Genomic DNA, 50,292 nt, shown 5'->3' with positions numbered 1-50,292 from the left:
TGGGTTACTTTTTGCGCTCTTCAAAAAGTGACCCGCCGTAAGGGCGGAACCCTAAGCCGCCGTTACCGCAGCAACGGATATGTACTCGGTCCCCCGCACGGCAGCAAGCCCCACATTTGAATCGTATCTTAGGGATTACGCGCCAGATTCCCCGGCAACACCCGCTTGGCACTCAGATAAGCATTCTGCCAATACGCCTTATCCAAGCTATCCAGCTTCACCGTCCCACCCGTTTGCGGCGCATGCACAAAGCGCCCCTCACCCACATAGATGCCGGCGTGGCTGACCTGCGAACCACCCCCGGTGGCGAAGAACAGCAGATCGCCGGTCTGCAGGTTCTGCTCGCTGACGTCTTGCGCGCGCATCACGATCAGTTCGCGGGTGGTGCGTGGCAAAGAGATGCCGGCGGCGTCGCGGAAAACAAAACCGATCAGGCCACTGCAATCAAACCCCGAGTCCGGCGTGTTGCCGCCCCATCGGTAAGGTGTGCCAACCAGGCCGAGCGCGCGAAAGAGCACGTCGTCAGCCGCCGGCGAGAAATTCTGGGTGGAATAGTTGAACACCGGCTTAGGCTTGACCGCGACAGGCGCGGGCGGCGGTGGGCGGCTGGCGCAGGCGCTGAGCAGCACGGCGCAAACGAGGAGAATCAAGCGGGCCGAGGTCGACATGTGCAGAACAATCCTGGTCTGGATGCGGCTTTCGCTGCCGAACGCTGAAAACCAGAACGCGCAAGCAAGGCTCGCGCGAACGGATTACAGCAATGTCCAGGGATTCTAGCGCTTACACGTCAAACTTCAAGTATCACTTTAAGTTTACTTGCTGGCGGTAACCGTGGTCGGGGCCATGGCGAGTGCGCGCTTGGCTTCGATGAAGGTTTTGCTCCAGTAGCTGTCGCCCAGGCTGTCGACGCGAACACCACCACTGCGACGGCTGCTGGAGTGGATAAACTGGTTATCGCCCAGGTAGATACCGGCATGACTCACGCGACCACGGCCCGCCGTACTGAAGAAAAGCAGATCACCGGGCTTGAGGTTGTTGCGTGCGACCAACGGTGCTTTTACGTTGATCATTTCGCGGGTGGAACGCGGCAGGTTCATGCCGGCTTCTTCACGAAACAGGTAGCCGATGAAACCGCTGCAGTCGAACCCGGCTTCGGAGGTACCGCCGAAACGGTAACGGGTACCGATCAGGGACATGCCGCGTTCAAGGATGCTGTCGGCAAGGACCGGGAGCTGATAAGGCTTGCTGCCGGAAAAATCGGCCAGTTCCTTTTCAGTTGCCACCTCCTCTTCATAAACGGAAGAAGACTGTGCGGCGACGAATTTTGCCTGGGACTGTTGCTGAGGCTTCTGCTGCTCGACCACGTGTTGAGGGTGGGAGGCGCAGCCAAACAACAGGGTAACGAGTGCGAGAGGCACGAGGGGTGCGAAGCGATTTAGCATGGGCACGACCGTGGCTGGTATGTAAAGAAGCCGAGACTATGCCTTCTATCACATCGATTTGCAAATTCAATCGTGGCCTATGTGACTTCGCAATTGGACCATGACATCTAAGCCGTAATTCCATTTATCGGTTCAAATGCGTGGCCAAACAGGTCATAACGCAGGGTTTCTGGCGCCTGTAAAATGCCGAGTCTCGATGAATCAACGACTTACCAACCCAACGTCTCTTTGAGAAAAGGGATCGTCAATTTTCGTTGTGCCTGCAAGGAGGCCTGGTCGAGCTGCTCGAGCAAATCGAACAACGCACTCATGCTGCGGGTGCCACGGGTGAGAATAAAATGCCCGACCTCGTCGGTGAGGTGCAGGCCGCGCCGCGATGCGCGCAGCTGAAGGGCGCGCAATTTGTCTTCATCGGACAGCGGGCGCATCTGGAAGATCAACGCCAGGGTCATGCGCGACTTGAGGTCGGCCAGCTTGATCGGCAATTCGCGTGGCGAGGTAGAGGCTGCGATCAGCAGGCGCCGCCCGCTGTCACGCAAACGATTGAACAGGTGAAACAGCGCCTCTTCCCAATCAGCCTTGCCGGCGATCGCTTGCAAGTCGTCCAGGCACACCAGTTCGTATTGCTCAAGATGGTCGAAGATGCCGATACCGCGGTCCATCAATTCAGCCAGGGGCAGGTAGACCGCCGGCTCGCCCATTTGCTCGAAACGCAGGCAGGCGGCCTGCAACAGGTGGGTACGCCCTACGCCGTGTTTGCCCCACAGGTAGATAAGGCTTTCGGTCCACCCGGCGTCGGCTTCGCAAAGCCGCTCGACATAGCCGAGTGCAGCGGCATTGGCGCCTGGGTAGTAATTGATAAAGGTGGCGTCATCACGCAGACGCACACCCAAGGGCAGCTGAATCGGTTTCATGCTGACTGAACGGCTGCAAAAGAACCGTTAGTGGCCTCTGTGTAAAGTTTGCAAAGTTTATACCCGTGACGCCGGGCGCACAATGCAGCAGACCCCAAGCAAAATCAAAGGCTTGCGTTAACCCGTTGGATTCACGAAGATTGTTTGACGTCACGGCGCCATAAATAACAAACCCGGCCGGAGCCGGGTTGGTGATGCACGAATTTACAAGTCGGGGTCTTCAACCCCCGTATACACTTCCGAATCCTTGTACAAATCGTGCACATGGCGCACCAGCACCATGATCACCGCCGCCACCGGCAGCGCCAACAGGATGCCGGTAAACCCGAACAGCTCACCGCCCGCCAGGATCGCAAAGATCACCGCCACCGGGTGCAGGCCAATCCGATCGCCTACCAGCAACGGCGTCAGCACCATGCCTTCCAGGGCCTGGCCGACCATGAACACGGCGACGATCCCCAGCATCGGGTACAGGTCGCCGCCAAACTGGAACAGCCCCGCCACCAAGGCCGCGCCGATACCGATCACAAAGCCCATATACGGCACGATCGCGGCCAGACCGGCGATCAGGCCGATCAACAGGCCCAGTTCCAGGCCAATCGCCATCAAGCCCGCAGCATAAATGATCCCCAGGGCCAGCATGACCAGCAACTGGCCACGCACAAAGGCACCGAGCACCTCATGGCATTCCTCGGCCAGGGAGACGATGCGCTCCTCACGGTTGCGCGGCAGCAGGCTGCGGATCTTGGCCATCATGATGTCCCAGTCGCGCAGCAGGTAGAACGCAACCACCGGGATCAGCACCAGGTTGGTCAACCAGCCGATCAGCGCCAGGCTGGACGCGGTCGCCTGGCTGAGGATGACACCGACGATATCGGTGGTCTGGCCCATGTGTTCGCTGATGGCCGCCTTGACCTTGTCAAACTTCCAGAACCCATCCGACAACCCCAGCTTGGCCTGGGCCCACGGCATCGCTGTGTGCTGCAGCCAATCGAGCATCTGCGGCGCCAGCTCATACAGGCGGAACAGTTGCTTGGCCAGCATCGGCACCAGCACCAGCACCAACGCCGTGATGATCAAGGTAAACAGGGCGAACACCGCCACCACGCCCCAGGTACGTGACAACCCGGCCTTCTCCAGGCGATCCACCACGGGATCGAACAGGTAGGCCAACAGCAACGCCACCAGGAACGGCGTCAGGATCGAATGCAGCAAGAATACAAAAACGCACAGCAGGACAATCCCGCCAAGCCACACCCAACGACGCGTATCCGCCATAAACCACTCCAGCTATATAAAGAAGAAAACTGTTACCAACGAAAACGCAGTTGCGCCTGAGGCTCAGGCGCGGCAGGTGGTTGAGCGCCATCCGCCTGCGGCTGTTGAACCGGCGCCTCACCGGCAGGAATCTCCTGCAACTTGGCCAGGCTCAACTGGGTACGCAACTGATCGGCACTGCCGTTGACGCGATACACAATGCGATCGCCCTCCACCCGCTGCGGCTGAGCGCCAAAGGGTTCAAGCAGATGGCCCAGCGCGGCATAGCGCTCAAGGGTCATGCCCTGCACTTCCAACAACTGTTCAGCGCTCACGCCAGGCTTGACCGCAAAGCGCGGCGCCAGTTTCTGGCTCACCGCCAGCATCACCGCGTCCGCCACGGCGCCCGTGTCGGCACCTTGCGCGGTGCCCTGCTCGCTCTTGTCGCCCAACCACAGGCGCCATTTGGCCTGCCATTGGTTGCCCTCCTGGCGCGCATGCACCGCCAGCAAGGCGTCAGCACCGTAGCGCTCGGAGGCGGCACGCAGTGGCGTGGCGTCGGCGCTCTCAAGGTTCGGCGCAGTGGCGACCACCTGCTCATCCAGGTCGCCCAGCGGCAGGCGCAGCGGCAAGCCACGGTGTTGCGCGGCACGACGCAGCGCCTGGGCGACGGTCTGGCCATCACCGACCAGGCTGCTGCCCTCGGTGGAATCGTTCAGCCACCAGCCGAGGATTGATGGCCGGTTGCTGCCCCAGATCGACAAGCCTGCTTCACGCAGGACGCGATCAGTGCTCACCGGGTCGAAATCCACCTGCAGGCTCTCCGGCGGGCCGGCGTCATAGCCATATTGCGTGATGATTTGCTGCGGGTCTTTGCGAACGGCCGCCAGGCCCGGGCCCTCGGCGGCCTTGGCATCGCCGGTCAGACGTATCACCAGGGTCTGCACGGCGCGCTGGGTAGCCTGGTCGCGCTCTTGCGCAGACTGGCTGCCGACCGGTTCGAGTACTTGATACAGGCCATTGAGTGTTTCGGCATGACTCGCCAGGCTGACCAATGACAAGCAGCCTACAAAGAAGAATTTACACAGACGCATGGAAGATTCCCGAACGACAAATTTAGCGGCTGGATCAGACCGCGTGGACTCGGTTTGGCAGGGCTGTGACCACAGCGACCGGCAAAACACTCACGGGGTCCCGGTAGTTTTCGTACTGTCATAACGATAGCGAGTTAAAGGCTATACCTTAATACGTGCCAAAGCAGAGCCGATCAGCATTTTTTTAACCGGCTTTTTTACCGATATGCCCCTGCCCGTCGGCCCGAGGATGGCCGCTGCCCCTCAAGCCTGATAAAATCGCGCGCCTTCGCAGACCGTCAACGGCTGGGCCTTTTACCAAAAGCGCCTGCCGGCTCGGTCGTTACCCAGAAATCCCCCCTAAAGGCCTGGATCATGAGCAAGCAACCCTCCCTGAGCTACAAGGACGCCGGTGTAGACATCGACGCCGGTGAAGCATTGGTCGAACGCATCAAGAGCGTCGCCAAGCGCACTGCGCGCCCCGAAGTCATGGGCGGCCTGGGCGGTTTTGGCGCCCTCTGCGAAATCCCGGCCGGCTACAAGCAGCCTGTGCTGGTGTCCGGCACCGACGGCGTGGGCACCAAGCTGCGCCTGGCGCTGAACCTGAACAAGCACGACACCATCGGCATCGACCTGGTCGCCATGTGCGTCAACGACCTGGTGGTATGCGGCGCCGAGCCGTTGTTCTTCCTCGACTACTATGCCACCGGCAAGCTGAACGTAGACACCGCGGCGCAAGTGGTCACCGGCATCGGCGCCGGCTGCGAGCTGTCGGGTTGCTCCTTGGTGGGCGGCGAAACCGCTGAAATGCCAGGCATGTACGAAGGCGAAGACTACGACCTGGCCGGCTTCTGCGTCGGCGTCGTGGAAAAAGCCGAGATCATCGACGGCTCCAAGGTAGCCGCCGGTGACGCGCTGCTGGCCCTGCCATCCTCCGGCCCGCACTCCAACGGTTACTCGCTGATCCGCAAGATCATCGAAGTGTCCGGCGCCGACATCGAGAACACCCAGCTCGACGGCAAGCCACTGGCCGACCTGCTCATGGCCCCGACCCGTATCTACGTCAAGCCGTTGCTCAAGCTGATCAAGGACACCGGCGCGGTCAAGGCCATGGCCCACATCACCGGTGGTGGCCTGCTGGACAACATCCCGCGCGTGCTGCCAAAAGGCGCCCAGGCGATCGTTGACGTGGCCAGCTGGCAGCGTCCTGCGGTATTCGACTGGCTGCAAGAGAACGGCAACGTCGACGAAACCGAAATGCACCGCGTGCTCAACTGCGGCGTCGGCATGGTCATCTGCGTGGCTCAAGAGCACGTTGAAACTGCGCTGAACGTGCTGCGTGAAGCCGGCGAGCAGCCTTGGGTCATCGGCCAGATCGCCAGCGCCGCCGAAGGCGCGGCCCAGGTTGAACTGAAGAACCTCAAGGCTCACTGATGTCTGCAACCTGTGATGTCGTGGTGCTGCTTTCCGGCACCGGCAGTAACTTGCAGGCCCTGATCGACAGCACGCGCACCGGCGATAGCCCGGTGCGCATCGCGGCGGTGATTTCCAACCGCAGCGACGCCTACGGCCTGCAACGCGCCAGGGACGCGGGCATTGCCACCCGCTCGCTGGATCACAAGACGTTCGAGGGCCGCGAGGCCTTCGACAGCGCCTTGATCGAACTGATCGACGCCTTCAACCCCAAACTGGTGGTACTGGCCGGTTTCATGCGCATCCTCAGTGCTGATTTCGTGCGACATTACGAAGGGCGCCTGCTCAATATCCACCCTTCCCTGCTGCCCAAGTACAAAGGCATGCACACGCACCAGCGTGCGCTTGACGCCGGCGACCGCGAGCACGGCTGCAGCGTGCATTTTGTCACCGAGGAACTCGATGGCGGGCCTCTGGTCGTACAGGCAGTGGTTCCGGTAGAGTCCAACGACTCGGCGCAGAGCCTTGCGCAACGGGTTCACACCCAGGAACACAGGATTTACCCACTGGCTGTTCGCTGGTTTGCCGAGGGGCGGTTGATTCTTGGCGACCAGGGTGCATTATTGGACGGTCAGTTACTTGCGGCCAGCGGCCACTTGATTCGAACCTAGGAGATTTTATGCGTCGCGCCTTGCTCTTCGCTTTTGCGCTGTTCGCCTTGCCTGCCGTGCAAGCAGCAGATTTACATCCTTTCTCCGCCAGCTATACCGCCGACTGGAAACAGTTGCCCATGAGTGGTTCGGCAGAACGCAGCCTGACCAAAAACGGTGACGGCAGCTGGACCTTGAATTTCAAGGCTTCCATGATGATCGCCAGCCTGACCGAAACCAGCGTGATCCTGTTCGACAAGGACACCCTGCAACCGAAGAGCTACACCTTCGAACGCGGTGGCCTGGGCAAGGCGAAAAAAATCAACCTGGACTTCGACCAGTCCGCCAAGAAAGTCACCGGCTTCGAGAACAAGGACCCGGTCAACGTCACGCTTGAAAGCGGCATGCTCGACAAGTCGACGTACCAGCTTGCCCTGCAGCGCGACGTGGCTGGCGGCAAGAAGAGCATGAGCTACCGCGTGGTCGAAGGCACTGATGTCGACACCTACGACTTCCGCGTGATTGGCCAGGAAAAGGTCCAGACCAAGGTCGGCACCATCGATGCGATCAAGGTCGAGCGCGTGCGTGATCCGTCGCAGAGCAAGCGCATCACCCAGATGTGGTTCGCCAAGGACCAGGGCGGCATCCTGGTTGCCCTGCGCCAGGTGGAAACCGACGGCAAGGAATACAACATCATGCTGCAGGACGGTACCGTTGACGGTAAGGCTGTCAAAGGTAGCTGATCGGTAGATGAGCAAAGAGCCTCGCGAATGCGGGGCTTTTTTTCGTCTGCAGGTTTTGTGTTGAAGCTTCTGTCGCCATCGCAGGCAAGCCAGCTCCCACAGTTGGCATGCATTCCAAGGTGGGGGCTGGCTTGCCTGCGATGGCGATGGAGGCTTCACCACAGAGCTTTCAGACAGCCCCCCAACATGAAACTTCTGTCATAAACCGCTAAAGCGGTTTACTTAGCAAGCTATCAAAATATATAACAAAGGCCTGCGACGACTTGCCGCAGGTCCACCAGAGATTGGAGCAAGCAGATGACTGTAAAAGTAACTGAACGCGACGACGAACATATGTCCCACGAAGCCCTGGGCCATGGGATTCATATCTGGGATGTACACCAACAAGACCTGTTGGTCGGCATGTTTCACAACGAGAGCGACGCTCATAATTATAAAAACGAGCTTGAAGCCCTTGAGATGAGACGCCAGGCGCAAAGCTCCTGAAAATATCTTCTACACACGCAAACCCCGCCTATTAAGCGGGGTTTGTGCTTTTTGGGGCTGCTGCGCAGCCCAACGCGGGACGAGCCCGCTCGCCACAATGTTGTTTTTACAGCCTTACCACATCAGGTCATCAGGGATCTGGTAGGCGGCGTATGGGTCATCCTCATCCGGCACCTGGCTTTCGGTAAGCAGGTTGAGCTGCACGATACGCTCCGGAGCGCGCTCCTGGATCTTGAGCGCCGCTTCGCGCGGGATCACCTCATAGCCGCCGCCGTGATGCACGATCGCCAGGGAGCCGTTGCTCAGCTTGTTACGCATCAGTGTGTTGACCGACAGGCGCTTGACCTTCTTGTCATCCACGAAGTTGTAGTAGTCCTCGGTGGTCAGCTTGGGCAGGCGCGAGGTCTCGATCAGTTGCTTGACCTGCGCGGTGCGCGCCTTGGCCTCGGCTTTCTCCTGCTGCTGGCGGTTCAGCTCCTGGTCGCGCTTGACCTTCTCAGCGTGTGCCTCGGCAGCCAGGCGGGCCTGGGTGTCATCCGCCTCGATCTGGCCTTTGTGGACCAGGCGCTGCTGCTTCTGTTTGTCTTTGCCGACCTGCTTGGCCTGCTTTTGGTTGACCAGACCTGCTTTGAGCAACTGGTCGCGAAGGGAAAGGCTCATGGTGCTTACTCACTTAGGCAACTGCTCAACCGCAGCTGGACACGTTCTTTTCCTGACGTTTGGCTTCGCCCCAGAGGGCGTCCAAGTCTTCGAGGGTGCAATCTTCCATGGGACGGTGGGTCTGGCGCAATGCCTGTTCGATAAATCGGAAACGTCGCTCGAATTTGGCGTTGGCACCACGCAGCGCGGTTTCCGGGTCGACCTTGAGATGGCGAGCCAGATTGACCGCCGCGAACAGCAGGTCACCGACCTCGTCGGCGATGGCCGCCGTGTCGTTATCGGCCATGGCTTCGAGCACTTCGTCCAGCTCTTCGCGCACGTTATCCACCACCGGCAACGCCGACGGCCAGTCGAAACCGACCTGGCTGGCGCGCTTCTGCAATTTGGCGGCGCGGGACAGAGACGGCAGCGCGGTGGGCACATCGTCAAGCAGGGATAATTGCTCGGGAGCGTCGGACTTTTGCGCGCGCTCCTCGGCCTTGATCTGCTCCCAGCGCTCCTTGACCTGCTCTTCGTTCAGCTGCGGAATATCCAGCGGTGCGTACAGATCGCCGGTGGGGAACACGTGGGGATGGCGACGGATCAACTTGCGGGTGATGCTGTCGACGACCCCGGCGAATTCGAAGCGCCCTTCTTCCCGCGCCAACTGGCTGTAGTACACCACTTGGAACAACAGGTCGCCCAACTCGCCTTGCAGGTGATCGAAGTCACCACGTTCGATGGCGTCGGCCACTTCGTAGGCTTCTTCAAGCGTGTGCGGCACGATGCTGGCGTAGGTTTGCTTGATGTCCCACGGGCAACCGTATTGCGGGTCGCGCAGGCGGTTCATCAGGTGCAGCAGGTCTTTGAGTGAATACATCATTCTGTGTCCGATCAAATAAGAACGCCGCCGATCAAATGTGGGAGCGGGCTTGCTCGCGAAGGCGTTGGATCAGCCAATACATCTGACACTGATACACCGCCTTCGCGAGCAAGCCCGCTCCCACAGTTTAGTCCGCGTTTATCCAGCTATTCATGGCGTACGGTTACGCCGCGTCTCAATGATGTTCGGCAACTGGGAAATCCGCCCCAGCAACCGCCCCAATGCGTCCAGCCCCGGAATCTCGATGGTCAGGGACATCAACGCGGTGTTGTCCTCTTTATTCGAGCGGGTGTTGACTGCCAGCACGTTGATCCGCTCATTGAGCAGCACTTGCGACACGTCCCGCAGCAAACCGGAACGGTCGTAGGCGCGGATCACGATGTCGACCGGATAAGTCAGCACCGGCACCGGGCCCCAGCTGACCTGGATGATCCGCTCCGGCTCGCGCCCGCCCAATTGCAGCACCGAGGCGCAGTCCTGCCGGTGGATGCTCACGCCGCGTCCCTGGGTGATGTAGCCGACGATAGCGTCGCCCGGCAACGGCTGGCAGCAACCGGCGATTTGCGTCATCAGGTTGCCGACGCCCTGGATCTGGATGTCGCCGCGCTTGCCGGGCTTGTAGCCAGTGGCCTTGCGCGGGATCAGTTCCAGCTGTTCGTTGCCGCGTTCCGGCTCGACCAGTTGCTGGGCCAGGTTGACCAGTTGCGCCAGGCGCAAATCGCCGGCGCCGAGGGCGGCGAACATGTCTTCGGCGATCTTCATGTTGGCCTTTTCGGCCAGCTTGTCGAAGTCCACCTGAGGCAGGCCCAGGCGACCCAATTCGCGTTCGAGCAAGGTCTTGCCGGCGGCGACGTTCTGGTCGCGCGCCTGCAATTTGAACCAGTGCACGATCTTCGCCCGCGCCCGCGACGTGGTGATGTAACCCAGGTTCGGGTTCAGCCAGTCGCGGCTCGGCGTGCCGTGCTTGCTGGTGATGATCTCGACCTGCTCGCCGGTCTGCAGGCTGTAGTTGAGCGGCACGATGCGCCCGTTGATCTTGGCGCCCCGGCAGTTGTGGCCGATTTCGGTGTGCACGCGGTAGGCAAAATCCAGCGGCGTGGCGCCCTTGGGCAAGTCGATGGCGTGGCCGTCGGGGGTGAAGATGTAGACCCGGTCCGGTTCGATATCCACCCGCAGCTGTTCGGCCAGGCCGCCGATATCGCCGAGTTCTTCGTGCCATTCCAGCACTTGGCGCAGCCAGGAGATTTTCTCTTCGTACTGGTTGGAACCGGCCTTGACGTCGGTGCCCTTGTAGCGCCAGTGCGCGCATACGCCCAGCTCGGCCTCTTCGTGCATGGCATGGGTGCGGATCTGCACTTCCAGCACTTTGCCTTCAGGGCCGATCACAGCGGTGTGCAGCGAGCGGTAGCCGTTTTCCTTGGGGTTGGCGATGTAGTCGTCAAACTCCTTGGGAATGTGTCGCCACAAGGTATGGACGATACCCAGCGCGGTGTAGCAGTCGCGCATTTCCGGCACCAGCACACGCACGGCGCGTACGTCGTAGATCTGGCTGAAAGCCAGGCCCTTGCGCTGCATTTTGCGCCAGATGGAATAGATGTGCTTGGCGCGGCCGCTGATGTCTGCTTCGACGCCGGTGGCCTGCAACTCGGAACGCAATTGGCCCATCACGTCGCTGATGAAGCGTTCACGGTCAAGCCGGCGCTCGTGCAGCAGCGTGGCAATCTGTTTGTATTGATCGGGTTCCAGGTAACGGAAGGACAAGTCCTCCAGCTCCCACTTGATATGGCCGATACCCAGGCGGTGCGCCAGCGGCGCGTAGATATCGAAGACTTCGCGGGCGACGCGGTTGCGCTTCTCGTCGTCGGCGGTCTTGACCGCACGGATCGCGCAGGTGCGCTCGGCCAGCTTGATCAGGGCGACACGCACGTCGTCAACCATCGCCACCAGCATCTTGCGCAGGTTTTCCACCTGGCCCTGGGTACCCAGCACCATGGACTGGCGCGGGCTGAGGCTGGCGCTGATGGCGGCCATGCGCAGCACGCCGTCGATCAGCTTGGCCACGACCGAGCCGAAACGCTGGCCAACGGTGGCCAACGGGATGTGCCCCTCACGCACGCCGCGATACAGCACGGCGGCGATCAGCGAATCCTGGTCCAGCTTGAGATCGGCGAGGATCTCGGCGATTTCCAGGCCGGTGCGAAAGCTTGAAGTACCTTCGGCCCACAGGTTCTTGGCCGCATTGTCTTGCTGCTCAGACTCGCGAGCGAACTCGCAGGCTGCTTTCAAGGCTTCACGGTCCAGCGCCGGGTCGACGCTGATGGCATGATCCAGCCATGCCTCGAGATTGATACTGCCGTCGGTGTTGATCGGCTGGTGTGCTCTCACCTGTACCATCTTGCTTACCTTCCCTACGACGCACCTTGGATGCGCCAGAATTCATCGCCGACCTTGTACTGCAGGCTCCCTGGCAGATCACAGCCCAGGAAACGACAGGCCGGTCGGATTAAACGGGCATCCTAGCCCGCTTCAAATAACGCCATGGCCTCGACATGCGCGGTTTGCGGAAACATGTCGAGGATCCCGGCACGTTTTAGCCGGTAGCCTTGCTTGACCAACTCAACCGTGTCCCGCGCCAGCGTGGCCGGGTTGCAGGACACATACACCAGGCGCTTGGCCCCAAGGGTCGCGAGCGTACGCACAACCTCCAGGGCACCGTCACGGGGTGGGTCCAAGAGTACCGCAGAAAAGCCCTGTTTGGCCCATTGCGCGTCAGTCAAAGGCTGGGACAAATCGGCTTGAAAAAACTGCGCATTATGCAAATTATTCTCGGCGGCGTTGAGGGCCGCGCGGTCCACCATGGCCTGCACGCCTTCTACCGCCACCACTTCACGCACGTGGCGCGCCAATGGCAGGGCAAAGTTGCCCAGGCCGCAAAACAGGTCCAGCACCCGTTCGTCGGGTTGTGGCGCCAGCCATTCCAGGGCCTGGGCCACCATCGCCGCGTTAACCCCGGCGTTGACCTGCACGAAGTCCCCCGGCCGATAGGCCAGCGCCAGGTCCCACTGTTCCAAGCGATAACCGAGGGTCTGATCCGCCTCGACCGGCTCCGGTTGCCCCTCGCCATGCAGCCACAACTGGGCCTCATGGAAGCTGCAGAATTCTTTCAGGACCAGCAGGTCCGCTTCCGATAACGGCGACATGTGCCGCAGCAACACGGCCACGGACGTACCACTGAACAGCTCCACATGCCCCAGTGCCTGAGGTTTGCTCAAGCGGCGCAGCAGGTTGGGCAGGCGTTGCATGATAGGTTGCAAGGCCTGTACCAGCACCGGACATTCATCGATGGCAACGATGTCCTGACTGGCCACCGCGCGAAAACCCACCTCCAGGTGTTTGGCCTTGGCGTCCCAACGCACGGCCACGCGGGCGCGGCGGCGGTAGCCGAATTCCGGGCCGCTCAACGGCGCGGCCCATGCGTGCGGTTCGACACCGGCCACGCGGGACAATTGCTCGGCGAGCATGCGCTGTTTGAGGGCGAGTTGTTCGGCATGGGGCAAATGCTGCACGCTGCAGCCGCCGCAGCGGCCAAAGTGCGCACAGGGCGCCGGGCGCCGCAATTCGCTGGCCTTGAACACCCGCTCGGTACGCGCCTCGACGATTTTTCCGTGGGCGCCCAGCACCCGTGCTTCCACCTCTTCGCCGGCCAGCGCACCATTCACAAACCAGGTGCGCCCCTCAAAGAACACGATGCCGCGACCGTCATTGGCCAGGCGCTCGATGGTCAGGCGTTGCTTCTTGCCCACCGGAATCTGCGGGGCCCGGCTGCCGCCCGTAGGTTGGAAGCGCAGGCCTCTCTCGTGCTTGGCCATCAGTTGGGTTCGTCGAAAATGCCGGTCGACAGGTAGCGGTCGCCTCGGTCACAGATGATCGCGACGATCACCGCGTTTTCCACCTCTTGGGACAGGCGCAACATACCGGCCACGGCGCCACCGGACGACACGCCGCAGAAAATGCCTTCTTCACGGGCCAGTCGGCGGGTGGTGTCTTCGGCTTCACGCTGGGCCATGTCGATGATGCGGTCCACGCGGGTCGCGTTGTAGATCCTGGGCAAATACTCTTCTGGCCAGCGGCGGATACCTGGGATGGCCGCGCCTTCCATCGGTTGCAGACCGACGATCTGCACGTCCGGGTTCTGCTCCTTGAGGTAGCGCGAATTGCCCATGATGGTGCCGGTGGTGCCCATGGAACTGACGAAATGGGTAATGGTGCCCTGGGTCTGGCGCCAGATCTCCGGGCCGGTGCTGGTGTAGTGAGCTTCGGGGTTGTCGCCGTTGGCGAACTGGTCCAACACCTGGCCACGGCCTTCGGCGGCCATGCGCTCGGCAAGGTCGCGCGCGCCTTCCATGCCCTGCTCCTGGGTGACGAGGATCAGCTCGGCGCCGTAGGCCGTCATCGCGGCCTTGCGCTCGGCGCTGGAGTTGTCGGGCATGATCAGGATCATCTTGTAGCCCTTGATCGCCGCGGCCATGGCCAGGGCAATCCCGGTGTTACCCGAGGTGGCTTCGATCAGGGTGTCGCCGGGCTTGATCTGCCCGCGCAATTCGGCACGGGTGATCATCGACAATGCCGGGCGGTCTTTTACCGACCCGGCCGGGTTGTTGCCTTCGAGCTTGAGCAACAGGGTATTGCTGGTTTCACCCGCCATGCGTTGCAAGCGGACCAGGGGCGTGTTGCCGACGCAATCGGCGATTGTGGGGTACTGCAAGGTCATGGCGTATTCGCAATCCAGACTGCGGGGCGCACATCATACCGGGAAAGGCCGGCAGGCCATATCACGCAAAGTGCGGTGCTTATGGCTTAAAGGAATAAGCGAGGGAGGTGGTGGCTGAGCTTGCCCCCGATGGCCGCGCCTCGATAACCCGCCTAACCCAAATGCCCGTCGCCATGATTTCTTTGAAAAATCTCCTGACCCATCGCCGCAATCTGGCCTTCGATCAGCGCTTCGAAGGGTTTGAGCAATGGCTCGAACGAGGCTGGCGCTTCCAGCACCTGCAACGCCTGTGTGATGGCTTCTACCGTCGACAGCGCCCCTGCGCCCGGTGCCTTGCGTAGCCGGTAACGCGAAATGCCGCCGTCGTTCAACGTCACCCGTGGCAACGCCGCCAGCAGGGGATTGAGATGCAGCAGTTTGCGCGCCTTGCGCCAGGTGCCGTCGGGAACCACCAACAACAGCGGTTGATCCTCGGGCGCATAGGCTTGCAGCGGCTGGGCGTCATCCGCCGGAAACAGCAGCCGGGCCTGATAACCGGGCGGGTTCAATAAAGTCGCCAAATCCTCGAACACCTCCCCCACCACCAACTGCGCATTGTTCAAGCCCAGCGCTGCCAGACGCGCGGTGTTCAGCGCATGGCCGACCTCGCTCGGATGCTGCAGCAGCAACACACGGGTGCGGCTGTCGAGGCTGGGAATCAGCGCGCACAGGCAATGGTTGGTGGGGCGTTGGCAACGGGCACATTGCGGTCTGGACATGGTGTTTTCAGGCCTGGTTGAGCTGGGCTTTGAGCAGATCGCGAAAGGTCTGGATCAGCGGTTCGCGGCTGCGGCCACGGCGCATGATCATTGAGAACGGCGCCTGGTAGCCGAAGGTAGCGGGCAGCAACACGCGCAAGTCGCCCTTGTCGGCCCACGCCTGGGCGTAGTGCTCCGGCAGGTAGCCGATATAGGCGCCGGAGAGCACCAGGATCAACTGCGCCTCCATGCTTTCCACCGTGGCGGCGCTGTGTTTGAAACCATGACGAGCCAGCTCCGCCTGGCTCCAGTAGCCGCGTCCCACCATACGCTGCTGAGTGATGACCTGCTCCGGAATGCGCCGCTCATTGAACAATGGGTGCCGAGAACTGCAATACAACCAATGCTGCTCACGATACAGCGGCATGTAGATCAGGCCGCTCATACGGTTGGAGAAGGCGCCGATGGCCAGGTCCAGGCGATTGTCCTGCACGCCCAGTTGCAGCTCGTAGGGGCTCATCACCGACAAATGCAGGTGCACCGCCGGGTGTTCCAGGCTGTAGGCGCCGATCACCTCGGCGAACGGCAGGGCCTTGTCGCTGACGGTGGAATCGAGCACGCCGAGCTTGAGGGTGCCGCGCAACTCGCCCTTGAGTGCAGCGGCATATTGCTCGAAACCTTCCAACTCCCCCAAAAGACGCAGGGTTTCCTGATGGAACAGCTCGCCCTTGCTGGTCAGGCTGAAACCGCCCCGGCCACGATGGCACAGCACCAGGCCCAGCGCCGACTCCAACTGGCTCATGTAGGTGCTGATGGCCGACGTCGACAGGTTGAGTTCGTGCTGGGCGTTGGCAAACCCCTGGTGCCGCACGACGCTGACGAAGATGCGCAGGAGTTTCAGGTCGGGCAAGGCGTTGGCCATCGGTTCTCCGGATTCAACTGATGCAACGCAATCCCTTGTGGGAGCTGGCTTGCCTGCGATTGCGGTGTGTCTGTCAGGTATCTACACAATTTTCAAAGGCTGACAAATTTCCCTGTAGTGAGCGGGCTTGTCCCGCGTTGGGTGGCGAAGCCGCCCCAATAAAGACACCGCGCAATTTCAGATAACCCACATCGCCTGGTTTGGGGCCGCTTCGCGGCCCAGCGCGGGGCGAGCCCGCTCACTACAAAGACGTCACAGGCAAGCCAGCTCCCACCCTGGACCGAGTTCGACAGGCCAGCATTGAAGCCGGGCAGTTTACCCCAGACTTTAGTTTAGAAAAATCTGAACTAAGTATTTGCCCCTGCCGATTCTTTCGTTTCCACGTATTTCGCAGAATCGGCCCCAGATAACCACAACAACGATGAGGCACTCCCGTGGACAAGATTTTTCACCAACCACTGGGCGGCAACGAAATGCCGCGCTTCGCCGGCATCGCCACCATGATGCGTCTTCCTCACCTGCAAACGGCCAAAGGCCTGGACGCCGCCTTTGTCGGCGTGCCCCTCGACATCGGCACCTCGCTGCGCGCCGGTACCCGCTTCGGTCCGCGTGAAATCCGCGCCGAATCGGTGATGATCCGCCCCTACAACATGGCCACCGGCGCCGCGCCGTTCGACTCGCTGTCGGTGGCGGACATCGGCGACGTGGCGATCAACACCTTCAACCTGCTCGACGCCGTGCGCATCATCGAGGAAGCCTACGACGAGATCCTCGAGCACAACGTCATCCCGATGACCCTGGGCGGCGACCACACCATCACCCTGCCGATCCTGCGGGCGATCCACAAGAAACATGGCAAGGTCGGGCTGGTGCACATCGATGCGCACGCCGACGTCAACGACCATATGTTCGGCGAGAAAATCGCCCATGGCACCACCTTCCGCCGCGCCGTGGAAGAAGGCCTGCTCGATTGCGACCGTGTGGTGCAGATCGGCCTGCGCGCCCAGGGCTACACCGCCGAAGACTTCAACTGGAGCCGCAAACAGGGTTTCCGGGTGGTCCAGGCCGAAGAATGCTGGCACCACTCCCTCGCGCCGTTGATGGCCGAGGTGCGCGAAAAAGTCGGTGGCGGCCCGGTGTACCTGAGCTTCGACATCGACGGCATCGACCCGGCCTGGGCGCCCGGCACCGGCACGCCGGAAATCGGCGGGCTGACCACCATCCAGGCGATCGAGATCATCCGTGGCTGCCAGGGCCTCGACCTGATTGGTTGCGACCTGGTAGAAGTTTCGCCGCCCTATGACACCACCGGCAACACTTCGTTGCTGGGCGCCAACCTGCTGTACGAAATGCTCTGCGTACTGCCCGGCGTGGCCCATCGCTGATGAGCGCGCACGAAGTGCTGCAAGCTGCCGCCGACCTGGTGGCGGCCTTCGCGCGCAATGACCGCGCCGCCTACTTCGACGCGTTCACGGCCGATGCCAGCTTTGTGTTCCATACCCTCCCCCAGCCGCTGCTAAGTCGCGATGCCTACCAGGCAGTGTGGGACAGCTGGCGCCGGGACGAGGGGTTCGAGGTGCTGTCTTGCGCCTCGAGCAACGCCTTTGTCAGCCTGCAGGGTGACGTGGCGATTTTCATGCATGACGTGGCCACCGAGCTGCGCATGAACGGGGAGCAATTCTTCAGCCAGGAACGCGAGACCATTGTCTTCAAACGGCAAGGCGCTCGCACACAACAAGAAAAAGGCCTGTGGCTGGCCTGTCACGAACATTTGTCCGCTATGCCGGAAGGGCTGCCGCCCCCTTAGCCAATGTGATCGGAGCTGATCATGAATAATAAAAACAACGATAAACGTATTCGCAAGATAGAAACCAACGGGGTCGAACAGATCCCCGACCACGAACGCACCGCCGGCCCCATGGACTTGTTCCGCCTGATCTTCGGCGGTGCCAATACTTTTGCTACCGCGGTGCTGGGCTCCTTCCCGGTGCTGTTCGGCCTGTCATTCCAGGCCGGCGTCTGGGCGATTGTGCTGGGCGTGCTGGTGGGTGCGCTGATCCTCGCCCCAATGGGCCTGTTCGGGCCGCTCAATGGCACCAACAACGCCGTGTCTTCCGGTGCGCACTTCGGCGTACACGGACGGATTGTCGGCTCATTTTTGTCGCTGCTGACAGCGATTGCCTTCTTCTCATTGTCAGTGTGGAGTTCAGGCGATGCGTTGGTGGGCGGTGCGAAACGCCTGGTCGGCTTGCCGGAAACCGAACTGACCCTGGGCCTGGCCTACGGCGTGTTCGCCCTGCTCGTCCTGACGGTGTGCATCTACGGCTTTCGCTTCATGCTGTGGGTCAACCGCATCGCGGTGTGGGCGGCGAGCCTATTGTTTCTGCTGGGTGTGTTCGCGTTTGCACCGGCGTTCGACAGCCAGTTCGCCGGCTCCGTCGCCATGGGCCAGCCCGGGTTCTGGGCAGCGTTCATTGGCGCGGCACTGGTGGCCATGAGCAACCCGATTTCCTTTGGCGCCTTCCTGGGTGACTGGTCGCGCTATATCCCGCGCCAAACACCGAAAATACGCATCATGCTGGCCGTCGTCGCGGCACAGATCGCCACCCTGATCCCCTTCCTGTTCGGCCTGGCCACTGCGACCATCGTGGCGATCAAGGCACCGGACTACATCGCCGCCAACAACTATGTCGGCGGTTTGCTGGCGGTGGCGCCCACCTGGTTTTTCCTGCCGGTATGCCTGATCGCGGTGATCGGCGGCATGTCCACCGGCACCACATCGCTGTACGGCACCGGGTTGGACATGTCCAGCGTGTTCCCGCGCCTGTTGTCGCGGGTCAGGGCCACGCTGCTGATTGGGGTGATGTCGATTGCCTTCATCTTTATCGGACGTTTCGCCGCCAACCTGGTGCAGAGCGTATCGACCTTCGCCGTACTGATCATTACCTGCACAACGCCGTGGATGGTGATCATGATCATCGGCCTGATCGTGCGTCGCGGCTTCTACTGCCCGGACGACTTGCAGGTGTTCACCCGCGGTGAAACCGGCGGCCGCTACTGGTTCAGCCATGGCTGGAACTGGCGCGGGCTGGGGGCGTGGATTCCAAGTGCGCTGGTGGGCCTGTGCTTCGTCAACCTGCCGGGGCAGTTTGTCGGGCCACTGGGAAGTCTGGCAGGTGGCATCGATATCAGCCTGCCGGTGACGCTGGGGTTGGCCTCGGTGGTGTACCTGACCTTGCTTCGTGTATTTGCCGAACCTGTGGCCGTGTACGGGCCGACCGACCCCCGCAGTAAGCGCACGGATGCGCGCGTTAAACCGGCGCTGCAACCCGCCGCCTGATCGCCCATAAAAAAGACAATTGGAGAATCGCCGCAATGGCTTTGGATTTATTCGTCGTACTCATCTACGCCGCCGGCATGCTGGTGCTCGGCTACTACGGCATGCGCCGCGCCAAAACCCATGAAGACTACCTGGTGGCCGGGCGCAACCTGGGCCCGTCGCTGTACATGGGCACCATGGCCGCTACGGTGCTGGGCGGTGCATCGACCGTCGGCACCGTACGCCTGGGCTATGTGCATGGCATCTCGGGCTTCTGGCTGTGTGCCGCGCTGGGCGCGGGGATCATCGCGCTGAACCTGTTCCTGGCCAAGCCGCTGCTCAAGCTGAAGATCTTCACCGTGACCCAGGTCCTGGAAAAACGCTACAACCCCATGGCTCGCCAGGCCAGCGCGGTGATCATGCTGGCCTACGCGCTGATGATCGCCGTCACCTCGATCCTCGCCATCGGCACCGTGTTGCAAGTGCTGTTCGGCCTGCCGTTCTGGATCTCGGTGTTGCTGGGCGGTGGCGTGGTGGTGGTGTACTCGACCATCGGCGGCATGTGGTCGCTGACCTTGACCGACATCGTGCAATTCGTGATCAAGACTGTCGGCCTGATGTTCATCCTGTTGCCGATCTGCCTGTACCGCGTCGGCGGCTGGGACGAACTGGTGGCCAAGCTGCCTGCGTCGAGCTTCAGCTTCACCGCGATCGGCTGGGACACAATCATCACCTACTTCATGATCTACTTTTTCGGCATCCTGATCGGCCAGGACATCTGGCAACGGGTGTTCACCGCACGTGACGAAAAGGTCGCCAAGTACGCAGGCACCTTCGCCGGTTTCTATTGCATCCTCTACGGCCTGGCCTGTGCGCTGATCGGCATGGCGGCGCATGTGTTGATCCCGGACTTGGACAACGTCAACAACGCCTTTGCCGCGATCGTCAAAGTGTCGCTGCCCGACGGCATTCGCGGCCTGGTGATTGCTGCTGCCCTGGCGGCGATGATGTCCACCGCCAGCGCCGGCCTGCTGGCTGCCTCCACCGTACTGACCGAAGACCTGCTGCCGCGTCTGCGCGGTGGCATGCAATCGAGCCTGGCGCTCAACCGCCTGTTCACCCTGCTGACCGGCATCGCCGTGCTGGGTATCGCGTTGCTGGTAAGCGATGTGATCAGCGCCTTGACCCTGGCCTACAACCTGCTGGTGGGCGGCATGTTGATTCCGCTGATGGGCGCGATTTTCTGGAAGCGCGCAACCACGTCGGGGGCCATCACGTCCATGGTCCTGGGCTTTGTGACGGCGCTGGTGTTCATGTTCAAGGATGGGCTGGATGCGAACACGCCGATTTACTACAGCCTGGCGGTTGGGCTGGTGAGTTTTATCGTGGTGAGTGTGTTATCGCGCAAGCCGGACACGGCGGTGGCTCGGGCGGTTTGATGCATAGCGGGGTCTAGAGCGGTTTCTTCAGCGGGCGCGACGTCGGATGTCGTGCCCGTTTTTTTCATTCAACTTAGCGTTTGCCTGGATAATTTCCTGGACCAGAGAGGCCCAGACTAGCCCCTGCGTCATGCTCCCAGTATAAGTTGCCCCGTCTGCGATTCGGTTGTACGCAGATCTATAAACTATTGAAAGTCCTTCCTTGAAATCCGCGGCACTGACGACGAAGTGTTCTTTGCTCAACTCAGCAATTTGGCTCAAATCCAAACGCTGGGGACGAAACTGAACGCCAGAGCGCTGCAAGAGTGCCTTAAGCGCATCCTCAAGATGGATCTCTCCATCGTAATCCGACACCTGCGCGAAGTGTCCCAGCGAAGGATTGTCAGCCCGTAACTTTTCCAACAACTGAGTACCTGCGCGGTTGCACTCACCGGTCAAACACTGATTTCTTGAAAGCAGATAGTCGTTGTGTGTCGGCTTTGCGGTCGTCTCCATTGACAGATGACGCATGTTCACCCTTTTATGACCGGCTCCATCGCTCTGCTGATTACCTTCGTACACCACGACATGATAATTCGCCAGACGGAGCATCAAGGCCTGGAGCAGACCGTTAATACCTCTACCGATGATCGACACGCGAGGTGCACTGGTACACACCTGTAGAGAAGGGATCGTCAATGAATGTGCAAGTTTGCGCCTGACGAGACCGCGCAAGGCCGTCAAGCTCAGTTGAACGCAAACCGCATAGTCCAAGTCGCAATTGCAGGCTTCGGTGGTTGCCGCCTGTGTAGTCAGCGTCGCCGGGTTGCGCCATGTGGAGACATCGCAGCCAAGGGTTTGCGTGCGTATGCCAAACGCATCCAATGTCGTAGGCCCATAGTCCACAATAAGCTGGATGCCTTCATCGACTGCCAGCGCGTGCAACGCATCGTCGCTGAACACATCCGGCTTGGCGACACAGACCAGGCGCGCGTGTTCCTGCATACCCTGGATCAGGACCGGATCGATGCGATGAGTGGTGTCATCATTCAGGGCTAAGCAGATCGCGACAGCAGTGGCTCCCTCCAGCGCCTCTGACCAGCCCACCACAAATGACATGCGGCTATCGTAAAAGGCCCCGCCGTGAGCGTCCGGTGCTCGACCGTGTCGAACCAACACCTTGATCCGGACATCAGGATCTCGATCAAGCAGTAATTTGACAAGCTCTTTTCCTACGTTGCCGTATCCGAGTACGCGGACATCGGCGGGCATGGAACCATCGGCCAGTGCGCGATATAAGCCGCAACGTGCGGTGCGTTGATTCCAGGCGTATTGACCACTCGGATGCCGTTGGCTTTGCACAGGTCCAGTTGCACTTTATCCAGGCTTGTTCCTCTGCGGATCAGGTTGAGGTCGGGCAATAACCTCTGCATCGATGACCTGGTCTCCAATGACGATGGTTGTTGGGCGCAGGAGTGCGATCTGCAGGAGCAGCGTTTGCCTGGTTAAGGTCGGGGGAAGAAACACGACGTTACCGGGTGCGTCAGCCTTCCAAGCTTTCGACACAGGTGCGATATGTAAAACACTGTCGGTTGTGGCGATGAGTGATGCGGCGACCGGCGGAACCGAAGAGAGCGGCATGGCGTGTCTCCAACCATCTTGACGTATTGGAGCACCTCGAAAAGGCGCATGGGCTAGGTCCGAAACAAGTTGTCTCGTTCTCTGAGGGAACCCAACCTACGCGCGTTTTTTAAAACAAATAAGCCAGCCGATTCTGACAATCCGGTAGTCCAGCTCCGACAACTGAACGCCAAAAGCCTGATAGACAGGCATAAATCCGGTTTTTTCGTTATACACAAACAATTGTGGGAGCGGGCTTGCTCGCGAATGCGGTGTATCAGTCAACTTTTCATCGACTGATACACCGCATTCGCGAGCAAGCCCGCTCCCACATGGGAATTGTGCAGCAGTTTGAAAAACGGAGCTTATCGCCGGCGCGGACGCCGCTGCTCGTCGTCTGTGCGAATCGGCACCGGCTGCAGCGGAGGCTCGATCAAGCCCAGTGCAACACCCAGATCATGGAGCCAGTTTTGAATTTTCTCTTTCATGGTTGCCCCCCTTGAGGGTAATGCTGGTAGGTGCAAGTTCTGTCACCTTTTCCTACATTGATAGTAGCCCTAAGTCCTACGTAATGCTTGAACGAAACCACAACGAACTATTACTGAATTGATACAAATCCTGACGGATCGTTCAAGCAATTGCGCGTGCGTCTTGCCGGACTTCGGTCTTGCCCTCTTGCTGCAGGTCGATCCATGCGTTGAGGTTAGCGCCGAGCATACCCTTTCGCCACATCAGCCAGGTGGTCGCAGTGGCAAAAGGCCCAACCAACGGATGAACGGACACGCTGTCCTTGCCTGGCAGGCTGTCGAGCATGGATTCGGACATCAACGCCACGCCCGACCCTGCGATCACACAGGCAAGCATGCCTTGGTAGGATTCGATCTCGATTGCCCGGCCCATCGCCACGCGCTCGTGGGAAAACCAGGTTTCCAGGCGCGTGCGGTAGGCGCAACTGCGACGGAAGGTAAACACCGCGCGCCCCGCCACGTCCTGCGGCCCGCGCACAGGCGGGTGATCGGCTTCGCAAATCAGCACCAGGCGTTCTTCGCACAGGGGCACACCGTCCAGCGAGGCAATCGTGATGGGGCCGTCCACAAAGGCAGCGTCCAGCCGACCGGTCATCAAACCTTCGAGCAACTCACCGCTGGGCGCCGATTGCACCTGAAGGTTCACCTGCGGATAAGCCTTGTGATAGCGCGCGAGCAGCTTGGGCAGATGAACCGCTGCCGTGCTGTACATGCTGCCCAGCACAAAGTCACCCGCCGGTTGCCCTCCTTGCACCGCGCCGTGGGCTTCATCGTGCAGGGCCAGCAGACGGGTGCTGTAGTCCAGCAACACTTTGCCCGCAGGGGAAAGCTGCAAGCGTTGACGCTCGCGAATGAACAGCTCGACGCCCAGTTGTTCTTCCATCTGCTTGAGCCGCGTCGACAGGTTTGACGGTACGCGATGCAGACGCTCGGCAGCGCGGGTGATGGAGCCCTCCTGCGCCACGGCCTGGAAAATGCGCAGCTGACTGAACTCCATACCTTTCTCCAAAACTGAACAAGTCACTCACTATTATTCAATTTTACAGAAAGTCAATGCGCTTTAGCCTGAGGTGATTCGCTTACCCGCAGGAACCTGACCATGTCGCCCTTGATTCGCTTACTTGCCAGCTTTGTCGCCCTGATGATGGCGATGGGTATCGGCCGCTTCGCCCTCACCCCACAAATGCCGCACTTGCTCAGCGAGGGGCAGATCGACCTGACCGGCGCCGGGCTGATTGCCGCCGCCAATTATCTGGGCTACCTGGTCGGTGCGGTGGATTCGATCTTTGCGCGCAGCCATCAACATGTCCGGGGGCGTTTGTATGCTGGGTTGTGGCTATGCGTGCTGTTGACCCTGGCGTCGTCCTGGGCGCATGGCTTCTGGCCGCATCTGTTGCTGCGCTTTGGTACCGGTGTCGCGAGTGCCTGGGCACTGGTGATGATCACCAGCCTGAGCCAGCCGCTGGCGCTCGCCGCCGGGCGCCCGCGCCTGGGTGCATTGGTATTTGCCGGACCAGGCATGGGGATTGTGTTGACCGGGTTGCTGGCGCTGGGCTCGAACCTGTTGGGACAAAGCTCGGCCACGTTGTGGCTGGTGTATGGCGTGGTGGCATTGCTGATGTTATTGCTGATTTTGCCTTGCCTGCCCAAGCCTTGCGTCAGCGCAACCTTTGCCGGGCCTGCCGACACGGGCAGCAATGGCAGCATTGCGCATTTATGCTGGCTCTATGTGTTGTTTGGCCTGGGCTACATTATCCCGGCAACGTTCCTGTCACAGATGGCCAGCGCGCAGTTCAAGGGCGCCTGGCAGGCTGATCTGTTCTGGCCGTGCTTTGGCCTGGCCGCGGCGATTGGCGTGGGGGTGGCCAGTCTGCGCCGCAAAGACCCGCACACCACCCGCCGCTGGCTGACGGCCACCCTATGGCTGCAGGCGGCCGGAGTGTTTGCCTGCCTGCTTGGCAACGGCTGGGGCTTGGCACTGGGGGTATTGCTGTGTGGCGGACCGTTCCTGGCCTGTATGCAACTGGTAATGGCTCGTCTGCGGGACGTTGCCCCTCACGGCTATCAACGTAGCACCGGGTTGCTGACCGCCAGCTTCGCCATCGGCCAATTGAGCGGGCCATTGCTGGCCGCGGTGAGCAGTCATCTCAGCGGGGGCTTGCAACCGGCCTTGGTTATTGCCGGTTGCGGCCTGGTGCTGGCGGGCGCGGTATTGGTCAGCCGGCAACCAATGGCAGGGGCGTGCGAACCCGCTCTCGCCGCGCAAGCACCAGGAAAAACAGCCCTCCCAGGAAGCAGCCGGTAAACCAGGCAAAGTTGGCCATGCCCTGCAAGGCCGGAGTAAAGGTGATCGCGACGCCGACCAGCGTCGCCGGCACCAGCGCCTTGACCGCTGTCCAGTTCACGCCGCCATCGAAGTAGTAACGCCCGCTCGGGCTGTCGTCAAACAGTGCATCCACATCGATCTGCTGTTTTTTGATCAGGTAGAAATCCACCAGCAGAATCCCGAACAGCGGGCCGATAAACGCCGCGAGAATATCCAGGGTGTAATGGATCATCAGAGGGTTATTGAACAGGTTCCACGGCGTGATGAAAATCGATGCCACGGCAGCGATCATTCCACCGGCGCGCCAACTGATCTTGCTCGGTGCGACGTTGGCGAAGTCAAACGCCGGGGACACGAAGTTGGCCACGATATTGATGCCGATGGTCGCCGTCACGAAGGCAAAGGCGCCCAGCAACACCGCCATGCTGTTATCGATGCGCGACACCGTGGCGATCGGGTCGTGCAGCATTTCACCAAACACGGGCAACGTGCCCGAGACGATCACCACGGTAACCAGGGAAAACGCCAGGAAATTCACCGGCAGCCCCCAGAAATTGCCCCGTCGTACATCCTGCATGCTGCGGCAGTAGCGGCTGAAGTCACCAAAATTCAGGGTCGGCCCGGAGAAGTAAGACACCACCAGCGCCGTCGCCACAATCACCTGGCCAAACGCCTGCCAGCCAGAGAGGGATTTCTCCCCCAGGGTAAAGCTGATGTTCGACCAGCCCGCCTTCCACACGATCCAGCCGGCGAGCGCAAACATCACCGCATACACCACCGGCCCCGCCCAATCGATAAAACGGCGGATAGACTCCATGCCGGCCCAGAACACCGCCGCCTGAAGTAACCACAGGCTGAGAAACCCGAACCAGCCAAGGTAGGAGAGGCCTGCAAAATGCGGCTCTGCATACACCGCCATCTGTGGGAAAAAACGCAGCACCACGATGATCAAGGCACTTGAGGCCAGATACGTCTGGATCCCGTACCAGGCCACGGCGATCAATCCGCGAATCACAGCAGGAATGTTCGCGCCGAACACGCCAAACGCCAGCCGGCAAATCACCGGGTAGGGCACGGCGGCCTGCTGGCTGGGCTTTGCCACCAGGTTGGCGATCAACTGCACGATGCAAATGCCGGCAAGCAAGGCGATCAAGACTTGCCAACTGGCCAGCCCAAGGGCGAACAGGCTGGCGGCGAACACATAACCACCAACGCTATGCACGTCGCTCATCCAGAAGGCGAAGATGTTGTACCAGGTCCACTTTTGCGGCAGTGGGCCTAGGTCCTTGTTGTACAGGCGCGGGCTGTAGCCTTTGGGCAATTGTTCGGTCATCGCTGGGCTCCTCGAAGTACCAGCCTGCGCTTGCGTCACGGGTGTGCATACGGAAGGCGGCCGGGTTGTATACGAGGAAGTGAGCAGAATGCGTGCCAATTGAACGCAATCCTTACGGAGCAGCGTTCCAAACGGTGCGATATCGATCCGAAGACAGGCCCGCGCTCAGCAACGGTGCACGTGAATCCTGTACACAATCATCGGTGCACTCGATGTGCACACAAATAATCTACCGAACGGCCGGTTGCCCCTGGCCATGTTCATGCCTGCAGGAACGAGCGTGCTCGCGAAAATACTCCAGGCGCATCACGGTTCGGATTGCACCTTTTTTCGCGAGCTAGCTTGCTTCTACATGAAGAACCAAAGCGCGTTTAGCTTAGTTCAATGCGATCCGCGTGAATCACGATCTGACCCTGTTTATACAGCGCACCAATCGCCTTCTTGAAGTTACCCTTGCTCACGCCGAACAAGTTGCTGATCACGGCGGGGTCGCTTTTGTCGCTCACCGGCAAGGTGCCGTTGTTCTCACGCAACTTGGCCAGGATCTTCGAGTTCAGGCTGGAGGCCGCTTCCTGACCAACCGGTTGCAGGCTCAGGCTGATATTGCCGTCGGCGCGGATTTCCTTGATAAAGCCCTTTTCTTCCTTGCCCGGACGCAGGAACTTGAACACTTCGTTCTTGTGGATCAAGCCCCAGTGCTTGTTGTTGATGATCGCCTTGAAGCCCATGTCAGTGGCTTCGGCCACCAGCAGGTCGACTTCCTGGCCTACCTGGTAATTGGCCGGCGTCTTATCCAGGTAGCGGTCCAGGCGCGCAGTCGCGGTAATACGCTTGGTGTGTTTGTCGAGGTAGACGTGCACCACGCAGTATTCGCCCGCGGTCAACTGACGCTTCTCTTCGGAATACGGCAGCAACAGATCCTTGGGCAAGCCCCAGTCGAGGAACACGCCAATACTGTTGACCTCTACCACTTTCAAACTGGCGAATTCACCCACCTGAACTTTGGGCTTTTCAGTGGTGGCGATAAGTTTGTCATCGCTGTCCAGGTAAATAAAAACGTTAAGCCAGTCTTCATCTTCACTGGGAATATCTTTGGGGATATACCGATTGGGCAAGAGGATTTCACCGTCTTGCGCCCCGTCCAGGTACAAACCAAAGTTAGTGTGCTTAACCACTTGCAAGCTGTTGTAGCGCCCGACCAAAGCCATTTTCAATACCCTCATTGCGTGGGCGGCATTCTACCCGAGTTGCGAGCGCCACGCGCGCGCGCCCGCAAAAACGCGGGCTCGCGTGGCGATCCAGTGGCACGGGCCGGTCGTCGCCCCCGCTCGTCCGAAGATTGCGCGCAATTTCCAGAAGCAGCCACACAGCAGTCACGCCATGGTTTCGAGGCAAAACAGTAAGTTAGAAGCTTATTTCCTTCCTGGATTTTGATTTGTTCCTAAGCGCCACGCTTATTCCAAGGGGATATTTACCAAGCAATTGTCAAGTATTTCCTGTACGATGCCTGGCCAAGTTAATTTTCTACAGGTTAGTGGCCGCCATGCGTGTAAAAGCATCCAACAGCAAAGCAAAGCCAGCTCCAGCCGTTGAAACCAGCGAGTCGATCAACAGCCAGATCGCTGCGTTCCTCAAGTCCGGTGGCGAAATCCAGCAAATTGCCAAGGGCGTGAGCGGCCAGACTTTCGGCCCATCCAAGCAGATCAGCCTGGGTAAAAAGTAATATCGCGCAACACACCTGGTCCCTAAGCGTCTTGCCTTCAAGGCGCTAGGACTAGAGCCCGAAATACCCTCGCTGCACATTTGATCATCGCGCTAATCGACGAACGGATCTCACCCCTCGACAATCGTCGGTATGCTTGCACACGTCTAGCACGGGCATCTGCCCGATTTTTCCGTCACTGCTCCTCGCTTTTCATGGAGTGAAGCATGCTCAAATCCTGCGTTTTCCTGGTCAGCGTCCTTGCCGTCTGCCCCCTCGCCCATGCGCAGATCTTCCAGCGTGAATTGGGCGACTTCGACCTGAAATTGGGCACCACCCCCAGCCGCAGCATGGCCCAGGGGCTGGTCAAGCCGACCGCCCCCGGCAGCGACGCGTTCCATGGCGGGCTGGACCTGAGCCACGATAGCGGCCTGTACTTCGGCCAGTTTTCACCGAACATGGGCCTGTCGCCGGCCAGCACACTCGAGGTCGACTCCTATATGGGCTTCAAACAGCCCTTCGACCAGACCCTGGGCTACGAAGTGGGTTTGATCCACTACAGCTATCCCAAGCTCAGCCCCCTCGACAGCCAGGCGTTCTACGGTGGCCTGAACCTGCTGGGCAATCGCTTCGGCGTCTCCTTCAGCCATGATCCGGACCGACAGGACAGCACGCTGTTCGCCGACCTTGGCGGCACGCAGCCCTTCGGGATTGGCGTGAGCATGAAGTACACCACCCACCAGCTCGGCACCCCCACCTCGGTGGACGGCGGCGCCATCAGCAGCTTCAGCGACTGGTCGGTGCAGTTCTCCCACGCCTGGAAAGGTGTCGACCTGGACCTTATCTACAGCGACTCCAGCCTCAGTGGCGGCGATTGCTCGGCCTACTCCGGACACAATTCGCAATGCGACGGCCTATTGACCTTGAAGGCCGTACGATCGTTTTATTGACAGGCTGAACTGTCGCCCCCGTCGCGGGTTCACATGCGTTAACTCTCTTACTGCGCAAGGACCCGCCCATGCTACGTCGGCTCAAACTTCTGGTGCTGCTGCTGAGCCTTAGCCTGGTGTTCGCCGGCTGCAGTCGCGTGGGCCTGGCCTACCGCAACCTGGACGTGATCATCCCCTGGACCCTCAACGACTACCTGGACATGAATGCCGGGCAGAAGAGCTGGTTCAACGACAAACTCAAGGAACACCTGGCCTGGCATTGCACCACGCAACTGCCGGGTTACCTGGATTGGCTGGACCGCCTGCAGCAGATGGTCGACAGCAACCAGGTCACCGACGCAGCGTTGCAAGCCCGAACCGTCGAAGCCAAGCAAGCCATCGCCGAAGTCGCCCGTGAAATCACTCCGTCGGCCATCGAGCTGCTGCAAGGCCTGGATGACCAGCAGGTAAAAGAAATGAACGACGCTCTGGCCAAGGATTTGCGCAAGCGCCAGGACGAATTCCTCAAGCCGCCCCTTGCGCAGCAGATCAAGGAGCGCGCCGAGCGTATGAGCAAGCGCCTGGATGCCTGGATCGGCCCGTTGAGCGACAGCCAGCAGAATCGCGTGACGGCGTGGTCCATGGCGCTGGGGGATCAGAATAAGGAATGGATCGGCAACCGCGCGAACTGGCAGGCGCAATTTATCCAAGCCGTGCAGCAACGCCGCAACGCCGATTTCCCGCAGAAGATGCAGCAATTGCTGGTGAACCGGGAAAGCCTGTGGACGCCGGAATATCGCGCGGCTTATGGGCGCACGGAAGCGGCGGCGCGCAGCCTGATTGTCGACTTGATGGCTGAAAGCACTGCACAGCAGCGCCTCAAGCTCACGCAAAAAATCGATGGAGTACGCAGCGATTTCAAGGCGCTTAAATGCCTCAAGGCCGCTACAAATTAAAACCTGTGGGAGCGGGCTTGCTCGCGAAAGCGGTGTATCAGTCGACATATCCGGTGACTGACACATGCATTCGCGAGCAAGTCGAAGCGTCGAACCGCCGCTCCCACATTTGCTCGGTGTAATGCCATTCAGGCAATTTGGGCCTTGGAGGCCACTTCAGCAAACGTCGCCGGCTCCAGCGCATCCGCCTGCTCATCCAAAACCTGGCGCGGGTGGTCATTGCCGGGAATGGAGCTGTCGATCAACGCCAGCAGCTGTGCGCCCAATGCCGTCAAAATAAAATTCTCGCCATTGCCGCCCTCTTCCTCAGGGCGCGATTCAATGAAGCCGCGCTTGAACAGCAGCGCCTCGTAATCTGCCGCAGTCTTTTTCAGCGCGTCCAGATTGCCGGTGGACTCGCCCGCTGTTGCCTTCTCGGCCGCTTCCTGCTCGGCGTATTTACGCGGAGCGAAGCTACCCTCGCCGTTCTGCACTTCATGCAGCAGACGTTCGATCAGATCCCAGTTGTAAGTCGTCATCCTGATTCCTCCTGCAGGCCCACGAAAAAGTAGCCCGTCAGGACTGTGACACGCCCCTTCAGTGGCCGTTCAGCCTGATCGACGGGCGTTGGTTCGCTGAACTTTCCAGACGTTCGCACCCTCAACCGAATACAACCCCAAGGAGGTACCCGATGAAAACCCTGAGAAACCTGGCCGTCGCCGCCGCACTCATGAGTGCAATGCCCGCCTGGGCCTGCACGCCAGACGAAGCGACCGCCAAGCGCGAGCAACTGGCCCGGGAAGTTACCCAACTGACTGAGCAGAACCCGACCAAGGCCAAGGAGATGAACGAGGAGCTACAGAAGATGGACCTGGATACGGAAAGCGCCGAGTTTCCTGACAAATGCCAGTTGATCGATGCGCGGCTCAAGGAGCTCAAGGAAGCGGCGGCCAAAGCCAAAAACTGAGTGCAGAAGTGGACGCGGAGCGTCCTGGGAGGCATTCCCACGCGGGAGCGTGGGAACGATCAAACCGGACAATCGTCCGGGTTTTTTGTATCAGCCCAACTTTATTCGGCAGCCGGCGCTTCCGGCTTGCGGCGCTTGAGCGGCGCCATGCCGTCCTTGCTGACAAGGGACAGGTTGTCGGTCTTCGGCCGGTTGGCAATCTTGCGCTTGGTCGGCGACTTGCCGACTTTCTTCTTGTCGCCCTTGGCGTCGACTTTTTTCTTCTTCACGCCAACGGCCTTGCCCGACGCCTTGACCTTCTTCGGCCCGGTGTAGGTGCCTTTGACTTCCTTGATGGTGCGACGCTCGAACGACTGCTTGAGATAGCGCTCGATGCTCGACATCAGGTTCCAGTCGCCGTGGCAGATCAGCGAGATGGCCAGGCCATCATTGCCGGCACGCCCGGTACGGCCGATACGGTGTACGTATTCGTCGCCGCTGCGCGGCATGTCAAAGTTGATCACCATGTCCAGGCCGTCGACGTCCAGGCCGCGCGCGGCAACGTCGGTGGCAACCAGGATCTTCACGCCGCCGGCCTTGAGGCGGTCGATGGCCAGCTTGCGGTCCTTCTGGTCCTTCTCACCGTGCAGCACGAACGCCTTGTATTCCTGGGCGACCAGGCGACCGTAGATGCGGTCGGCCGCAGCGCGGGTGTTGGTGAACACGATGGCTTTCTGATAGGTCTCGTTGGCCAGCAGCCAGTTGAGAATCTGCTCTTTGTGCACATTATGGTCAGCGGTAACGATCTGCTGGCGCGTGGTCGCGTTCAGGTCGCTGACGTTGTTGACCTGCAAGTGCTCAGGGTTGTTCAGGATCTTGGCGACCATGTCGCGCAGGGTCGAACCGCCGGTGGTGGCGGAGAACAGCATGGTCTGCTGGCGGTTGACGCATTCAGCGACCAGGCGCTGCACGTCGTCGGCAAAGCCCATGTCGAGCATGCGATCGGCTTCGTCCAGCACCAGCACTTCGACTTCCTTGAGGTCGAGGTTGCCGGCGTTGAGTTGCTCGATCATGCGACCTGGCGTACCGATCAGGATGTCCGGCACCTTGCGCAGCATGGCGGCCTGCACCTTGAAATCTTCACCGCCGGTGATCAGGCCGGACTTGATGAAGGTGTACTGCGAGAAGCGCTCCACTTCCTTCAACGTCTGCTGGGCCAGCTCGCGGGTCGGCAGCAGGATCAGGGTCTTGATACTGACACGGACTTTGGCCGGACCAATCAGGCGATGCAGGATCGGCAGGACGAAAGCGGCGGTCTTGCCGCTACCGGTTTGAGCCGTCACCCGCAGGTCACGCCCTTCGAGCGCGAGCGGGATGGCCGCTGCCTGCACAGGCGTAGGCTCGACAAATTTAAGCTCGGCCACGGCTTTGAGCAGGCGTTCGTGCAGGGCGAATTGGGAAAACACGGGTGCTACCTCGAAGAAATACAAAAAAACAGCTGCATAGGGTACCGGTTTCGCGCGTCCAAACCGAGTTTCTTTACGCGAACGGTTGTATTGAGCCGCTTTTTTGTCAGGACATTTGTCCAGGACGTCAACATTGCTGCACTTAAATGCTCTAATCGCCCCCCCTGCAGTCCCACAGAAGAACCGGTTTCACCCATGGATATCAAACAGCTCTGGCTCAACCTCCAGGACCTCTGGGGCGCCCTCGACGAACACCCGCTGCTGCATGCCAGCCTCGGCTTGCTGGTATTGCTGGTCGTGGCCCTGCTGCTCGGCCGCGTGGCGCGCTACCTCACCCTCCACGCCATCAAATTGCTCGGCCGGCAACCGGCGCTGCATTGGCTCAACGACCTGCGGCACAACAAAGTCTTCCATCGCCTGGCGCAAATGACGCCCTCCCTGGTCATCCAATTCGGCCTGTACCTGGTGCCGGACCTGAGCAAGACCGCGATCCTGTTCATCGGCAACGTCGCTCTGGCGCTGACGATTCTGTTTCTGGTGCTGGCCATGAGCGCCCTGCTCAGTGCCTTGCTGGACATCTACGCGCGCACCGAACATGCACGCACCCGCTCGATCAAGGGCTACGTGCAGTTGGCGAAGATGGTGCTGTTCGTGTTTGGCGCGATCATCATTGTCGCCACTCTGATCGATCGTTCGCCGCTGTTGCTGCTGTCGGGCCTGGGTGCGATGTCGGCGGTGATCCTGTTGGTGTACAAGGACACCCTGCTGTCATTCGTCGCCAGTGTGCAACTGACCAGCAATGACATGCTGCGGGTCGGCGACTGGATCGAAATGCCCCAGGTCGGCGCCGACGGCGATGTGGTGGATATCACCTTGCACACGGTCAAGGTGCAGAATTTCGACAAGACCATCGTCTCCATCCCCACCTGGCGCCTGATGTCCGAGTCGTTCAAGAACTGGCGCGGCATGCAGCAATCCGGCGGGCGCCGCATCAAGCGCAGCCTGTTCATCGACGCCAGCGGCGTGCGCTTCCTGCGTGACGATGAGGAGTTGCGCATGACCCAGGTGCACCTGCTCACCGACTACATCGGGCGCAAGCAGGCCGAACTCAGGGCCTGGAACGAAGCCCAGGGCCACAGTGCGCAGTTATCGGCCAACCGCCGCCGCATGACCAACCTCGGCACCTTCCGCGCCTACGCACTGGCTTACCTGAAAAGCCACCCGGACATCCAGCCGAACATGACGTGCATGGTGCGCCAGATGCAAACCACCGCCCAGGGCGTACCGCTGGAAATCTACTGCTTTACCCGCACCACGGTGTGGGCCGATTACGAGCGGATCCAGGGCGATATCTTTGATTACCTGCTGGCGGTATTGCCGGAGTTTGGCTTGAGCCTGTACCAGCAGCCCAGTGGCAACGATTTGCGCGCGGGAATAGCGCCGGCGGTAATGGGAGCCAGCCATTTGCCTGCCCCCGAAAACAATCTGGTGTAATCGCTTCTATTGCGGCAATGACGCGGTCATTTCAGCACGGCAAACCTCCAGGATTTCGTCCGCGAGGGGAGCGTCATCCGGGCATGCCCGCGACAACATGACCGCGCCGATTGCATGGGCCAGCATGTCGATCATCTTTGCGCGCGCAACGTCCCTGGGCGCTTGTTCATCCGACTGGTATTTTTGCTGGAGCTCGGCCAGCGTGCGCTCTATCCCTTCGGCAAAGGTCGCCTTGAACTCGCCCGATTGACGTGCGGCGTCCCCGCACAGCGCTGCCAGAGTGCACCCCTCGCTCCTGCCGTCGCGGTGGTCTCGCGACACGTAAAAACTGATGAATTGCCGCAAGTCCAGGCTTTCAGTGCTGGCCACCGACTGCGAAAGACTGGTGGCCGCCGCTTCCGCCATCAGATCCGCCTTGGAACCAAAATGCTTGTAGAAACCGCCCTGGGTAAAACCGGCCGCGGCCATAAGCTCCGCCACCCCCACGCCATCGTAGCCGCGCTCACGAAACAGTTCTGAAGCCGTCTCCACGATATGCGCTCGATTGGCCAGTGACTGTGCCTTGGTGATTTTCATGTGTTCGCCTCTGCATCGCTGAGCAATGCCCGCATCTTACTCTGATGTCGACCGTAATCAAAAGCATTGACAGTTTTGATTACGACCAACATCATAAATACGCTGTCGCGAATTCCCGCGATCACGGCGCCTATCCCCTGTCGACTTTTCAAGCAGAGAATTCCCCCCATGAACACCACCGATACCGTTCTGATCACCGGCGCCTCCACTGGCATCGGCGCCACCTATGCCGAGCGTTTCGCACAACGCGGGCACGACCTTGTACTGGTAGCGCGCGACAAGACTCGCCTGGACGCCCTCGCCGCAACATTGCGCGAAAAATACAAGGTCGCTGTGGATGTCCTGCAAGCTGACCTGACCCGAATCGACGACTTGAAGACCGTTGAAGCTCGCCTGCGCGATGACGCACGCATCACCCTGCTGGTCAACAATGCCGGCGCCGCGCAGTCGGGCAGCTTCATCGAACAGTCCACCGACAGTGTGGCAAACCTCGTCGCCTTGAACACCACGGCATTGGTGCGGCTGGCCAGCGCCGTCGCGCCGCGCCTGGCACAGGCAGGCAAGGGTGCGATCATCAACATCGGCTCGGTCGTCGGCCTGGCTCCGGAATTCGGGATGACCGTGTACGGTGCGACCAAGGCGTTCGTGCTGTTTCTTTCCCAAGGCATGAGCCTGGAGCTCTCGCCCAAAGGCGTGTATGTGCAAGCCGTTCTCCCGGCAGCCACACGCACGGAGATCTGGGACCGGGCGGGTATCGACGTCAATACCCTCAGTGAAATCATGGAAGTCGACGACCTGGTCGATGCCGCACTGCTCGGGTTTGATCGCCGTGAGCCGGTGACCATTCCCCCGCTGCATGACGCCGCCCGTTGGGATGCCTTGCAGGCGGCGCGCCAGGGCTTGCTGGCGCAGATCCGGCAGTCCGAGGTTGCAGAGCGTTATCACGCCAACGCCTGATCAACGCAGCCCTCGACGCTGTTACAGGTTTGTCGCGGTAACAGCGTCGCCTTCAGGCGCCCTCAGAACCCTAAGAGCCCATCATCATGAAAGCCTTTTTTATCGAACGTTACGGCAAGGACAAGGGACGTATCGGCGAGGTGCCCGCGCCTGAAGTGGGGCCCCACGATGTGCTGGTCCAAGTGCATGCGGCAAGCGTCAACGTCCTGGATTTGAAGATTCGCAAGGGCGAATTCAAACTGATCCTGCCGTATTCATTCCCACTGGTCCTCGGTAATGACCTGGCCGGCGTCGTGGAGCGTGTGGGGCCCGCTGTACGGCGCTTCAAGCCGGGCGACGCTGTCTATGGACGCCCGCCCGAGCAGCGCATCGGCAGCTTCGCCGAGTTGATCGCGGTGCACGAAGATGCCCTCGCGTTGAAACCCGCCTCTATCGGCATGGAACAAGCGGCCGCCCTGCCCTTGGTCGCTCTGACAGCCTGGCAGGTGCTGGTGCAAACCGCCCAACTGAAAAAAGGTCAGAAAGTCTTTATCCATGCCGGTTCCGGCGGCGTCGGCAGTGTTGCCATCCAGCTTGCCAAGCACCTTGGAGCGTTCGTTGCGACCACCACCAGCACAAACAATGTGGAATGGGTCAAGGCGCTGGGCGCCGACCTGGTGATCGACTACAAACATCAGGATTTCGAGCGTGTGTTGCAGGGCTACGACGTCGTGCTGAACAGCCTCGGCGCCGATGCCTTGCACAAGTCCCTTGCCATTTTGAAACCGGGCGGCCGGCTCATCTCGATCTCGGGACCGCCGACACCCGCATTCGCCCAAGAGCAAAAGCTGTCCTGGGTCCTGGGCCTGGTGATGCGGATGTTAAGCCGCCGGGTCCGCGCCAAGGCGCGCAAACGGGGCGTCGACTATGGGTTCGTGTTCATGCGCGCCAGTGGTGCGCAATTGGAGAACATCACCGCGCTTGTGGAGTCGGGGATTATCCGCCCGGTGCTCGACCGGACCTTCCCTTTCGAGGCAACCGCCGAGGCCCTGAGCTACGTTGAACAAGGCCGATCCAAGGGCAAGGTGGTGATTACGCTGAGGTAAGCACGACCACCAGTGCGATCAGTGTGAACGCACTGGCGCCGCGCGCAGGCCCAGGCGGCTGATCCACACCGCGCCCAGAATCACCAACCCACCCAGCGCCAGGCGCCCCAGCGGTTCGTGCTGGTTCCAGATCAGCAGGTTCAGCAGCAGGCCCACCGGCACATGCAAGTTGTTCATCACCGCCAGGGTGCCGCCATTGACCAGGCAGGCGCCCTTGTTCCACCAGTACAAACCCAGCGCAGTGCTGACCAACCCGAGGAACACCAGCACGCCCCATTGCAGCGGCGCTTCGGGCAGGAAGTCGGACTTGCCGAACAACAGAAACGCCGGCAGCACCACCAGCAAAGCACCCAGGTAGAAGTAGCCGAAGCGTCGATAGTGCGGCAAATCGCTCGGGTAACGCGCCACCAGATGCTTGTACATCACCTGCCCGGCGGCGTAGGTAAAGTTGGCCAGTTGCAGTAGTAGAAATCCCATCAGGAAGTGCGGGGTGATCTGGTCGAAACGAATCACCGCCGCGCCCGCTACCGCGACCAGCGCGGCGATCAATGCCCAGGGGTTGAAGCGCCGATTGAGGGCATCTTCGATCAGGGTCACATGCAGCGGCGTGAGGATGGTGAACAGCAGCACCTCCGGCACCGTGAGCACGCGAAAGCTCAAGTAGAGGCACACATACGTCACGCCGAACTGCAACGCGCCGATCACCAGCATGCCGCGCATGAAGGCCGGCTCCACCGAGCGCCAGCGGGTCAGCGGGATGAACACCAGCCCGGCCAGCACGACGCGCACCAGCACCGCGAAATAGCTGTCGACGTGACCGGCGAGGTATTCGCCGATCAAGCTGAAGGAAAATGCCTGTATCAGGGTGACAACCAGTAAATAGCCCATGTTCGCCTCGTTTCGTATGGGCGCGACATTAAAGGTTTTCGCCGGTTGAAGAAACTCGGAGCAAAAAAAACCCGACCTCGCTGAAGCGGCAGTCGGGCAGGAGCACTCAGGAGCAGAAAGTGCAAAGGGAGGTTCGATACGCGTACTTGAAGGGTTGGCGTGGAGCGATAAAAACACCCCGCGATTATGTGACGATTAAACGACCCGCCGGCTCAGGCGACGAGTTGAACCAGCAAGGCCTTGGCGTGATTGATGCCTTTTTCCTGGAAGTCCCCGCTCAGGTTCACCCCTTCGGCGTGGATGAAGGTGACATCGTGAATGCCGATAAAAGCCATGACCTGGCGCAGGTAAGGTTCCTGGTGATCGGAGCTGGCGCCGGTATGGATGCCGCCGCGAGCGGTGAGCACAATGGCGCGCTTGCCGGTCAGCAGGCCCTGAGGGCCGGTTGCGGTGTATTTGAAGGTCACACCGGCCCGCAACACATGATCCAGCCAGGCCTTGAGCGTACTGGGGATGGCGAAGTTGTACATCGGTGCAGCCATCACCAGCACGTCGGCCGCCAGCAGTTCGTTGGTCAATTCGTCGGAGCGATCCAGGGAGGCCTGTTCACGCTCGTTGCGTTGCTCCGTCGGCTTCATCCAGCCGCCGAGCAGGTTTGCGTCCAAGTGCGGGACCGGGTTGAGCGCCACGTCACGCACGGTGATCCGGTCCGCCGGGTGGGCGGCCTGCCACTGGCTGATGAACTGCCGGGTCAGCTGGCGCGAGATTGAATCCTGCTGGCGGGCGCTGCTTTCGATGATCAGAACATTGGACATGGCTTTGTAGGCTCCATCGGAAATTGCTGTAAGTCGATGGAGTGGAGATTAAACAGAGCAAATTCGATTAAAAAGCGCAAAAAACTGCTATAACCCATCTATAAATTTGTTTATATACCCGCGTGTTCCGCCAACGGCTTATTTCGGCGCGCAGGCCAGGGCGATACGCATCTTGATAATGGCGCGGTTGAACTTGGCGGTGGTGTTGGTGCTTTTACCCGCCGGCACCGTGACCGTCCTGCGGCGCGGTGCCTCCGGGCCGTTGGTGAAGATTACCGAGCAGACGGCGTCCCGGGTGCCGTAGTTATTGAGCTGGATCGAGCTGATATCGCCATCCACATCGGAGGCGGTGTAGTCGATGCTCACGCCGTCAATTTTTTTCGTCACGTCGATGGGGTAGGCAAACGCGCTCATCGGCAGCAGCGCCAGCAATACACAACAGAATTTTCTCATTCGACAGTCTCCAATAAGGACCGTCAGCTTAGGACAAGAGGAACCCATCTTGAAAGCGCCCCGCGTTACCCTCGATCAATGGCGCACGCTGCAAGCCGTGGTCGACCATGGCGGCTTCGCCCAGGCGGCCGAAGCGTTGCACCGTTCGCAGTCCTCGGTGAGCTATACCGTGGCCCGCATGCAGGACCAGCTCGGCGTACCGCTGCTGCGCATCGACGGGCGCAAGGCCGTGCTCACCGACGCCGGTGAAGTGCTGTTGCGCCGTTCCCGGCAACTGGTGAAAAACGCCAGCCAACTGGAAGACCTTGCCCATCATATGGAACAGGGCTGGGAAGCCGAAGTACGCCTGGTGGTGGACGCCGCCTACCCCAATGCGCGCCTGGTACGCGCCCTGACAGCCTTCATGCCGCAGAGCCGCGGCTGCCGGGTGCGCCTGCGTGAAGAAGTGCTATCCGGCGTCGAAGAGCTGTTGATCGAAGGCGTGGCGGACCTGGCGATCTGCGGCTTCAGCATCCCCGGCTACCTGGGCACTGAAATGAGCGATGTTGAATTCGTCGCCGTGGCCCATCCCGAACACGCCCTGCACCGCATGAATCGCGAGCTGAGCTTCCAGGACTTGGAAAGCCAGATGCAAGTGGTGATCCGCGACTCCGGCCGCCAGCAACCGCGTGATGTGGGTTGGCTCGGCGCCGAACAGCGCTGGACCGTCGGCAGCCTGGCTACCGCCGCCTCCTTCGTGGGCAGCGGCCTGGGCTTTGCCTGGTTGCCCCGGCACATGATCGAACGCGAACTCGCCGAAGGCGTGCTCAAGCAGCTACCCTTGGAACAGGGCGGCAGCCGTCACCCCACGTTCTACCTGTACTCGAACAAGGACAAACCCTTGGGGCCGGCGACGCAGATCCTCGTGGAACTGCTGCGCACCTTTGACACCGCCCCGCTGGACGCGCCTTTCGCCGCGCCCCGGCAAGCTTGAAACCGCAGGAGCGTGCAGGGACGACTTTCTCGACACCCCGTGGCGCACAACGAAAACTATGTAAAACTGCTGCCTGATGCGCGACGGTGGTGATCAAGGATTCCCGCCCTCAACCCGAGGTCTTTAACGCTACCCTGCTCGACTGCCTGAAGACCGTCGACACCCACTACCCAGGACCACTGACCCATGCTGAAAAAAATCGCCTTCTTTGCCGGTTCCGTACTGTTCGCCGCCAACCTGATGGCCGCCGAGCCCGCCAAGGCGCCTCATGTATTGATCTCCACCACCAATGGCGACATCGAAATCGAACTGGACCCGGTCAAGGCGCCGATCAGTACCAAGAATTTCCTGGCCTACGTCGACAAGGGCTTCTACACCAACACGATTTTCCACCGCGTGATTCCAGGCTTCATGGTCCAGGGTGGCGGGTTCACCCAGCAGATGTCGCAGAAGCCGACCGAAGCACCGATCAAGAACGAAGCCAGCAATGGCCTGCATAACGTGCGCGGCACCTTGTCCATGGCGCGCACCAACGATCCGAACTCGGCCACCAGCCAGTTCTTTATCAACGTGGCTGACAATGCCTTCCTCGACCCGGGCCGCGATGCCGGTTACGCGGTATTCGCCAAGGTGGTCAAGGGCATGGATGTGGTGGATGTGATCGTCAACTCGCAGACCACCACCAAGCAAGGCATGCAGAACGTGCCAATCGATCCTGTGTACATCAAGTCGGCCAAGCGCATCGACTGAGGTAACAGGTAGTCTCGCGCGCGGCCCACAAGGCTGCGCGCGCATTTGAAAGGAGAGCCCGCCAGTCGGGCGTCAAACCTGATGCTCTATCGCCGCTTTGAACACCTGATCGATATTTTCCGCGACGCCCCCGGCGAAGCCCCGCCCGATAAAGTCCTGCCCTTCTACCTCTACTACCTGCGCCAGGTGTGGCCGTGCTTTGCCGCGCTGCTGGTGGTGGGCCTGGTCGGTGCGCTGATCGAGGTCGCACTGTTCAGCTACCTGAGCCGCATCATCGACCTGGCCCAGGGCACGCCGCCCGCGAATTTCTTCCAGGTGCACAGCACCGAGCTGATCTGGATGGCCGTGGTCGCCCTGCTGCTGCGCCCGATTTTCAACGGCCTGCATGACTTGCTGGTGCACCAGACCATCAACCCCGGCATGACCAGCCTGATCCGCTGGCAGAACCACAGCTATGTGCTCAAGCAGAGCCTGAATTTCTTCCAGAATGATTTCGCCGGGCGCATCGCCCAGCGCATCATGCAAACCGGCAACTCGTTACGTGATTCCGCGGTGGCGACGGCTGAGGCGATCTGGCACGTGTCGATCTATGCCATCACCTCGCTGGTATTGTTTGCCGAGGCCGACTGGCGACTGATGATTCCGTTGATCACCTGGATCGTCTGCTACTGCCTGGCCTTGCGTTACTTCGTGCCGCGGGTCAAGGAGCGTTCGGTGATCTCCTCCGAAGCGCGCTCCAAGCTCATGGGGCGCATCGTCGACGGCTACACCAACATCACCACCTTGAAGCTGTTTGCCCATACGCAGAGCGAGCAGGAATACGCCAAGGAAGCGATCGTCGAGCAAACCGAAAAAACCCAACTGGCGGCGCGTGTGCTCACCAGCATGGATGCGGTCATCACCGTCCTGAACGGCCTGCTGATCGTCACCACCACCGGCCTGGCCCTGTGGCTGTGGACGCAGTCGCTGATCTCCGTAGGCGCCATCGCCCTGGCCACCGGCCTGGTGATTCGCATCGTCAACATGTCCGGCTGGATCATGTGGGTGGTCAACGGTATTTTCGAGAACATCGGCATCGTGCAGGATGGCCTCAAGACCATCGCCCAGCCGCTGGCGGTGGTCGACCGCGCCAACGCCCCGCGCCTGACGGTGCCCCATGGCGAAGTGCGTTTTGAGCAGGTGGATTTCCACTACGGCAAGCAGAGCGGGATCATTGGCGGCCTGAACCTCGAGATCAAGGCTGGGGAAAAGATCGGCCTGATCGGCCCGTCCGGTGCGGGCAAGTCGACCTTAGTCAATTTGCTGCTGCGCCTCTATGACCTGCAGGGCGGACGCATCCTGATCGACGGCCAGAACATCGCCGAAGTCGCCCAGGAAAGCCTGCGCGAGCAGATCGGCATGATCACCCAGGATACGTCGCTGCTGCACCGTTCGATCCGCGACAACCTGCTGTACGGCAAGCCCGACGCCACGGACGAGCAACTCATGGCCGCCGTGCACAAGGCTCGCGCCGATGAGTTCATCCCGCTGCTGTCGGACGCCGAAGGCCGCACCGGGCTGGACGCACATGTGGGTGAGCGCGGGGTGAAACTCTCCGGGGGCCAGCGCCAACGTATCGCCATCGCCCGCGTGCTGCTCAAGGACGCGCCGATTCTGATCATGGACGAAGCCACTTCGGCGCTGGACTCGGAAGTGGAAGCGGCGATCCAAGAAAGCCTGGAGACCTTGATGCAGGGCAAGACCGTGATTGCAATTGCGCACCGGCTGTCGACCATCGCGCGGATGGACCGCCTTGTGGTGCTGGAGAAAGGCCGGATTGCCGAGAGCGGCAGCCATGCCGAGTTGCTGGCCCATGGCGGGTTGTATGCGCGATTGTGGCAGCATCAGACCGGGGGCTTCGTCGGCATCGACTGAAAAGCACCGCAACTCCCACATTTGATCAGCGCCAGACGCCCATTCCGTTGAGCCTGGCGCTTTTTTTGTACCCTGGATTTGTACCAAAAGCCTGCTGTAATTCAATACAGTGCCCAGACGGGCGCTGAAGTAAATCTGCAGGGAGCATCACTGATTTACTGATTCGGTAGAGCGATCTATCAAGGACGTGTGGCATGTCTTTGTTCAAGCGTTCAGTCACAGAGGGGTTAGGAACGTTTTGGCTGGTGTTGGGCGGGTGCGGGAGTGCGGTATTGGCCGCAGCGTTTCCCGCAGTCGGAATAGGGTTGCTGGGTGTGTCCCTGGCGTTCGGGCTCACGGTGCTGACCATGGCCTTCGCCATCGGGCATATCAGCGGTTGTCACCTCAACCCGGCGGTGTCGGTGGGGCTGGTCGTGGGCGGAAGGTTTCCGGCCAGGGAGTTACCGGCCTATGTCGTGGCGCAGGTCATCGGCGGCACATTCGCCGCTGCGCTGTTGTATTTCATTGCCAGCGGAAAACCTGGGTTCGAACTGGCCTCGGGCCTGGCGTCCAACGGTTATGGGCTGCATTCGCCCGGCGGTTATTCGATGGCGGCGGGGTTTGTCAGTGAACTGGTGATGACCGCGATGTTTGTAGTGATCATCCTCGGCGCCACCGACCGCCGTGCCCCGCCGGGCCTCGCGCCCATCGCCATCGGCCTGGCGCTGACCCTCATCCACCTGATCTCCATTCCCGTGACCAACACCTCGGTCAACCCGGCCCGCAGTACCGGCCCGGCACTGATCGTCGGCGGGTGGGCGATCCAGCAATTGTGGATGTTCTGGCTCGCGCCAATCCTCGGCGCGGTAATCGGCGGGTTCGGCTATCGATGGCTGGGCAAGGAGGGGTCGAGCTGAAGCAACATGTTGTCCTTTGTAGTGAGCGGGCTTGCCCCGCGCTGGGCGGCGAAGCGGCCCCAATAAACACACCGCCGCCTCCAGATAGAACCGGGTCGCCTGGTTTGGGGCGGCTTCGCCGCCCAGCGCGGGACAAGCCCGCTCACTACAATCACTTACCGGTTATCGAAACCTGTATTTGACTGCCGATACGGCAGGGCTGCCCTCGCCTCTTCGGCATACGCCAAAATCCCCACCCGCTCGCGCTCGAGGAAATCCTCCACGGCGTTCTTCAACCCCGGATGGCGCAGGTAGTGCCAGGAGCGCGTAATCACCGGCTCAAAACCGCGTATCAACTTGTGCTCGCCCTGGGCCCCCGCGTCGAAGCGTTGCACGCCGTGGGCGATGGCGTAGTCCATGCCCTGGTAGAAGCAGGTTTCGAAATGCAGGCGGTCGAATTCCGCCAGGCAGCCCCAATAGCGGCCATAGAAACTGTCGCCGCCGATCAGGCTGAACGCCATGGCCACCGGGCGGGTACCTTGCTTGGCCAGCACCACGCGAATCGCTTCGGGCATGCGCTCGGCCAGCAGGCTGAAAAAGGCGCGGGTCAGGTAAGGCGCCTGGCGGCGCACTGCATAGGTGTTGGCGTAGCAGGCGTAGACAAAATCCCACTGCGCTTCACTCAGTTCATGGCCTTGCAACCATTCGAACTCGATGCCCTGCCCGGCGACTTGTTCGCGTTCCTTGCGCATCTGTTTGCGCTTGCGTGAGCTCAAGGCATCGAGGAAATCCTGGAAGTCGCGATAGCCACGGTTCTGCCAGTGAAACTGACAGCCGAGGCGCTGCAACCAGCCCGGTTGTTGCGCCAGTGCATCATCGGCCAAGCCATCGGTGAAGTTGATATGGGCACTGGAAAGCCCTTCTATTTCCAGGTAGCCCGGCAAGCTTTTCAGCAGTTCGAAACCGTCGTCAGCAGTGGCTGCCAACAAGCGCGGCCCGGTGACCGGGCTGAACGGCACGGCCGTCAGCAACTTGGGGTAATAATCGATGCCGGCCCGCTCACAGGCATCGGCCCAGCCGTGATCGAACACGTACTCCCCGTAGGAATGCCACTTGCGATAACCGGGCAGCGCCGCCACCAGCCGATCGCCTTCCCAGTGCAACAAATGCTCCGGCTGCCAGCCCGACTGCGGACCCAGGCTGGCGCTGTCCTCCAGCGCGCTCAGGAAGGCATGCCGCACGAACGGCTGGCCCTGCGGCACCAGCGCGTCCCAGGCTTGCGGGGCGATCTCGGACAGGCTGTCCAGGCGTTGCAACGGCATTGGCATCCTCACTGGTTCAGGGGCGTGAAAGCTTCGCGAGTATCGCTGATCGCCGGGCTTCGCACACCCCCGTTTCGCGCGACAAGGCTCTGGTTCGATAGTTCCAGCCAAGCCAAATTGTCATGTAGATGACATCACTTAGCCACCGCTGCGTCATAAACCGTCGCGATACTGACGCCTGTTTTTAGAGCGCCTGGTTCTAGCAGGTGGTTATTTTTTCCGTCCGTCATCGGTCGGTTGTGTCCTGGATGGTTTGCCATCCCTCCTCACTTTCGGAGATTGATATGCGTCTTGCTTCCACTAAAACTGCGGCAGCCCTGTGCGGCGGCCTTTTACTGGCCCTGAGCGTTCCGGCCAGCGCCGCAGTCGACGCTAAATTGCTCGACATGCTCAAGGCCAACGGCCAGATCACCGCAGCGCAGTACACAGAACTGCAAAGCGAGTTGGCCAAGGACCAGAAAGAACAGCAGATCGCACGGCAAGCTCAACAAGAGACCAACGAACAGATCGCGGCCACCGCGAAGAAAACCAACGAGCTGAGCAGCTTCGACCAGAAGCTGGCCTGGGCCGCCAAGACCCAGCTCAAAGGCGATGTGCGCTTTCGTCATGAGACCATCAAGATCGACGGCACCCCCAACAATGGCGGCAAAGACAAGGACCGTGAACGTATTCGTGCCCGCCTGGGCGCGTTTACCGAAATCAACTCGCAAGTCGACACCGGCATCCGCGTCGCCACCGGCAGCAGCGACGATGCTCGTTCCACCAACCAGGACCTGGACGGCTACTTCGATAAGAAGTCGATCTGGCTGGACCTGGGCTACATCGACTACCACCCGACCCAAATCAAGAATCTGCACGTGATCGGCGGCAAGATGTTGCAGCCTTGGGTCAGCATGGCCGACGTGATCTGGGACAGCGATATCAACCCGGAAGGTCTGGCCCTGACCTACAAATACCCGCTGGGCAGCAGCGCCGAGCTGTTCGGCAGCCTGGGCAACTACAGCCTCAAGGACAACGTCAACGGCGACGGCGTGCAGTTTCGCAACGACCTGCGCATGACGGCTGGCCAACTGGGCTCGCGCTTCTCACTGACCGACAACCTGAAACTGACCCTGGGCGGTAGCGTCTACGCGTTCCAGAACGACGAAGACAGCCGTTGCCCGACCGCCACCGGCACCACGCCAGGCTGCCTGACCCCAAGCGAAACCGTCGCCAATACCACCGCAGGCAATGCCAGCGAATACCGCCTGTACGAAGGCTTCAGCCAAGTCGATATCGGCGGCCTGGCGGTACCGTTGTCGTTCTACGGCCAGTACGTGCAGAACACCAAAGCCACCGACAAAGACAAGGACACCGCCTGGTTGCTCGGTGCCAAATCCAAGGTGTTCGGCTTGAACCTGGACTACAACTACCGCGACGTACAGCGCTACGCAGTGGTCGGTGCCTTCACCGATTCGGACTTCGCCGGGGGCTTTACCGGCGCACGTGGTCACAAGTTCAAGGTCGGTTACGACATCGACAAGAACTTCGCCATCGGCGCCACCTACTTCCTGACCAAGGCAGACTACGCCAGCGCCACCGGCTATCGTGATGCCAACGCCAACACCCTTCAGCTGGATGCAGAAGCGAAGTTCTAACCTTCAGTGTTGAACGCCTCGGGCCAGGACGGCCCGGGGTGGCTGCAACAGTCTTGCGCGGGTGGATCGGTCCCCATCATCCGTCCGTTCCACCTGCGCGAGCCTTTCTATTCCCCGCCTTTGCGGTCCTTGAGCCGTTCTTCAGCCAACCGTTGCGCCAAGGCATCCACCCCCTCTACCGGTTCATCCGGCATGATCTTCAGCGTCGCCTGCATCAGGCGCATCTGGCGGATAAACCGTCGGCAGTTCGGGCAGAACATCAAGTGATGACGCACCAGCAGACGCTCGCGAAAGGTCAATTGCCCATCGAGATAGTCACTGGAACGTGCCACTTGTTCTTTGCAGGTCAACATTCGCCCGTTTCCTCAAAATGCTCCACCGTGGCGAAGACTTTAAGCCGCGCTCGATGCAATAACACCCGCACATTGGACAGCGAGAGCGTGAGCAGATTACAAATCTCTTCCAGCTCCAGGCCCTGGCGTTCACGCAGCACCAGCACGCTGCTCTGTAACTGCGACAAACTCAGCAACGTATGCTCCAGGCACTTGCGCAGTTCATCCTCGGTCAGCAAGGCTTCCGGGGTGTCCTGGTGCCAGGCATAAGGGGCGACGGCCCAGTGGCCATCGTCGGGTGCGAAGCGATCGTCACCAATAGTGCCGTGCGGTGAGGGCAAGTCGTCGAGCAGCACTTCGCGACGATTCTGCTTGTAGCGCCCCTTGGCGGCGTTGGCGGTGATGGTCAACAGCCACGTCTTGAGGCTGGAACGCCCTTCGAACCTGGCCAGGTTGCGCACCACCGAAAGCCACGCATCCTGCACGACTTCATCGGCGTGGCGCTGGCCGACAATGGCATAGGCCACGGCACGCATGGCGCTCTGGTATTGAGTGACCAACTCCTTGTAGGCCCGTTGCTCACCCTTGAGCAGCCGTTCAAGCAGGTGCGCGTCGTCCGCTGCTGCCATTGTTTACCTCGAATCTCTGCAACTCTATCCCTGTGGGAGCTGGCTTGCCTGCGATGCAGACACCTCGGTCGTTCAGTCGAACCGAGTTGATACCATCGCAGCGATGCGGCGACCCGACAAGCCAGCTCCCACATTGACCGCGTTTGGTCTCGATATCAGCGTTTACGCAGGATCACGCTGCCAATCGAATAGCCCGCGCCAAACGAGCTGAGCACCGCCACGCTACCCTTGGGCAAATCGTCCTGGTAGGTGTGGAACGCAATCACCGAACCCGCCGAGCTGGTATTGGCGTAGGTATCGAGGATCACCGGGGCTTCTTCCACGGTGGCTTCGCGGCCCAGCAACTTCTTTACGATCAGGTGGTTCATGCTCAGGTTGGCCTGGTGCAGCCAGAAGCGCTTCACATCGGTCACGTCCAGCTGGTTTTCCTGCAAATGCACGCCGATCAATTCGGCAACCATCGGGCAGACGTCACGGAACACCTTGCGGCCTTCCTGCACGAACAGCTTGTCGGGCGCGCCGATGCCTTCTTCCGCCGCGCGGTTAAGGAAGCCGAAGTTGTTACGGATGTTGTTGGAGAACTGGGTCAGCAGCTTGGTGCTCACCACGTCGAACTGATGCTCGGAGGTCGCCAGGTCGGCGCGCTCCAGGATCACCGCAGTGGCCGCGTCGCCAAAGATGAAATGGCTGTCGCGATCGCGGAAGTTCAGGTGCCCGGTGCAGACCTCCGGGTTGACCATCAGGATCGCCCGCGCCTGGCCCAGCTGGATGCTGTTGGCGGCGTTCTGGATGCCGAAGGTAGCCGAGGAACAGGCCACGTTCATGTCAAAACCGAAACCCTCGATGCCCAGGGCTTCCTGGACTTCAATGGCGATGGCCGGGTAGGCGCGCTGCAGGTTGGAGCAGGCCACGATCACGCCGTCGATGTCGGCGGCGGTCTTGCCGGCGCGTTGCAGCGCTTGCTCGGCGGCGCCGACGGCCATCTGGCAGAGCACCGACCATTCGTCGTTGCTGCGCTCCGGCAGGCGTGGGGCCATGCGCCGGGGGTCGAGAATGCCGTCCTTGTCCATCACGAAGCGGCTCTTGATGCCCGAGGCTTTCTCGATGAAGGCTGCGCTGGATTCGGTCAGCGCCTGTACCTCACCGCGCTCGATGGCGGCAGCGTTTTCGCTGTTGAACTGTTGCACGTAAGCATTGAAAGACTGCACCAGCTCTTCGTTGGAAATGCTGTTGGCCGGGGTGTACAGGCCAGTGCCGCTGATGACGACGTTATGCACGGTCGTTCCTCTAAAAATCTGTCAGGCAGAAGATATTGGTACCGTCGTACCAAACTGTAAGTGGTCCGATGCCGCACCGCGGGCACCAAACCGGCATCGCTTTATTCCATCACGCCGCAGCCCTTCACGACGATCATGGCATTTATAGCGACGAAGTTTGCCACAAAGCCTGGGATTTGGCGCCATATCCCCATAAACACCCTATTTGTAGAGGCTGGGAGATGCACAATCATTGTAGTGAGCGGGCTTGCCCCGCGCTGGGTGGCGAAGCCGCCCCAATCCAGAACAACGCATTCTTCCAGACAGAACTCAGGCGCCTGGTTTTGGGGCGGCTTCGCCGCCCAGCGCGGGGCAAGCCCGCTCACTACAGGGGGACAGGCAGACTTCAGGGCTCTACCTGACTCCACTGCTTGCTCAGGCGCTTGTCGGAAATCGGCACTTTGGTGCCCAATTGCTGGCCAAACAGCGACACGCGATATTCTTCCAGCCACCAGCGGTAAAGCTCCAGCTGGGGATCGCGCTTGCCTTCCTGGGTGTGTTTTTTCAGGCGGGTTTCGTACTGCGTCCAAAGACCGCTGAGTTCGCTGCTCCATACCCGGTCCTTTTGCACCTGGCTGGGCAGTTTTTCCAGGCGCAGTTCAATGGCCTTGAGGTAACGCGGCAATTCCTTGAACCACTGCGCCGGGGTTTCGCGCACGAACCCTGGGTACACCAGGTTGCCCAGTTGCTGCTTGATGTCGTTCAGGGCCACGGCCTGGGCGAGGTCGATCTTGCCCTTGAAGCGTTTTTGCAGGCCGTGCCACAGTTTCAGCACCTCCAGGGTCAGGCGCGCCAGGCGTTCGGCCTGTTCAGTCCATCCGCCACGTTTACGCTCAGCCAACGCCGCCAGGCCGGCACCGTCGCGCGGCAGGCTGGCCTCACCTTCGAGCACGCAGGTGTCGAGGCTGGCCAACAGAATATCTTCGACCAATGCATCGATGCGCCCCAGTTCGCGGTACATCAGGCCCAGTTCGGTCAGGCCCGGCAATTTGCCGCGCAGGAATTTCGCAGGTTCCGCCAATTGCTGCATCAGCAAGCGCTGCAACGCGCGACGGTGCTGGAACTCCGCTTCCGCCGCCGTCGAGAAACGACCTTCCTTGACCGTGCCATTTTCTTCCACCAGTGCCGGGTACACCGTCATCGACAGCCCGGCGATTTTCTGCTGGGTCTTTTCCGCCACCGGCGCAAATACCTTGGCTTGCACCGGCTGTTGGCTCTTCGCGGTTTGCGGCACGGCCAACGCGGCCTGGCTGGCTTGGGCAAAGCGCGCCGTCAGCTCGGCCAGGTCACGGCCTTCGCCAAGGAACTTGCCCTGGCCGTCGACCACTTCCAGGTTCATCTTCAAGTGGCTTTCCACCTGCTGCGCGGCCTCGGCCCAGGCTTCATCGCTGACCCGCGCGCCGGTCATGCGCAGCAGTTCGCGGCCCAGCGCCTGGGGCAGCGAACCCTGGCCGAATTCGATTCGTTGCAGCGCCGCCTTGACGAAGTCAGGCACCGGCACGAAGTTCTTGCGCAGGGCCTTGGGCAGGTTGCGCACCAGGGCGATGCACTTGGCCTCGATCACCCCCGGTACCAGCCATTCCAGACGCTCCGACGGCAAGGCCGGCAGCAGCGGCGCCGGCACGCGCAGGGTCACGCCGTCGCGCGGGTGGTTGGGTTCGAAGTGGTAACTCAAGGCCAGTTCCAGATCGCCCAGGTGCAGGGTGTCCGGATAATGCGCGGCGGTGACCTCACTAGCTTCGCGGGCCAGCACGTCTTCTTCGCGCATGATCAGCAGTTGCGGGTCTTTCTGGCTGTTGACCTTGTACCAGCTGTCGAAGGTGGC

General features: G+C 60.6%; 51 protein-coding genes (1 of these 51 cut by a window edge). 21 read left to right on the top strand and 30 right to left on the bottom strand.

What is annotated here, in order from left to right:
* Window positions 1–128 precede the first annotated feature (128 nt).
* The 5 genes from H0Z09_RS23015 to H0Z09_RS22995 all read right to left on the bottom strand — a co-directional run bounded on the left by H0Z09_RS23015 (window position 129) and on the right by H0Z09_RS22995 (window position 4,707).
* Window positions 129–668, bottom strand: a complete 540-nt coding sequence (locus tag H0Z09_RS23015; RefSeq protein WP_186693740.1) for a C40 family peptidase — start codon at window positions 666–668, stop codon at window positions 129–131.
* Window positions 669–812: 144 nt separating this feature from the next.
* The gene (locus H0Z09_RS23010; protein WP_076952932.1) at window positions 813–1,442 is read right to left on the bottom strand and encodes an NlpC/P60 family protein; all 630 of its coding nucleotides are present in this window, start codon (window positions 1,440–1,442) and stop codon (window positions 813–815) included.
* 209 nt (window positions 1,443–1,651) lie between these two features.
* On the bottom strand, window positions 1,652–2,356 hold the full coding sequence (hda, locus tag H0Z09_RS23005; protein WP_058424954.1) for a DnaA regulatory inactivator Hda: 705 nt from the start codon (window positions 2,354–2,356) through the stop codon (window positions 1,652–1,654).
* Between the two features lie 204 nt (window positions 2,357–2,560).
* Window positions 2,561–3,634, bottom strand: a complete 1,074-nt coding sequence (locus tag H0Z09_RS23000; protein ID WP_076952931.1) for an AI-2E family transporter — start codon at window positions 3,632–3,634, stop codon at window positions 2,561–2,563.
* A gap of 32 nt (window positions 3,635–3,666) precedes the next feature.
* A complete protein-coding gene (locus H0Z09_RS22995) occupies window positions 3,667–4,707 on the bottom strand; it encodes a DUF2066 domain-containing protein (protein ID WP_186693738.1) in 1,041 nt (346 codons plus the stop codon).
* A 354-nt stretch (window positions 4,708–5,061) separates the two neighbouring features.
* Here H0Z09_RS22995 and purM point away from each other — a divergent pair, with 354 nt between their 5' ends.
* The 4 genes from purM (at window position 5,062) to H0Z09_RS22975 (ending at window position 7,978) form a co-directional block, all read left to right on the top strand.
* Window positions 5,062–6,120: a phosphoribosylformylglycinamidine cyclo-ligase gene (purM, locus tag H0Z09_RS22990; protein WP_186693736.1), complete on the top strand. Its 1,059-nt coding sequence runs from the start codon at window positions 5,062–5,064 to the stop codon at window positions 6,118–6,120.
* Window positions 6,120–6,770, top strand: a complete 651-nt coding sequence (gene purN, locus H0Z09_RS22985; protein WP_076952928.1) for a phosphoribosylglycinamide formyltransferase — start codon at window positions 6,120–6,122, stop codon at window positions 6,768–6,770. Before purM ends, purN begins: the two co-directional genes overlap by 1 nt.
* 8 nt (window positions 6,771–6,778) lie before the next feature.
* Entirely contained in the window at window positions 6,779–7,492 is a 714-nt protein-coding gene (locus H0Z09_RS22980) for a DUF3108 domain-containing protein (protein WP_186693734.1), read from the top strand.
* Between the two features lie 297 nt (window positions 7,493–7,789).
* Complete coding sequence (locus H0Z09_RS22975) at window positions 7,790–7,978, top strand: hypothetical protein (RefSeq protein ID WP_044287624.1); 189 nt, start codon at window positions 7,790–7,792, stop codon at window positions 7,976–7,978.
* Window positions 7,979–8,092: 114 nt separating this feature from the next.
* On the opposite strand, the gene H0Z09_RS22970 is transcribed toward H0Z09_RS22975, so the two are convergent.
* The 7 genes from H0Z09_RS22970 to H0Z09_RS22940 form a co-directional block, all read right to left on the bottom strand.
* Complete coding sequence (locus tag H0Z09_RS22970; RefSeq protein WP_076952926.1) at window positions 8,093–8,638, bottom strand: DUF2058 domain-containing protein; 546 nt, start codon at window positions 8,636–8,638, stop codon at window positions 8,093–8,095.
* 25 nt (window positions 8,639–8,663) lie between these two features.
* Complete coding sequence (mazG, locus tag H0Z09_RS22965) at window positions 8,664–9,497, bottom strand: nucleoside triphosphate pyrophosphohydrolase (protein ID WP_186693732.1); 834 nt, start codon at window positions 9,495–9,497, stop codon at window positions 8,664–8,666.
* 153 nt (window positions 9,498–9,650) lie between these two features.
* Window positions 9,651–11,894, bottom strand: coding sequence for a GTP diphosphokinase (gene relA / locus H0Z09_RS22960; protein ID WP_076952924.1), 2,244 nt, complete (start codon window positions 11,892–11,894; stop codon window positions 9,651–9,653).
* Between the two features lie 122 nt (window positions 11,895–12,016).
* Window positions 12,017–13,369, bottom strand: coding sequence for a 23S rRNA (uracil(1939)-C(5))-methyltransferase RlmD (gene rlmD, locus H0Z09_RS22955; RefSeq protein WP_186693730.1), 1,353 nt, complete (start codon window positions 13,367–13,369; stop codon window positions 12,017–12,019).
* Window positions 13,369–14,271, bottom strand: coding sequence for a cysteine synthase CysM (cysM, locus tag H0Z09_RS22950; RefSeq protein WP_076952922.1), 903 nt, complete (start codon window positions 14,269–14,271; stop codon window positions 13,369–13,371). Before cysM ends, rlmD begins: the two co-directional genes overlap by 1 nt.
* Window positions 14,272–14,423: 152 nt before the next feature.
* Window positions 14,424–15,029, bottom strand: a complete 606-nt coding sequence (locus H0Z09_RS22945) for a DTW domain-containing protein (RefSeq protein WP_186693727.1) — start codon at window positions 15,027–15,029, stop codon at window positions 14,424–14,426.
* 7 nt (window positions 15,030–15,036) lie between these two features.
* Window positions 15,037–15,930 (bottom strand): LysR family transcriptional regulator, encoded by an 894-nt coding sequence (locus tag H0Z09_RS22940; protein WP_076952920.1) that lies wholly within the window; start codon window positions 15,928–15,930, stop codon window positions 15,037–15,039.
* A gap of 434 nt (window positions 15,931–16,364) precedes the next feature.
* On the opposite strand from H0Z09_RS22940, the gene speB reads away from it, so the two are divergent.
* From speB to H0Z09_RS22920, 4 genes are read left to right on the top strand one after another with little or no spacing between them, the layout of a single operon-like run.
* On the top strand, window positions 16,365–17,315 hold the full coding sequence (speB, locus tag H0Z09_RS22935; protein WP_064453522.1) for an agmatinase: 951 nt from the start codon (window positions 16,365–16,367) through the stop codon (window positions 17,313–17,315).
* A complete protein-coding gene (locus H0Z09_RS22930) occupies window positions 17,315–17,737 on the top strand; it encodes a nuclear transport factor 2 family protein (protein ID WP_186693726.1) in 423 nt (140 codons plus the stop codon). Before speB ends, H0Z09_RS22930 begins: the two co-directional genes overlap by 1 nt.
* A gap of 21 nt (window positions 17,738–17,758) precedes the next feature.
* Window positions 17,759–19,270, top strand: a complete 1,512-nt coding sequence (locus H0Z09_RS22925; protein WP_186693725.1) for a cytosine permease — start codon at window positions 17,759–17,761, stop codon at window positions 19,268–19,270.
* A 35-nt stretch (window positions 19,271–19,305) separates the two neighbouring features.
* On the top strand, window positions 19,306–20,688 hold the full coding sequence (locus H0Z09_RS22920; RefSeq protein ID WP_186693723.1) for a sodium:solute symporter: 1,383 nt from the start codon (window positions 19,306–19,308) through the stop codon (window positions 20,686–20,688).
* Window positions 20,689–20,715: 27 nt separating this feature from the next.
* Here the strand turns inward: H0Z09_RS22920 and H0Z09_RS22915 are convergent, their stop codons facing one another.
* From H0Z09_RS22915 to H0Z09_RS22910, 5 genes are all read right to left on the bottom strand, one after another.
* The gene (locus H0Z09_RS22915) at window positions 20,716–21,939 is read right to left on the bottom strand and encodes an NAD(P)-dependent oxidoreductase (RefSeq protein ID WP_238340291.1); all 1,224 of its coding nucleotides are present in this window, start codon (window positions 21,937–21,939) and stop codon (window positions 20,716–20,718) included.
* Window positions 21,900–22,100: a hypothetical protein gene (locus H0Z09_RS27415; RefSeq protein WP_238340290.1), complete on the bottom strand. Its 201-nt coding sequence runs from the start codon at window positions 22,098–22,100 to the stop codon at window positions 21,900–21,902. Before H0Z09_RS27415 ends, H0Z09_RS22915 begins: the two co-directional genes overlap by 40 nt.
* Complete coding sequence (locus tag H0Z09_RS27410; RefSeq protein WP_238340293.1) at window positions 22,045–22,308, bottom strand: hypothetical protein; 264 nt, start codon at window positions 22,306–22,308, stop codon at window positions 22,045–22,047. Before H0Z09_RS27410 ends, H0Z09_RS27415 begins: the two co-directional genes overlap by 56 nt.
* A gap of 344 nt (window positions 22,309–22,652) precedes the next feature.
* Window positions 22,653–22,775 carry a PA1414 family protein gene (locus tag H0Z09_RS27515; protein ID WP_003193089.1) on the bottom strand — a complete coding sequence of 41 codons (123 nt, stop codon included), beginning with the start codon at window positions 22,773–22,775 and terminating at the stop codon, window positions 22,653–22,655.
* A 142-nt stretch (window positions 22,776–22,917) separates the two neighbouring features.
* Window positions 22,918–23,811, bottom strand: a complete 894-nt coding sequence (locus H0Z09_RS22910) for a LysR family transcriptional regulator (RefSeq protein ID WP_186693721.1) — start codon at window positions 23,809–23,811, stop codon at window positions 22,918–22,920.
* A gap of 102 nt (window positions 23,812–23,913) precedes the next feature.
* Here H0Z09_RS22910 and H0Z09_RS22905 point away from each other — a divergent pair, with 102 nt between their 5' ends.
* Window positions 23,914–25,119 (top strand): MFS transporter, encoded by a 1,206-nt coding sequence (locus tag H0Z09_RS22905; protein ID WP_186693719.1) that lies wholly within the window; start codon window positions 23,914–23,916, stop codon window positions 25,117–25,119.
* Here H0Z09_RS22905 and H0Z09_RS22900 read toward each other — a convergent pair.
* Window positions 25,031–26,473, bottom strand: a complete 1,443-nt coding sequence (locus H0Z09_RS22900) for an NCS1 family nucleobase:cation symporter-1 (protein ID WP_186693717.1) — start codon at window positions 26,471–26,473, stop codon at window positions 25,031–25,033. The two genes, H0Z09_RS22905 and H0Z09_RS22900, sit on opposite strands and share 89 nt — an antisense overlap.
* A gap of 371 nt (window positions 26,474–26,844) precedes the next feature.
* Window positions 26,845–27,681: a S1-like domain-containing RNA-binding protein gene (locus H0Z09_RS22895; RefSeq protein ID WP_017134857.1), complete on the bottom strand. Its 837-nt coding sequence runs from the start codon at window positions 27,679–27,681 to the stop codon at window positions 26,845–26,847.
* Between the two features lie 335 nt (window positions 27,682–28,016).
* Between H0Z09_RS22895 and H0Z09_RS22890 the strand changes: the two genes are divergently transcribed.
* The 3 genes from H0Z09_RS22890 to H0Z09_RS22880 all read left to right on the top strand — a co-directional run bounded on the left by H0Z09_RS22890 (window position 28,017) and on the right by H0Z09_RS22880 (window position 30,060).
* Entirely contained in the window at window positions 28,017–28,196 is a 180-nt protein-coding gene (locus H0Z09_RS22890) for a hypothetical protein (protein ID WP_003193095.1), read from the top strand.
* Between the two features lie 206 nt (window positions 28,197–28,402).
* The gene (locus tag H0Z09_RS22885) at window positions 28,403–29,125 is read left to right on the top strand and encodes a TorF family putative porin (RefSeq protein WP_186693715.1); all 723 of its coding nucleotides are present in this window, start codon (window positions 28,403–28,405) and stop codon (window positions 29,123–29,125) included.
* Window positions 29,126–29,193: 68 nt separating this feature from the next.
* Window positions 29,194–30,060 carry a DUF6279 family lipoprotein gene (locus H0Z09_RS22880; protein WP_186693713.1) on the top strand — a complete coding sequence of 289 codons (867 nt, stop codon included), beginning with the start codon at window positions 29,194–29,196 and terminating at the stop codon, window positions 30,058–30,060.
* A gap of 128 nt (window positions 30,061–30,188) precedes the next feature.
* Here H0Z09_RS22880 and H0Z09_RS22875 read toward each other — a convergent pair whose 3' ends face one another.
* Window positions 30,189–30,578, bottom strand: a complete 390-nt coding sequence (locus tag H0Z09_RS22875; protein ID WP_076952910.1) for a transcriptional regulator — start codon at window positions 30,576–30,578, stop codon at window positions 30,189–30,191.
* A 152-nt stretch (window positions 30,579–30,730) separates the two neighbouring features.
* Between H0Z09_RS22875 and H0Z09_RS22870 the strand changes: the two genes are divergently transcribed.
* A complete protein-coding gene (locus H0Z09_RS22870) occupies window positions 30,731–31,006 on the top strand; it encodes a hypothetical protein (RefSeq protein ID WP_186693711.1) in 276 nt (91 codons plus the stop codon).
* Window positions 31,007–31,107: 101 nt separating this feature from the next.
* Here the strand turns inward: H0Z09_RS22870 and H0Z09_RS22865 are convergent, their stop codons facing one another.
* A complete protein-coding gene (locus H0Z09_RS22865) occupies window positions 31,108–32,451 on the bottom strand; it encodes a DEAD/DEAH box helicase (RefSeq protein WP_076952908.1) in 1,344 nt (447 codons plus the stop codon).
* Window positions 32,452–32,646: 195 nt separating this feature from the next.
* Between H0Z09_RS22865 and H0Z09_RS22860 the strand changes: the two genes are divergently transcribed.
* Window positions 32,647–33,945 (top strand): mechanosensitive ion channel family protein, encoded by a 1,299-nt coding sequence (locus H0Z09_RS22860; RefSeq protein WP_186693709.1) that lies wholly within the window; start codon window positions 32,647–32,649, stop codon window positions 33,943–33,945.
* Between the two features lie 6 nt (window positions 33,946–33,951).
* Here H0Z09_RS22860 and H0Z09_RS22855 read toward each other — a convergent pair whose 3' ends face one another.
* The gene (locus tag H0Z09_RS22855; RefSeq protein ID WP_186693707.1) at window positions 33,952–34,521 is read right to left on the bottom strand and encodes a TetR/AcrR family transcriptional regulator; all 570 of its coding nucleotides are present in this window, start codon (window positions 34,519–34,521) and stop codon (window positions 33,952–33,954) included.
* Between the two features lie 168 nt (window positions 34,522–34,689).
* Here H0Z09_RS22855 and H0Z09_RS22850 point away from each other — a divergent pair, with 168 nt between their 5' ends.
* Both H0Z09_RS22850 and H0Z09_RS22845 read left to right on the top strand, forming a co-directional pair.
* The gene (locus H0Z09_RS22850) at window positions 34,690–35,478 is read left to right on the top strand and encodes an SDR family oxidoreductase (RefSeq protein WP_186693705.1); all 789 of its coding nucleotides are present in this window, start codon (window positions 34,690–34,692) and stop codon (window positions 35,476–35,478) included.
* Window positions 35,479–35,564: 86 nt separating this feature from the next.
* Window positions 35,565–36,563 carry an NADP-dependent oxidoreductase gene (locus H0Z09_RS22845; protein WP_186693703.1) on the top strand — a complete coding sequence of 333 codons (999 nt, stop codon included), beginning with the start codon at window positions 35,565–35,567 and terminating at the stop codon, window positions 36,561–36,563.
* 18 nt (window positions 36,564–36,581) lie between these two features.
* Here the strand turns inward: H0Z09_RS22845 and H0Z09_RS22840 are convergent, their stop codons facing one another.
* The 3 genes from H0Z09_RS22840 to H0Z09_RS22830 form a co-directional block, all read right to left on the bottom strand.
* Window positions 36,582–37,451, bottom strand: coding sequence for a carboxylate/amino acid/amine transporter (locus H0Z09_RS22840; RefSeq protein ID WP_076952903.1), 870 nt, complete (start codon window positions 37,449–37,451; stop codon window positions 36,582–36,584).
* A gap of 212 nt (window positions 37,452–37,663) precedes the next feature.
* Window positions 37,664–38,266, bottom strand: coding sequence for an FMN-dependent NADH-azoreductase (locus tag H0Z09_RS22835; protein ID WP_186693701.1), 603 nt, complete (start codon window positions 38,264–38,266; stop codon window positions 37,664–37,666).
* A gap of 138 nt (window positions 38,267–38,404) precedes the next feature.
* Window positions 38,405–38,719, bottom strand: a complete 315-nt coding sequence (locus tag H0Z09_RS22830; RefSeq protein WP_186693698.1) for a 3-phosphoglycerate kinase — start codon at window positions 38,717–38,719, stop codon at window positions 38,405–38,407.
* Window positions 38,720–38,768: 49 nt separating this feature from the next.
* On the opposite strand from H0Z09_RS22830, the gene H0Z09_RS22825 reads away from it, so the two are divergent.
* The 4 genes from H0Z09_RS22825 to aqpZ all read left to right on the top strand — a co-directional run bounded on the left by H0Z09_RS22825 (window position 38,769) and on the right by aqpZ (window position 43,252).
* On the top strand, window positions 38,769–39,692 hold the full coding sequence (locus H0Z09_RS22825) for a LysR family transcriptional regulator (RefSeq protein WP_076952900.1): 924 nt from the start codon (window positions 38,769–38,771) through the stop codon (window positions 39,690–39,692).
* A gap of 186 nt (window positions 39,693–39,878) precedes the next feature.
* Complete coding sequence (locus H0Z09_RS22820) at window positions 39,879–40,442, top strand: peptidylprolyl isomerase (RefSeq protein ID WP_076952899.1); 564 nt, start codon at window positions 39,879–39,881, stop codon at window positions 40,440–40,442.
* An 81-nt stretch (window positions 40,443–40,523) separates the two neighbouring features.
* Entirely contained in the window at window positions 40,524–42,356 is a 1,833-nt protein-coding gene (locus H0Z09_RS22815) for an ABC transporter ATP-binding protein (protein WP_186693696.1), read from the top strand.
* 194 nt (window positions 42,357–42,550) lie between these two features.
* On the top strand, window positions 42,551–43,252 hold the full coding sequence (gene aqpZ / locus H0Z09_RS22810) for an aquaporin Z (protein WP_186693694.1): 702 nt from the start codon (window positions 42,551–42,553) through the stop codon (window positions 43,250–43,252).
* A gap of 155 nt (window positions 43,253–43,407) precedes the next feature.
* Here aqpZ and H0Z09_RS22805 read toward each other — a convergent pair whose 3' ends face one another.
* Window positions 43,408–44,553, bottom strand: a complete 1,146-nt coding sequence (locus tag H0Z09_RS22805) for a GNAT family N-acetyltransferase (RefSeq protein ID WP_186693692.1) — start codon at window positions 44,551–44,553, stop codon at window positions 43,408–43,410.
* A 284-nt stretch (window positions 44,554–44,837) separates the two neighbouring features.
* Between H0Z09_RS22805 and H0Z09_RS22800 the strand changes: the two genes are divergently transcribed.
* On the top strand, window positions 44,838–46,190 hold the full coding sequence (locus H0Z09_RS22800; protein ID WP_186693690.1) for a putative porin: 1,353 nt from the start codon (window positions 44,838–44,840) through the stop codon (window positions 46,188–46,190).
* 107 nt (window positions 46,191–46,297) lie between these two features.
* Here the strand turns inward: H0Z09_RS22800 and H0Z09_RS22795 are convergent, their stop codons facing one another.
* The 4 genes from H0Z09_RS22795 to hrpA all read right to left on the bottom strand — a co-directional run.
* Window positions 46,298–46,543, bottom strand: a complete 246-nt coding sequence (locus H0Z09_RS22795) for a zf-HC2 domain-containing protein (RefSeq protein ID WP_186693687.1) — start codon at window positions 46,541–46,543, stop codon at window positions 46,298–46,300.
* A complete protein-coding gene (locus H0Z09_RS22790) occupies window positions 46,537–47,151 on the bottom strand; it encodes a sigma-70 family RNA polymerase sigma factor (protein ID WP_186693685.1) in 615 nt (204 codons plus the stop codon). Before H0Z09_RS22790 ends, H0Z09_RS22795 begins: the two co-directional genes overlap by 7 nt.
* Window positions 47,152–47,306: 155 nt before the next feature.
* The gene (locus H0Z09_RS22785) at window positions 47,307–48,428 is read right to left on the bottom strand and encodes a beta-ketoacyl-ACP synthase III (RefSeq protein ID WP_186693683.1); all 1,122 of its coding nucleotides are present in this window, start codon (window positions 48,426–48,428) and stop codon (window positions 47,307–47,309) included.
* A 385-nt stretch (window positions 48,429–48,813) separates the two neighbouring features.
* Window positions 48,814–50,292, bottom strand: partial view of an ATP-dependent RNA helicase HrpA gene (hrpA, locus tag H0Z09_RS22780; protein ID WP_186693681.1) — the end only. It continues 2,433 nt past the right edge of the window; only the last 1,479 of its 3,912 coding nucleotides appear in the window; the start codon falls outside the window, past its right edge; its stop codon occupies window positions 48,814–48,816.

The sequence above is a fragment of the Pseudomonas sp. SWRI18 genome (genome assembly GCF_014268345.1).
In the GTDB taxonomy this organism is placed as follows: domain Bacteria; phylum Pseudomonadota; class Gammaproteobacteria; order Pseudomonadales; family Pseudomonadaceae; genus Aquipseudomonas; species Aquipseudomonas cedrina.
The sequence above is the reverse complement of the archived record's forward strand: the minus strand, read 5'-3'. Positions and strand labels throughout refer to the sequence as shown.

Bases quoted from the DNA above. Each gene is read 5' to 3' on its own strand.
- H0Z09_RS22905 (WP_186693719.1), top strand. From the start codon at position 23,914: ATGTCGCCCTTGATTCGCTTACTTGCCAGCTTTGTCGCCCTGATGATG.
- H0Z09_RS22945 (WP_186693727.1), bottom strand. From the start codon at position 15,029: ATGTCCAGACCGCAATGTGCCCGTTGCCAACGCCCCACCAACCATTGC.
- H0Z09_RS22895 (WP_017134857.1), bottom strand. From the start codon at position 27,681: ATGGCTTTGGTCGGGCGCTACAACAGCTTGCAAGTGGTTAAGCACACT.
- H0Z09_RS22835 (WP_186693701.1), bottom strand. From the start codon at position 38,266: ATGTCCAATGTTCTGATCATCGAAAGCAGCGCCCGCCAGCAGGATTCA.
- mazG (WP_186693732.1), bottom strand. From the start codon at position 9,497: ATGTATTCACTCAAAGACCTGCTGCACCTGATGAACCGCCTGCGCGAC.
- H0Z09_RS22995 (WP_186693738.1), bottom strand. From the start codon at position 4,707: ATGCGTCTGTGTAAATTCTTCTTTGTAGGCTGCTTGTCATTGGTCAGC.
- H0Z09_RS22890 (WP_003193095.1), top strand. From the start codon at position 28,017: ATGCGTGTAAAAGCATCCAACAGCAAAGCAAAGCCAGCTCCAGCCGTT.
- H0Z09_RS22860 (WP_186693709.1), top strand. From the start codon at position 32,647: ATGGATATCAAACAGCTCTGGCTCAACCTCCAGGACCTCTGGGGCGCC.
- H0Z09_RS22970 (WP_076952926.1), bottom strand. From the start codon at position 8,638: ATGAGCCTTTCCCTTCGCGACCAGTTGCTCAAAGCAGGTCTGGTCAAC.
- H0Z09_RS22840 (WP_076952903.1), bottom strand. From the start codon at position 37,451: ATGGGCTATTTACTGGTTGTCACCCTGATACAGGCATTTTCCTTCAGC.
- H0Z09_RS22850 (WP_186693705.1), top strand. From the start codon at position 34,690: ATGAACACCACCGATACCGTTCTGATCACCGGCGCCTCCACTGGCATC.
- relA (WP_076952924.1), bottom strand. From the start codon at position 11,894: ATGGTACAGGTGAGAGCACACCAGCCGATCAACACCGACGGCAGTATC.
- H0Z09_RS27415 (WP_238340290.1), bottom strand. From the start codon at position 22,100: ATGCAGAGGTTATTGCCCGACCTCAACCTGATCCGCAGAGGAACAAGC.
- cysM (WP_076952922.1), bottom strand. From the start codon at position 14,271: ATGACCTTGCAGTACCCCACAATCGCCGATTGCGTCGGCAACACGCCC.
- H0Z09_RS22975 (WP_044287624.1), top strand. From the start codon at position 7,790: ATGACTGTAAAAGTAACTGAACGCGACGACGAACATATGTCCCACGAA.
- H0Z09_RS22940 (WP_076952920.1), bottom strand. From the start codon at position 15,930: ATGGCCAACGCCTTGCCCGACCTGAAACTCCTGCGCATCTTCGTCAGC.
- H0Z09_RS22930 (WP_186693726.1), top strand. From the start codon at position 17,315: ATGAGCGCGCACGAAGTGCTGCAAGCTGCCGCCGACCTGGTGGCGGCC.
- H0Z09_RS22920 (WP_186693723.1), top strand. From the start codon at position 19,306: ATGGCTTTGGATTTATTCGTCGTACTCATCTACGCCGCCGGCATGCTG.
- H0Z09_RS27515 (WP_003193089.1), bottom strand. From the start codon at position 22,775: ATGAAAGAGAAAATTCAAAACTGGCTCCATGATCTGGGTGTTGCACTG.
- purM (WP_186693736.1), top strand. From the start codon at position 5,062: ATGAGCAAGCAACCCTCCCTGAGCTACAAGGACGCCGGTGTAGACATC.
- rlmD (WP_186693730.1), bottom strand. From the start codon at position 13,369: ATGGCCAAGCACGAGAGAGGCCTGCGCTTCCAACCTACGGGCGGCAGC.
- H0Z09_RS22870 (WP_186693711.1), top strand. From the start codon at position 30,731: ATGAAAACCCTGAGAAACCTGGCCGTCGCCGCCGCACTCATGAGTGCA.
- H0Z09_RS22885 (WP_186693715.1), top strand. From the start codon at position 28,403: ATGCTCAAATCCTGCGTTTTCCTGGTCAGCGTCCTTGCCGTCTGCCCC.
- H0Z09_RS27410 (WP_238340293.1), bottom strand. From the start codon at position 22,308: ATGCCGCTCTCTTCGGTTCCGCCGGTCGCCGCATCACTCATCGCCACA.
- hda (WP_058424954.1), bottom strand. From the start codon at position 2,356: ATGAAACCGATTCAGCTGCCCTTGGGTGTGCGTCTGCGTGATGACGCC.
- purN (WP_076952928.1), top strand. From the start codon at position 6,120: ATGTCTGCAACCTGTGATGTCGTGGTGCTGCTTTCCGGCACCGGCAGT.
- H0Z09_RS23015 (WP_186693740.1), bottom strand. From the start codon at position 668: ATGTCGACCTCGGCCCGCTTGATTCTCCTCGTTTGCGCCGTGCTGCTC.
- H0Z09_RS22820 (WP_076952899.1), top strand. From the start codon at position 39,879: ATGCTGAAAAAAATCGCCTTCTTTGCCGGTTCCGTACTGTTCGCCGCC.
- H0Z09_RS22875 (WP_076952910.1), bottom strand. From the start codon at position 30,578: ATGACGACTTACAACTGGGATCTGATCGAACGTCTGCTGCATGAAGTG.
- H0Z09_RS22915 (WP_238340291.1), bottom strand. From the start codon at position 21,939: ATGCCCGCCGATGTCCGCGTACTCGGATACGGCAACGTAGGAAAAGAG.
- H0Z09_RS22805 (WP_186693692.1), bottom strand. From the start codon at position 44,553: ATGCCGTTGCAACGCCTGGACAGCCTGTCCGAGATCGCCCCGCAAGCC.
- H0Z09_RS22830 (WP_186693698.1), bottom strand. From the start codon at position 38,719: ATGAGAAAATTCTGTTGTGTATTGCTGGCGCTGCTGCCGATGAGCGCG.
- H0Z09_RS22980 (WP_186693734.1), top strand. From the start codon at position 6,779: ATGCGTCGCGCCTTGCTCTTCGCTTTTGCGCTGTTCGCCTTGCCTGCC.
- H0Z09_RS22790 (WP_186693685.1), bottom strand. From the start codon at position 47,151: ATGGCAGCAGCGGACGACGCGCACCTGCTTGAACGGCTGCTCAAGGGT.
- H0Z09_RS22800 (WP_186693690.1), top strand. From the start codon at position 44,838: ATGCGTCTTGCTTCCACTAAAACTGCGGCAGCCCTGTGCGGCGGCCTT.
- H0Z09_RS22925 (WP_186693725.1), top strand. From the start codon at position 17,759: ATGAATAATAAAAACAACGATAAACGTATTCGCAAGATAGAAACCAAC.
- H0Z09_RS23010 (WP_076952932.1), bottom strand. From the start codon at position 1,442: ATGCTAAATCGCTTCGCACCCCTCGTGCCTCTCGCACTCGTTACCCTG.
- H0Z09_RS22845 (WP_186693703.1), top strand. From the start codon at position 35,565: ATGAAAGCCTTTTTTATCGAACGTTACGGCAAGGACAAGGGACGTATC.
- H0Z09_RS22880 (WP_186693713.1), top strand. From the start codon at position 29,194: ATGCTACGTCGGCTCAAACTTCTGGTGCTGCTGCTGAGCCTTAGCCTG.
- H0Z09_RS22795 (WP_186693687.1), bottom strand. From the start codon at position 46,543: ATGTTGACCTGCAAAGAACAAGTGGCACGTTCCAGTGACTATCTCGAT.
- H0Z09_RS22900 (WP_186693717.1), bottom strand. From the start codon at position 26,473: ATGACCGAACAATTGCCCAAAGGCTACAGCCCGCGCCTGTACAACAAG.
- H0Z09_RS23000 (WP_076952931.1), bottom strand. From the start codon at position 3,634: ATGGCGGATACGCGTCGTTGGGTGTGGCTTGGCGGGATTGTCCTGCTG.
- H0Z09_RS22855 (WP_186693707.1), bottom strand. From the start codon at position 34,521: ATGAAAATCACCAAGGCACAGTCACTGGCCAATCGAGCGCATATCGTG.
- H0Z09_RS22815 (WP_186693696.1), top strand. From the start codon at position 40,524: ATGCTCTATCGCCGCTTTGAACACCTGATCGATATTTTCCGCGACGCC.
- H0Z09_RS22910 (WP_186693721.1), bottom strand. From the start codon at position 23,811: ATGGAGTTCAGTCAGCTGCGCATTTTCCAGGCCGTGGCGCAGGAGGGC.
- aqpZ (WP_186693694.1), top strand. From the start codon at position 42,551: ATGTCTTTGTTCAAGCGTTCAGTCACAGAGGGGTTAGGAACGTTTTGG.